The sequence below is a fragment of the Methylomonas subterranea genome, from assembly GCF_024505185.1.
In the GTDB taxonomy this organism is placed as follows: domain Bacteria; phylum Pseudomonadota; class Gammaproteobacteria; order Methylococcales; family Methylomonadaceae; genus Methylomonas; species Methylomonas subterranea.
On sequence record NZ_JANIBJ010000010.1, the window covers coordinates 1 to 57,671 of the forward strand.

Consider the following 57,671-nt stretch of genomic DNA (forward strand, 5'->3'; position numbering starts at 1 on the left):
TTAAGTTAAATCCTTATTCTCAAAATATTAAGTTAAAAGCTAAGGCTGTAGGCTGGGTAGAGCAACTCGAAACCCAACAAAAAATCGTCAAGCTGGGTTTCATTTCACTCAACCCAACCTACAAAGCTTGTCGTAACTCAACCAGGTTTTCTCCTGGCAGATTTGTCTTTAGATACTTTCTTTTGGCAACGCACAAATTCGTCAGGAGCGAATTTGAACAGCCAAAGGCTGGCCCGAAGGGTGAAAGCCAAGGATGGCTTTCATAGCAGAAAGTATCTCGCTTGTCGGTGCGAGAACCGACTTCAAAACAGCCCGTCGTCATGACGAGACAAATTATTCAGCCTTTTCCCAAGCCCTCTGCGCCTGTTCCGACAAAGTTTCCACCGACTCCCCAATCCAAAGCTGCGTTTGCCACTCGGTATAATCAAACTTATCGCGTTTTATCAACATAATAAAGCGCTCGGCATCGACCATCCCAAGCGACGAAAATATGGATTCAAAGCCGCTGCTAATAATTTCACTATCTGTTCTCATGAATCGACCTCTTCCTGTATAAACGTCAAAGGATTAACCACTTTAAGTCCGGCGAGTTTGCAAGCAACTCTTTAATTGTTTATCTGTCGTTACAAAATAATCCGCTTCAACTGAAATGGCGCATGCATAATGCAAGGCATCTTTTGCATGCAATCCAAGAGATTGATAATGTTTGGCTTTGTCAATAATCTCTGCTGAAGCGGAAACTAAAAGGCTGGCATTAGCCTTCCATTTTCTGATTTCGCGTTTATGGTTGGGATACGGGTTTTGATCGTTTTCGAATTGCAAAATATAAGACCAAATCAACCGATATTTGCCATTTAAAATATTTTCCTGAATATAAAGTTTTGCCTGGGTCTCCAGGAAAATGTTGGCATGCGATTGATCATCGTAAGGTCGATTAAAACAGCAGTTATCCAGATATACCAACATCATCAACTCACAGTTTTGTGTCGCCTAATTCAACCGCTCCTTCACCCACTCCGGCACTGCCTGTAACGCGGCAGCCAAATTGGTGGGATCATTCCCGCCGGCCTGCGCCATATCCGGCCGGCCGCCGCCTTTGCCGCCGACTTGAGTGGCAACGAAATTCACCAGTTCGCCGGCCTTGACCCTATCCATGGTGTCCTTGGAAACGCTGGCGATCAGGCTGACTTTATCGCCGCTGACCACCGCCAGCACCAAGGCCGCCGTGCCGAGTTTGTTTTTGAGTTGATCAGCCAAATCGCGCAGGGCTTTGGGGTCGACATCATCCAGCTTCACGGCCAACACTTTGACGCCGTTAACATCTACGGCTTGACCGGTCATTTCATCGCCGGCCGAACTGGCCAGCTTGGCTTGCAATTTTTCCAGCTCTTTTTCCAACGTGCGGTTTTTTTCCAGCAATTGCTGGACTTTATCGGCGGCTTTATCCGGCGAGGTTTTCAACAGGCCGGCTATGCTTTGCAGGGATTTCTCGTGCTGAAGTATCCAGTCCAGCGCGGCTTTGCCGGTGACGGCTTCCAGCCGGCGCACACCCGCCGCCACCCCTGTTTCGCCGACGATTTTGAACAAGCCGATGTCGCCTGCCCGGTCCACGTGAGTACCGCCGCACAACTCGGTGGAAAATTCGCCAATTTTCAGCACTCTCACTTCGTCGCCGTATTTTTCGCCGAATAGTGCCATAGCGCCGGCCTTCATGGCATCTTCCTTGGCCATCACTTCGGCTGCCACCGGGTTGTTCAAGCGAATTTGTGCGTTGACCATGTCTTCAATGATGGCGATTTCCGCCGCCGTCATCGGCTCGAAATGCGAGAAGTCGAAACGCAAGCGCTCGGCATTGACTTGCGAACCCTTCTGCGCCACATGCTCGCCCAGCGTGGTGCGCAAGGCCGCGTGCAACAAGTGAGTGGCGGAATGGTTGCGTTCGGTGGCTTTGCGGGTTTCCGCGTCGACGCTGACTTCGCAGGCCTGACCACTGACTAGCGTGCCCTGCAACACTTTGCCTTTATGCAGAAACAGTTTGCCGCCTTGTTTTTGGGTGTCGTGCACTTCAAACACCGCGCCGCCGCATTCGATCAGACCGGTATCGCCGACCTGACCGCCGGACTCGGCGTAAAACGGGGTTTGATCCAGAATCACCACCCCTTCGTCGCCGGCTTCCAGACTTTCCACAGGCTGACCTTTTTTATACAAGCCGATGATTTCCACCGAACCATTCAAGGTGTAATAGCCGGTGAATTCGGTGTCGCTGTCGTGTTTGATGTCCTGATCGTAATCGGCCGCGAAGCTGCCGCCGGCACGGGCACGGTCGCGCTGGGCGCTCATTTCCACTTCGAAACCGTGGTGGTCGACGCTGAGATTGTGTTCGCGGGCGAAATCGGCGGTCAAATCCACCGGAAAGCCGTAGGTATCGTACAACTGAAACACCACGTCGCCGGGTATCACGTGGCCGTCCAGTTTGGCTACGCAGGCTTCCAGAATTTTCATGCCTTGTTCCAGGGTTTCGGCGAAACGCTCTTCTTCCTTTTTCAATACCCGCTCGACTTGTTCCTGGGCCTTGGCCAGTTCCGGATAGGCTGTACCCATCTCGGCCACCAATGGCGCCACCAACTGGTAGAAGAACACTTCCCGGATGCCCAAACGGTAACCGTGGCGAATGGCGCGACGAATGATGCGGCGCAACACATAGCCACGGCCTTCATTGGACGGCAATACGCCGTCCGCCACCATAAAGGCACAGGAACGAATATGGTCGGCGATCACCCGCAAGGAGCTGTTGTTTAAATCGCTGGTGCCCGCCAATTTGGCGGCCATTTTCAGCAGGCTTTGGAACAAATCGATTTCGTAGTTGCTATGCACACCCTGCAACACGGCGGCAATCCGTTCCAAGCCCATGCCGGTATCCACAGATGGCGCCGGCAGCGGCGTCAGGTTGCCATCCTTGTCGCGGTCGTATTGCATAAACACCAGATTCCAGACTTCGATATAACGGTCGCCGTCTTCATCCGGGCTGCCTGGAGGGCCACCGGCAACATGTTCGCCGTGGTCGTAAAAAATCTCGGTGCAAGGGCCGCAGGGACCGACATCGCCCATCGACCAGAAATTATCCTTGGCACCGATGCGGGAAAAACGGGCCGGGTCGATTTTGACGTCTTCCAGCCAGATGGCTTCGGCCTCCGAGTCTTCATTGAATACCGTCACCCACAGCCGCTCGGCCGGTATGCCGAGTTCCTTGGTCAAAAAGTCCCAGGCGTAATGAATGGCTTCTTTTTTGAAATAATCGCCGAAACTGAAGTTGCCCAACATTTCGAAGAAGGTATGGTGGCGGGCCGTGTAACCGACATTTTCCAGGTCGTTATGCTTGCCGCCGGCCCGCACGCAGCGTTGACTGGTGGCGGCGCGTGTAAAATCGAGCTTTTCGCGACCTAAAAACACATCCTTGAATTGCACCATGCCGGCGTTGGTGAACAGCAAGGTAGGATCGTTGCCCGGCACTAAAGAGCTGGAAGGACGCACGGCATGGCCGTGTTGGCGGAAAAATTCCAAAAAGGCGGCCCGCAATTCGGCGCTGGTCATTTTTTTCATGGTGGTTATGTCGGTTGATTTAATTTCAATAATCGCGGCCGATCAGCCGGCCTTGTAATTCAAGATAAGTCGGAAACACCTTATCAAAACTCAATAGTTGCGCATCCTCAATTAACGCGGTGGCAATAATCAAACGATCTTGCGGATCTTTATGCTGCTCTGGCAAAGCCACGGCCAAACTGGCGATTTGCGGGGTAACCGGCAAGAATTTGACACATTCGGAGTCAATCACATCTTCAAGCCATTCCGCGAATTCGCAGCCCAAATCGATTCGGCCATGCCGAACCAGCCACGCCATCTCGAAAACGGAAATGGTAGAAACCGCTACTTCATCGGCCTGTTCAATTAAATCGACAATACCGGACGACAAACGCCCCGGTATCTGATTAATCCACCAATGCCAAATATGTGTATCCAATACGATCAATCGGTCAATCCCCAGTCTTCGGCGGACAGCGTGTTGATGACGTCGCCCTGCTCTTTCACTCGACCCGCGAATTGCGCGGGTGGCCTGCGTTTTCTGATCGGCGTAGCGAGTTGATCTTCATCCAGCAATGACACCGTAACTAGGATGCGGTGGTGTTGCAAATGTTTCGGAATAACAATTGCTTCCGGTGCATCGTCATACACTTGCCTAAATTGCGAAGTCGACGGCATAAGTTCATTTGAAAAATGAGCAGTCATTTTACTTATCTCGTTGGTTGGTATTTTTTGTTCAACGCCTACGGACTTCGCTTTCCTCCGAATACGCTTCGCTATTCGGAGCTACGAGTTCTATTTTGCACAACTGATTTAAAGCTTCGCCAATAATCTCAAACTGGCGCTCCACGGCAGAACGTAATAAACGATCCGATCTATAGTCCGCAACCGTTTTACCGGCAACAAATTCCAGAATCGCTTCAGCAGCGAAATGGGCATCCCAGAGAAAGACTCGAGGATCACGCTGCATAAACCAACTCGCGACTTTGTTCGATACTGGCGAGCAAATAAGGGTTTTGCAACGCGGCAGTTTCCGCCAAATCCACATGTCGGCCAATCAGTTGCTCCAACTCTTGCTGTAGTGCAAAAAACACCTGTAACGAAGACCTCTGACCGTCTTCAGCAAATTCGACCAAAAAGTCTGCGTCGCTATATTCCAAATCGAAGTCAACGGCACGCGCAGCCGAACCGAATACCTCCAGACGCTTCACCCGATAGTGTCTGCATAGGTCGACAATTGCGGATTTATTTTGCTGAATTAACGGGTGCATGGTTAATTTTTGGCCTTGATTTATTTGAGCAGGACTTAGGCTTAAAAACTTCTCCGAATATGCTTCGCTATTCGGAGCTACAAGTTCTACAAATGTACGGAGTAGCCGATTAGATGCCGACGCAAGCAAGCGTATCTGCCACAATTAACGCCCAACCAATTTGTCATATTCCGCATGGCTACCTATCCAAACCCACAAAAAACCATCCGGCACTTGAACCGCCAGGGCACGATAGCCAATACCAATTCGAGCCGACCATACCTTACCCGCTTTTTTAAACTGCAATGAAGGATGACTTGGATCGGTTTTTACAATTCAAAATTTTTGTCAGCCAAACGTTGGATTTCAATTGGCAATTGGTCGTAACTCTTCCAAAACGCCGATGATGCATGATGCTTCAAAGCTCGCGTGCCTTGCCTGACTGATACTCAGTTAACGCATTGTTGATTAAAACATCCAGCTTGCCTTCCGACTCATCCGTTTCGATCTTTTGATCCCAACGTCTTTGCTCGAACTCAACAAACCAATCACGTAACTTTGCAAATGCTGCGTTATCCAACGCCGCAATACGTTGTTCCAACAGTTCCACTTCATTTAAGGTATTAGCCATAATCACCTCACGAATTTAATCTTCAACTCCGCAAACAAGCGTTTGATCATCTCGCCACTAAACCCGCGTTGTTGCAGGAAACGGCTGCGCTTCAGCCACTCGTTTTGCGTTAAAGCTGTTTCCTCACCATATTTGTTGTAGTACACATCCATCAGCAAATTCTGCCAACCGCCCTGCTCGTCGGCTTGTTCATCCAAATCAGTTTCGTTGATGCCGCGTTGTTGCAACTCGTATTTTATCCGTGCCGGACCGTAGCCGCCGGCAATCCGCTGCCGGATGTAAGATTCCGCGTAACGCGCTTCGCTTTGCCAGTTTTGCGCGGCCATATCGGCGATAACCGGCTCTACTTCATGGCGCTCAAATCCGCGCAGCGCCAGCTTATCCAGCAATTCCTTTCGGCTATGCTCGCGTCTGGCTAATAAACGCAGACAAGTCGCTTCGATTTGTTGCCGGCGCTCAGTCGCCGTCGACAAACTCGACGTCTGCTTCCGCATCGGGCGCGACCGGCGGCAATGTTGCCAACTTGGCAAAGGCTTTTTCGCGGATGGCTTTTTCCAGGTCGGCGGCCTTGTCCGGATTGTCCTTTAGAAACTGCTTGGCGTTGTCCTTGCCCTGACCGATTTTGTCGTTGTTGTAGCTGTACCAGGAACCGGATTTTTGCACAAAGCCGAATTCCACCCCCAAATCCACCAGTTCGCCGAAGAAGGACACCCCTTCGCCGTACAGAATCTCGAAATCGGCCTGTTTGAACGGCGGCGCGACTTTGTTTTTAACGACTTTGACGCGGGTTTCGTTGCCTATCACCTCATCGCCTTTTTTGATGGCGCCGATACGGCGAATATCCAGCCTAACCGAGGCATAAAACTTCAGCGCATTACCGCCGGTGGTGGTTTCCGGGTTGCCGAACATCACACCGATTTTCATCCGCAATTGGTTGATGAAAATTACCAATGTGTTGGAACGCTTGATATTGGCGGTGAGTTTGCGCAAGGCTTGCGACATCAGTCGCGCTTGCAGGCCCATGTGCGAGTCGCCCATGTCGCCTTCGATTTCGGCTTTCGGCGTCAGTGCCGCTACCGAGTCCACCACCACGATGTCCACCGCGCCGGAACGTACCAGCATGTCGGTGATTTCCAGTGCCTGTTCGCCGGTATCCGGCTGCGACACCAGCAAATCGTCGATGTTGACGCCGATTTTTTCCGCATAAACCGGATCCAAGGCATGCTCGGCATCCACAAACGCCGCCGTGCCACCGAGTTTTTGCATTTGGGCAATGGTTTGCAGCGTTAAAGTGGTTTTACCGGAAGATTCCGGCCCGTAAATTTCAATGATGCGCCCACGCGGCAAGCCGCCCACGCCCAGGGCAATGTCCAACGAAAGCGAGCCGGTGGAAACGACCTCGATATCGCGGGATGCGGCGACATCGCCCATGCGCATTACCGAGCCCTTGCCGAACTGTTTTTCGATCTGCATCAAGGCAGCGCCCAAAGCCTTTTTCTTGTTCTCGTCCATTTTGATCCCCACACAATCCGCGACTGATTAAAGCCGTGCATTATCACACAGATAGCCGCCCGTGAAACAGTATCCATGCGCCGCCGCCGCCGCTGATTCGCTGAATTTCACTCGCTGTCGACGATTTCCAGGCAACGTTGAAAAGTGCCGCGTACGATGAACAAGGTCATCACTATCGGATACAACAAATAGTGGTCCGGCATGGCCAGACCGACCAGCACCCCCACGGCCAAGGCACAGGTATCGAAACGCGACAAATATTGCTGCAAATAACGCAAGGCATCCCGCGATTCGCTGTCGAAACGGGGCGCTTTGTTGATGAAGGCCAGCAACATCCAGCCACTCAACAAGGCGTAATAGATGGGAAACACATGAAACATCGGCGAACCCTTGCTGAACATAGGTTCCCAGTAGCCGTACCAAGCCCACAAAACGCCGCAGGAAAAGCCGTCCTGCCAGACATAGCTCGGCAGCTTTTTGCCGCAACCGCCCAACAGGAACAGTCCGGCCAGACAGGCACCGGCCAACCAAACCGGTTCGTCATTCAGAAAAGGCAAATACAGACTCTGGGTTTGCACCAGCGTCGTCAAGACGATACAGAAAACGATGAAAATTGGCATGAGCTAGACCGGTTTGGACAAAAGCCTTAATTTACACGTCCACGCCCCATTTAGCATCTAAACAGGCTTGCCGGGTATCGAAAATTTCTTGCAGTTTTTTTCGTATCAGCAGACTGTGCATCATCCGCCCGAACCAGCCATACGGCATCGCATAAAACACAATGTCTTCCATGACGATATGCCCCTGCCGTTGGGACAGACGCACTTCGTGGCTCCAGAACTTAAACGGACCGACCGCTTGTTGGTAGACGAAACGATGCGGTTCCTCGCAGTGGCTGATTTCGGACAGCCAGGGCATGGGCCAGCCGAACACGGCTTGCATGCGGTAAGCGATCATCAAGCCGGCGTGGATTTTTGCCGGGACTCTTGAAGTGATTTCTACAGTGAAAAAGTCCGGCGTTATCTGATTCAGGTATTGCGGCGACGAGAAAAAATCCCAGGCTTCCGGCAACGTAAGATTCAATGCCTGTCGACGATAAAGTTGATAAAGATTCATGCGCATTCACCCGGAACAGACGGATTCTCCATGCACTCAATCTACCGTAAAAAATGATTTTTACCCGTCGTTGCGCTTATCCGGCCCGCAGTTTGGGTACGGCCGCCAGCAAGGTTTTGGTGTAAGAGTGGCTTGGCCGTAGCAAAACCTGCTCAACCAAACCGCGTTCGACGATCTTGCCCCGGTACATCACCGCCACCTCGTCGGCCATTTCCGCCACCACGCCGAAACTGTGGGTAATCAGCAAATAGCTCAAACCTTGCCGGGCTTGCAGATTCTTCAATAGCGCGATGATTTGCGCCTGCACGGAAACGTCCAACGCGCTGGTCGGCTCGTCGCAAATGATCAGCTTGGGCTCCACCGCCAAAGCGCGGGCGATACAGATGCGCTGGCGTTGGCCGCCGGAAAATTCGTGCGGATAACGCAAGGCCGCGTCGGCCGGTAAATCGACTTGTTTAAGCAAATCGGCCACACGGTTTTGTTTTTCCTCCCGGCTGCCGCCGGGCCGCAACGACACAAGCCCCTCGGCGATAATATCGCCCACCAGCATCCTGGGGTTCATGGCCGAGAACGGATCCTGGAACACGATCTGCATTTCGGCGCGTTGTTTACGCAGGGCTTCGCCGCTTAATTGGCTTAAATCCTCTCCGTCGAACAATACCCGTCCGGCATGAGACGGAATCAGATTCAGCAAGCCCTTGCCCATGCTGGTCTTGCCGCAGCCGGATTCGCCGACCAGAGCCAGCGTTGTGCCGGCCCGCAGTTCGAAATCCACCCCGTCCACCGCCTTGACATGGCCGACCACGCGCTTGAACACGCCTTTGCGGATAGGGTAATAAACCTTGAAATCCTCGACTTTTAGCAACGCCGGCTTAGCCTCGGCTTGCTTGCCCAGACAACTTTCGATCTTCGGCAGCGCCGCCAACAATTTCAAACTGTAGGGGTGTCTGGCTTGGCGGAAAAATTCGCCGGTCTCGGCCGTTTCGACGATTTTGCCGTTTTGCATCACCGCGATGCGGTCGGCGATATTGGATACCAGCGCCAAATCGTGACTGATCAGCCACAAGGCCATGCCGGTCTGCTGCTGCAGATTTTTCAGCAAGTCCAGAATCTGCGCCTGTATGGTCACATCCAGCGCCGTGGTCGGCTCGTCGGCGATCAACAAATCCGGCTGGCCGGCCAAGGCGATGGCAATCATCACCCGCTGGCGTTGGCCACCGGACAGTTGATGCGGGTACTCGTTGACGCGGCGCTCGGGCTCCGGTATTTCCACTTGTTTGAGTAACTCCAAAACCCTTTGCCTGATTTGCTTTTGGGTTAGCTGAAAATGCAGCTGCAATACTTCGGCAATTTGCGCCCCGATGGTCATGACCGGATTCAGCGACGACATCGGGTCTTGAAAAATCAAACCGATGCGGCGGCCGCGCAGTTTGCAGAATTCTATTTCCGGAATTTTAAGCAAATCCTGGTCTTGCAGGGTAATCGATTGCGCCCGCATGCGCGCGGCATTCGGCAATAGCCGCAGCACCGACAATGCGGTGATGGACTTGCCCGATCCGGATTCGCCGACCAGGGCAAAGGTTTCGCCGGGGTGGATTTCGAAGCTGATGTCGTCGACGACTTTGGTTTGGCCGAAGGTAACGGTGAGGTTGGTAACGGTTAAAAGCGATTGCGGCATTAGCGTTGTTCAATCTTGATTTGGGTTTGAATACGACTGCGAATTTCCTGGTAAATCGGAATAGAGATACCTTCTTTAACTTCCATGGTGACTGCAAGCGCATAGGGAATCTGCTCGTCCAGCTTATCAACTGCATCGGAATTGCATTGCACAGGAATGACCAATTCGTCGCCATCCTGATAATAAGATACCTTACTGCTTTCCAATATTTCGTGTTGAACGGTACCACGCCTGACCTGATTCCATTCTGCCTCTTGTCTGCTCAATCCAAGCAAATCGGTATTTTTTGGGGCTTCAAAAAACAGTTTGGCTTGGCGCAAATAGCGATGGTTAGGATTGATTGGCGTGAACCAGGCCAGAGTAATCGTTAAACGCCGCCATTGTTTGGAGTTTGCCAAGGAAGGCGGGAGCGGAAAACGGTATTCGTGGACTTGTTTCTCGCCAATATGCCCACAGCCGATAACTGTCGCGCGTTGTTCCGTACAAGCCAGAACCCTTGAGATATTGGCGTTGCCGTAACCAATAAATTTGCTGGCATAACTTTTAAATTGTCGAGAGTTGGCGGGTGTCTTTAGATGTTGATCCAATGCCTCTTCGGCACCTTCTCTGGAGGCGCTATGCACTAGTAAGGCTTTGATTAGAACGGCAATTTGGTTTTCCTGTATGGCACCGGCCGTTTGCTGCCTAAGGGTATCGATGACTTCATAGATCTTGGCACCAGCACGGGAGGCCAATGCCGTGGCGTTACTGCTACCGCGTGTGTAACTCGAAGCCGATTGATCGCCTGGCTGGCCTTCAACGGCTACTTTTTGCCCGGGTGACAAAATAGATTCAGAAAGCTTAAAAGAGCTGCCAATAGGTGGAGTATTAAATAATTGCTGGCCACCAGGCAATAAAATGTCAGGTTTAATAGACCGTCGAAAACCATGGCCTAAGCAGTTTGTGGGACTAAATAATTTCGTTTCCGGAAGAATATCTACTCGTCTTGCCCAATATGAAATAGTTGAACTGTCACTATGGCTGGCCCCTACCGTAATGGAATTTAGCGATTCGGCAGGAGAAATAATCCGACGATGACGGGCCGTCTCGTTGATTTTAGTCAACGTTATTTGAGTTTTTTCCGCATCGCTCAAGCAATTGAACTCGTCCTCGGAAACGCCGAGATCGATCGACTCATTGATATTGCCGGTACTGACGCAAAATAGCACTTTATATTTCCACGACAGCCAATCCAACAATTTCGCACAAGGACTCAGCGTATGAATAAACATCCGGGATGGGTCGCCAAAGGACAGATTAATGATCTTTACCGTATCGGCTTGGGCCGGAACATCCCCTTCGCCTTCGAACATACGACGGACGGCACGTTCGATACGATCTTCATAAAAAACCTCATCCGGTACATGTTCAACCCGATTTTTCGCATGCGGGTTGGGTTGCATAATAGGACGAAAATAAACCGGTCTCGTTAACGGAAGTTCGTTAGCATCCAACTCACCGTGTATGACCAACGAAGCCATTGCAGTGCCATGTTTTCTGTTGCCGGGCTGATACTCGTTTTCCAGTTCGTCAGCATCGTCCAAAATTAACCGGTCTTTTAACCAGGTATGTTGGCTGAACGGTACGCCGTCTAAAATTGCAACTATCGGATCGCCTCTGACTGGATATTCCGGCGCTGCTTCTATTGGAGCCGTTTCATCGGGCGAGCTGGTCAACGATTGTCCGGTTGGGCGAAAAAACATAATCGACGGCAGCTTCAATAAATTGATGTCCAACTCGTTTCTATCAATCTTTTCGACTATCGATTGAATGCTATTTCTGGTTAATTGGGCTTTTGCCGCATGAAAGCCGATCTCTGGGTACTCAAGAAATGGACTGATTAACTGTCCGGATAATTCTTTCAATAAAGTTTTAAAAACAGCCTCATTTTGCTTTCTGGTCTGTCTGTCCCTACGGTAAAAGAACTCTACTTGGAAATTGATGAGTTGGTGTGCGGTGTCCTCGTACTCCAAATCTTCGCGCCAAATATCGAGAACACCGGTTTCTATTAATTGCTCTTGTATCCCCCAGCGCCGAATAACCTTGATTTGGGAGAATACGTCTCTCCATTTGGCTTTACCTGGAGGTAAATCGTTTGTTTTTTGCCATTGATTCCAAAGGGCTAGCAATTCGGACAAACCTTGTTGGTTGGTCATGGCAAGATACAACCGACCTTCAACAAGCTTATCGGTTTTCTGTTGTTTGCTGTCTTTGTTGAAAAAATACTCATCCGGCTCGAATTCCTCGTCCCATTCGGCCAGCCATTCCAGCCCGGGTGTATTGGCAATTGCGCGTTGAAAGTCCTCTAGGCGTCCAGCCGTTTCAATCACCAACACCATTTCAGGTTCAATTCCGGCAATTGAAGCAGACAATATCGCCTGATCAGCTCGAAATTGTTTCTCCAGAGTTTCAAACTGCGGCGTTAACCGTGAAATTTGTACTTGCTTTGCCAGTGCATTTAGTGGTGGGAAACCAGCTCTTCCCTTTGGAGGATCAACAATTTTTGCTTGGGGGAAAATCAATAACGGTAATTCGGCCATTACTCCATTCCTTGTGGTTTAGGCTTATATCGGCTTTGCCATTGATGCAATACAGCCGTGGTGATGTTTTTGGCATTATCGGTTTGTTTACTTAATATTGCTCGTCTGACAATCGTCAGACAGACCTCTTCAATTTCGGAAAAGTTTGTCCCCAACATTTTCTTAGCCATTGTTTCGGCGGCTAAGCCGAACTTGACCGATGTCTTTTGTTCCATCGCGGCAATGAATAAAGTGATTTTATCCCGTGAAGGAAGGGGCAGTTCAACTCTCACCTGGAAGCGTCGCCACACGGCTTTGTCCAACAGTTCCGGGTGATTACTGGCGGCGATCACCACCACATAATCCGGCAAATCGTCCAATTGCAGTAGTAATGAGCTCACTACGCGCTTGATTTCACCTGTTTCATGGGTATCGCCGCGCTCTTTGCCTATTGTTTCAAACTCATCCAAAAACAAAACGCAACGTTGAGTTTTTACGTAATCGATGATTTGTTTCAACCGGCTGGCGGTCTCACCCAGGTAGCTGCCAATTAACGTATCGTAGCGAATGGAAACCAGGGGGTACATTAATTCGGTTGCTATCGCTTCGGCCAAACTGGTTTTGCCATTGCCGGGAGGACCGACCAGTAGAATTCGATTTCGGGCTGACAAGCTATAGGCGTGCAACAATTCGGAACGGTGCTGTTCTTCGATTAAATCATTAATTTGTTCCCGTGCCAGATCCGGAACAAAAACTGTCGATAACAATCGTTTTGGCGTTACTTCGTAAACCAAGTCATTTTGTTTTTGCGATGCAATAGAACGCTGCGGCACCAATTCAGTGCCGAAAGAATTTTGCAGCCGGTCGGCTAGAATCCGATGCCCTTTATCGCGCTCATCGGCAATCAAAGATTCAGCCGCTTTACGAAACGCAACTTGATCACCTCTGCTACCTGAGCGAATTAGGCTAACCAATACATCAGCTCTAGCCATAAATGGAATTCCTAAGTCTCATTGCTTAACTTAAAACAAGTTCTTATTATACATTCGCCCTCCGTGGGTCAAACGCATCCCTAACACTATCGGCGAACAAATTCGCTGCCAATACCAGCGCGAACATGAACGCGAAGGCCGCCGCCAAAGACCACCACACCACGGGCTCTCTGGCCATTTCCAGGCGGGCGCTGTTGATCATGTTGCCCCAACTGTGGGTGGTGGGATCGACACCGATGTTGATGTAGGACAGTACCGCCTCGGCCAGTACCAATGAGCTGAAATCCAGCACCACGGCGATCAAGACGATGTGCATGACGTTGGGCAGGATGTGGCGGAACAGAATCATGGCCGGCTTGACACCCAAAGCCTGGGCAGCCAGCACGTATTCCATTTCGCGCAGCTTGAGGGTTTCGGCGCGCAACAAGCGGCACAAGCCGGTCCAACTGGTCACACCCAAAATCAGGCACAAAAACAGCAGGCGCATGTCGGCCCGCACTAGCAAACTGTTGAAGTTTTCCGGATGGTTGGCCATGTAGACCTGCACCATCAGAATCGAGGCGGCAATCAGCAACACGCTGGGGATGGAATTCAGAGTGGTGTAGATAAACTGGATCAGGTCGTCTACCCAGCCCTTGAAAAAACCGGCCATGATACCGAACACGATAGCCAGCGGCAGCATCACCAGCGTGGTCAGCGAACCGATCACCAAACCGGTACGTATGCTTTTTAAGGCCTGATAAAACACGTCTTCGCCGACTTTGTCGGTACCGAGCACGTGGTAATACGCCGATAGGGAAAACAAGGTATAACAACCGCTCACCACCAAAAACAAGGTGGCCCAGACCGCCTTGCTGCTGGACGTTCGCCATAATGCCCGCCGCCGCTCATGCTGATCGCCCCAGGCCAGCAATAACACCATCAACATCAGACCGGCACCCCTGCTAAATCCGCTAAAGGTCTTATCGAACACGTCGCCGACCCATTCCGTTTCTGGATCGGCCAGATGGGCGCCGCCGTATTGCAGACGCGGGTAATCCCAACGAGTGGAGCCGTCTGGAGCGGGTATGCTTTCCTTGGCATAGCCATGCGCCGCAAACGGCGCGGAATAGGTTTTCTCGCCGTGCTTGCGCATGGTGTCGCAGGCTACATCCAGCAGGCTGACGGCCTCGTTACCGCGGCTGTCGCCAGCCTGGAAATGTATCGAGTCGGCCAAGCCGATCAGCGCGAAACACAACAACAAAGTCAACGAGGCCATCGCTACCGGGTTGGCGGCAATTTTTTTTAACGGCCGGCGCATATGTTGCTGGCGGCTTAGATAGCAGACCAAGCCCGCGCTGGCCAAAACCAACAGATAAATCAGCCCGTCGGTCCATAACACGATCATCAGCTCAACCTCACGCGCGGATCGACCAGGGTGTAGGAAATATCGGTCAACAGCAGGCCGGCGATATATAGCACGGAGCCCAGAAACACCATGGCCCGCACGATGGAGAAATCCTGCCGGTTGATGGCATCGATGGTGTAACTGCCCAAACCGGGGATGCTGAAAAACGACTCCATGATCAAGCTACCCATGAACAACAGCGGCAAAACCACCACCACGCCGGTCAGAATGGGAATCATGGCGTTTTTCAGCACATGCTTGAACAGCACCTGGGTTTCGCTGAGGCCTTTGGCGCGGGCGGTGCGGACATAGTCCCGTTCCACTTCCTCCAAAAACAAGCTGCGATACCAACGCACGCCGGAACCGATACCGGCCACCACACTGATAATCACCGGCAAAATCAGAAACTTGATTGCCGCCCAGCCATCGTCGTAACCGGAAATAGGCACCAGTTTCAACAACTTGCCGATCAAAAACTGGCCGCCGATGATGTAAAACAAAGACGACACCGACATCAGCATCACCAGCAACACACTGCTACCCAGCTCTACATAGGTATTGCGGAATAACACCACCAACAGAGCCAGGGTAATGTTGACCGACAAACCGACGATCAGGGACGGCAAGGCCAGCGCCAGACTGGGCCACATGCGCTGGCGTATGTCGCTGCCTATATTCCGGCCGCTATCCGAGAGACCGAAATCGAACAAAAACAGGTTGATCGATTTTTGATAAAAAATGGTTTCGCTCAGCTGTTTGCCACCGGTCTGTTCGGCATTCCACAGCAAGGGCAAATCGTAGCCGTGTTGATGCTTCCAATTTTGGATGGCTTGCTCGGTGACCCGCTTTTGACCCAACTGCATGCGGGCCATGTCGTCCGGGCTGTTGACCACGAAGAACAATACAAAGGTCAGCACATTGACCGCAAGCAGCAACGGCAAGGCATAAAGAATGCGGCGTATGACATAACTCATCATGATTGCGTCTCCTGTTGCCGGCGCCGGTAAGCCTTAACCGCCGGTAAAAACGCCACGGCCAACAACACAAAACCCAACAACAACGGCCAGAATTCAGCCTGGTTCCACTCCTGGCGCTTTTGTTCGCGCAAGTCGGTATCGACACGGCTGTATTTCAGACGGTTATTGATCATGCGGGCCGGTTTCAAGTTTTGGTACCAACTGTGCAGCAGGGCGAAATCCTTGGGGTAGTAGCCGAACAGCCACGGCGCATCGCGGCGCAAAATGTCTTGCATGCGGTCGATGATGATTTGCCGTTCCGGGCCGTTGTCCATGTTGCGCATTTTTTCGAACAGGCGGTCGAATTCCGGGTTGGCGTAATTGCCGGCATTTTCGCCGCCCTGCCCGACCTTGGAATTGGGGCCGTACAACAGGAAGAAAAAGTTTTCCGGATCGGGATAATCGGCATTCCAGCCCCAGACGAAAATCTGCGCCGCGCCGGTACGCATTTTTTCCTGAAAACGGTTGTAATCGGTACCGCGTATCACCAGTTGGATGCCGAGCTTTTCGAATTGTTTGCGGTACCAGTTCATCAAGGCCTTGTCGTCGCTGCCGGTGGCCGTGGTGTCGAAATACAGCAACAGGGCTTGACCGGTTTTTGGGTCGATACCGTTTGGGTAACCGGCTTCGGCCAGCAATTGTCTGGCTTTTTCGATGGCTTTACGCTGCGGCTTGCCGTTTAGCCAGTCGTAGACGACGGGATTGATGCCGGCCGCGCCGTCCCGGTACCCGAAGATACCCGGAGGCAGCGCGCCTTGCGCCGCCAAACCGCGGCCGTTGGCGAAAATGGCGATGAATTCCTCGTAATCGACCGCAATCGCAATGGCTTGCCGCAGTTTGCGGCTTGCCTCGCCAGCGCCGCCTAGCACCGGGTCCAGCATGTTAAATCCCATGTAAAAAATCGAGGTCGCCACCGAGGTATGCAGCTGAATCTGTTTATCCCGCATCATCGGCGTTAACAGCGGATCGCCGCTGCCGGAAAACTGCACGGCCTGATCGAAGCTGTCCGAGGCAATGCCGGAAGCATCGTAATAGCCCTGCAAAAATTTGGCCCAATAGGGAATGGTTTCCTTTTCCAAGGTGTACACCACCTTGTCGACAAACGGCAAGAGCTTACCGGCATCGTTCAGCAAGCCGGCTTCCTTATCGCCCGGATCGCCGTCGGTCGGGTAAAAATCGGCATGGTAATGGGGGTTTTTCGCCAACACCATGCGCCGGTTGGGATTGTTTTCTTTTAGCCAAAACGGCCCGGTACCGATCGGAAACCAGTCCAGGGTAATGTTTTTGTTTTTCAAGCCCGGCTGGTCATAAAACGCATCGGCCTCCCAAGGCATGGGGGCAAAAAACGGCATGGCCAGCCAATATTCAAACTGCGGATATTTGCCCTTGATACGGATGCGGTAGGCATGCTCGTTGACGGCTTCCACGCCGCGCAGGTTTTGGTTTTTCAAATCGGCGATGTCTACAGCTGCGGTTTGCCGGGTAAATTCGCTAAAACCGTCGATATAGCCGGCCATCAATTCGGCGATCGGCGACTGAATTTTTGCATAGGCCAGGCGCTTGATCTGGTAAACATAATCTTCGGCCGTCAAGCTTCGGCTCTGTTGCACCGGCAAGTCCGCCAGCGTGTCGATTGCCGCCAATTGCTCTTTGCTCAAGGCATGATACAGATACCGGCCGGGCTCGCTTTGACTGAAGGCGGGATGCGGTTGAAACTCGATGCCGGGTTTGATGCTTATCAGGTATTCGCTAAACGCCACTTCCGTGTCGCTGGCGGTCTCCGCCAGTGCGTTGCCTTGTTTGTCCAGATAGCGAACCTCGGGCATTTCGGCGGCCGTTAAGGGCTGCAATTGATAAGGGCGCTTCAGATAATGATATTGCAGCGGCGGTTCGTAAATTTGGCAGATAAAGCCGTATTCGTCGCTGCTGTATGCCACCGCCGGGTCCAGGTGTTTCGGCCGCTCGGCAAACGAGGAATACAGAATGGATTGGCCGTGGTCGGCCTCGGGATAAGGGTTGTTGAGCTGGGAAATGTCGCAGGCGGTCATTATAAAAACCGATAGCGTCAGCATTAGCGTGCGAACTTTGGGAAGCGACTGAGTGCTGGACATTATGCGAAGGCCTTGAAAACTTAACGGCATTCTAACAACAAGCCATAAAAATAATAAGTGGGCAAGAAGGATGCTGAAACCAATGCCGCTCGGTTCAAGCACACTTGCGAGGCGGACCGCCGCGGCAAGCGCGCCATCCAGCTCGGTTCCCACGCAGGACCGCGGGAACCGGGCATGACGGAATTTAAGCCAGATTGCCTATCGGCGCCTCGGGGTTGACGTCGGCTTCGTAATCGACACCGTCTACCTCGAAACCGAACAGTTTCATGAACTCGTGTTTGTAACCGGCGAAATCGGTCAGCGTGTTGATATTGTCGTTATTGACCTGTTGCCACAGTTCGTTGACCTTATCCTGCACTTGCGGTTGCAGCTCTTTTAAATCGGCACGCAGGCGGCCTTCCTCGTCCAGTATCGGGCTGACGCCGTACAGACTGTCGCGGAACAAGTTGTTGACCTGCTCGATGCAGCCTTCGTGACTGCCCTGTTCCTTCATGACCTTGAACAGCAAGGCCAGATACAGCGGCATCACCGGAATCGCCGCGCTGGCTTGGGTGACCACGGCTTTCAACACGGAAACCCTTGCGTCGCCGCCCAATGCGGCGAGCTTGGCACGAATATCGATCACGCGCTTGTCCAGGTCTTTCTTGGCCGCGCCTATGGTGCCGTGCCAATAAATATCCCAGGTGACTTTTTCGCCCAGATAAGTAAAGGCGGTGGTTTTGGCCCTCTCCGCCAACACATCGGCTTCGGCCAGGGCATCTATCCACATTTGCCAGTCTTCGCCGCCCATTACCGCCACGGTGTTATCGATTTCTTCCTGGGTGGCCGCCGGCAGCGTGAAGGATTTAATCACTTCCTTATCGGTATCGATGCCGTTCTGCACCAGATCCTTGCCTATCGGTTTCAGAGTGGAGTTGTGGGTAACACCGGTTTTCGGGTGAGTGCGGCGCGGCGCAGCCAAGCTATAAATCACCAGATCGACCTTGCCCATATCCTGCTTGATGGCAGCTATGGTTTTTTGTTTGATGTCGTCGGAAAAAGCGTCGCCGTTGATGCTTTTGGCATACAGACCTTCGGCTTCGGCGAATTTATGAAACGCCGCCGAGTTGTACCAACCCGGCGTACCCGGTTTGTCGGCCGTGCCCTCGCGTTCGAAGAATACCCCCAGGGTTTTGGCGCCTGCTCCGAATGCCGAGACGATGCGCGAAGCCAATCCGTAACCGGTGGAAGCACCCAGAATCAACACGTTTTTCGGCCCGCCGGCGATACCGCCAAAGCCTTTGACATAGTCGATCTGCTGTTTGACGTTGGCTTCGCAGCCGACCGGATGGGTGGTAACGCACATAAAGCCGCGTACGCGAGGTTTGATAATCATGTTGCTCCTCAAATCAAGCCATGAAAGATTATGAACAGAGTTGCCTAGGCAAGACCCTTTCGCCGAAAGCCGCAAAGTTTATCCCATGCAATGACAGAACAGGGAAATTAATGTCGCTTTGACCCGGCCCGCGCAAGCAACCGGCATTGTTACGAAGCGGCCTTTTCTTGCTACAGTCAAATCAAAAGAGTTATCGTTTAACATTCATTGCATGAGTCCACCATGAACGAACAATTGCATTTAGTCTGCCCTTATTGCTCGGCGGTCAATCGCCTGCCGCCGCGGCGGCTGCGGCAAAACCCCAAATGCGGAAAATGTCACCAGCCACTTTTCGATGCGCGCCCCTTGCAGTTGCATAGCCGGAATTTCGATACCCACCTCAACCGCTGCGACATCCCGCTGCTGGTCGATTTCTGGGCCGACTGGTGCGGACCGTGCAAGATGATGGCGCCGGCGTTTGCGCAAGCCGCTCAACTGCTGGAACCGGATGTCCGGCTCGGCAAATTGAATACCGAAACCGAAGCCGCCATCGCCGCCCGTTACAACATCCGCGGCATCCCAACGCTGATTTTATTTCAAGGCGGGCGCGAACTCGCCAGACAAGCCGGTGCCATGAGTAGCGGGGATATCGTCCGCTGGACGAAAGCCCACCTTTGACCCGTTACGCGAGCCCATCAAGCGCTTACTCTTCCGCCTTGCGGGTGTAGCGGTGCTTGACGCCGACGGGAAAGTACTCCGGATCGGCAAAGGCATGCAGAGACACCCTGGGCAACTGCCGCTCTACCGGCGTGTAATGGGCAAACTCGCTGTTCAATCTTAATAACTGGGTTTTTACGGCCAGCGCGATGGTCTCCGGCAAACCCGGATCGGGCGTAACAGCGGGCAACAGTTCCACGGCAATATGCAACTCCTTGTCGCCCAAGGCCGTTTCCCGCGCCTGCAAAACAAATTTTCCCGTTACCCGGCGCGCAATATCGTCCCGCTCCAGACCCACGGCGACATTCTCCGGATAAATATTGGCGCCGTAGTACGACACCGTAAAATCCGCCCGGCCGAATACGAACACGAACGGCAATCGGCGCGGCGCGAAATCGGCCGGCAAACCCAGCTCGGCAAGCGAATCAACGCCTTGTTGTTGCAGAAAATCCCACATCTCGGCGTAATTCAACACGCCGCCCTTGTCGGCTATGTGATAGCGCACTAAGGGCACGCTGTTCTCGCCGGACACCACCAGGGTGTTGTCGCGCACTTCAAAAAAACGGCTACGGGGATCGTATTGCACCAAGGTTGGCAGACGAGATTCGCCGAACAACTCGCGGGCGGCCCGCGGATGTTTTGCCAACCAACGGCGGATGGCGATGCTTAACGGCGTTTCATTGCCCAACACGCCGCCGTCGGCGGTACCGTATAGGGAAGCCGAATCGAAACAAGGCTGAACCGAGCCGGTATGGCGGCCGAGCAGAGCCCGCCATTCTTCGCTGAAGACTTCGCCGGCGAACACCAGCTTTGTGCGGTATTCCGCCCAAGCCACGCCTTCGGCGGCGCCGGCGTCCAACACATCCTTGACGAAAGGCGGATAACCCAGCAGCACGGTCTGTTCGAAATGCGGCGCCAATTCGCGCACTACCCGGAAAATTTCGGCTTTGTTGTTGCCGGGCGTCGCCACCATCAAGGGATAGCCCTTGCGGGCCAGATGCCAGCAACATGAGGTGGTAAACAAACCGCCCACCCAGTTACCCAAGGCAAAACAGACCACCGCCAGGGTGCTGCGCCCGCCGGCAGCGAAGCTGTCCACAAACACCTGTTCGAAACGCACGGCCACGTCCAACTCGTAGGCCGCCGAACGCGGCCAGAAAGTGGCTTGACCGGTGGAACCGGACGACACCGCCACCCGATCCGCGCCGAGCAAACTACCGCCCAGGCAACGTTGCGGCAAGGGGTAACTTTGCATGTAATCGGCCTTGTTCATCATCGGCAAGGTTTGAAAGGCCGCGAAATCGGTAATTTGGGCCGGATCGATTTTCCTTGTCGCCAGAAAATCCCGATAAGCCGGCACCTGTTCAACGCAACGCTTAAACAGTGCCAACACCCGGGCTTGCGGATCGCCCGCATGCTGTTCGTCCAACAGTTGATCGAGCGAAGCATTGCCATATCGTGCAAACGCGGCGTCAAAGTTTGGGATAGTTTGCTTGGGCATGAAACCTGGTTCCATAAATGAGTTATGCAGCGCGGCGGCTACCGGTCGGCTTGCAGGCGTAGCAAACTTTCAGCCACCCTTTCGGCATCCAGCGCGGGATCGACGTCATCATCAATCCGCCGAATGACCAGCGCTGGATCAATAATAAACGTCCAACGCTTGGCCATGTTCAATACCGGAATCTTAACCCCATACAGTTCCGTGACCTTGGCATCGGGGTCGGACAATAAGCTGAATGTCAGCTTGTGCTTGTCATGGAAAGCCCGCAGGTCGGCGGGATCGTCGGTGCTGATACCGAACACCTCGGCATTTTGCCCGCGTATGACCTTAATGGCATCGCGAAAGGCACAGGCTTGGGCGGTACAGCCCGGCGTGCCTGCCTTGGGATAAAAATACAACACCGTCCAGCCTTGGTTTTGCCGATCCAGCAAGTTTATCCGCCGGCCATCATGAGCCGTCAATTCGAATGGCGGCGCATTCCGGCCTACCCGCAAAGCGTCCGCATGCGCCACGCAGCCCCACAGCAAGCCCATCGACAACACTATCCAGCGAAAAAGAACCGACATAAGCAACCTCTAAATAAGCGTTAAACATGCCGCGTAAAACCGGCTTTGCGAGCGCTTTGTAGTTTACCGGCCCGGCCCGAATGTCAATCAAGCCCGGCATCCCGGAACCGTCAGGATTTTAATTTATACAGCGGCGGGTTAAATTTAAAGCCGAAATGTTGCGGATCTTCGCCTATCACGGCGGCGGAAAAAATATAAAACACATAATCGCGGGTTTCCGCCGGCAGTTCGTAATTTTGCAGGAAAGTCCAAAAATTCCTGTCCCTTGGATTGTCCGGCATCTGCCTGATCATGCCTTTCACCCGGTTGTCGCCATAGTTGTAGCTGGCCATCACCAATAAGCCGGAAGCTTGCGCCTCGGTGCTGTATATCTTGCGCAGATATTTAATCCCCGCCTGGGTGGCCTGGGCAAAATCGAAGCGGCCGTCCTGCTCGTCGTATTCCCGTACTTCGGCCAGCGGCCCCGGCGTTATGCCGTATTCCCGGGCAGTGCTTGCCAGCAACTGCCAAGCTCCCTTGGCGATGCCGAAGCGGGTCTCGGGACCGATCGCGCGGGTGTCGTAATTGCTTTCTTGCAAGGGCAAATAAATGAAATACAAGGGCAGGCCGTAATTTTTCAGCCCGGCAATCACGGGTTCCAATAGATTTTCCTTTTCCAGCATGGCGATGGCGGTTTGCAGCCTTGCCGTGCCCTGCCAATACTGAATGTATTTGCGCACTTCGGAAACGAATTCCTCCGGCAGTTCCAGTTCGCTTTCGCCCAATTCGCGCGCCACCTTGGCAATGAGTTCGTTTTCATATTGCGCGGCGGTAGGAAATCTGAGTCTCAGGCTGTTGGCTTCGTCGACATATTGCCGGTACTTGGCTTTCATGTTCGCCAACCGCTCTCGCTCCTGCCGCATGCGTAATCTTTCGGCGGCGATTTGCTCCTGCTGTAATTTCAATTGCTCCTGGGATATTCTGAGCTTTTCGCTGGCAATCGCCGCCAGCGTTTCGTCAAGAACCGCCGCGCTTTCCTCCAGTTTGATATCGGCCCGCGCAATATTGACCTCCAGCGACTTGATGTCGTAGAACATATCGATGGCCAATTTGCGGGTGTTTTCCAAGGCAATCTGTTGATAGGTCACCAAGCCGACAGCCGCCACGAACAAACCCGCCAGAGCCCAGATGACTTTTTCATAGCTCTTGGAGCGCTTGACCCGGTCTTTATGAATCACCCGCCGCGCCATCAGGGTGTAATCGCCCATGTCTGGACTATCTTCCTCGGCCAGCAGGCGCGCTTCAATATCTGCTTGCGATACCGGCCGGTGCGGGGATGCGGTGTTGGTTTGCCTTTCCGGAACGGAAATAAGGGTGGCGTCCGGCGCCAAGTGCGCCCGGCTAGCGGCAGCTTGTTGATCATGCCGGATATGCAGATAAACGCCGGCCACGCCCAGGGCGATCATCACCGGAAACTGCAGGATTTCCTTGTCGGGAATCAACCGGCCGTCGATGAAAACGCCATTGGTGCTATTAAGGTTATACAACCACCAGACACCAGCCTCTTTCCTGATTGCCATGTGATAACGGCTGACCACATCGTGGGTAATGACAATGCCATTATCCGCCGCCCGCCCCGCGGTAAAACCGTCGGCAAATTTAAAATGCCCCAGCACGTTTCCCCGCGCATCCAATAGCTCGATCTCCAGCCCGTCTCTTTTCGGCGCCAATACCGTGCGGTCATCGTCCCGCTGGGTATCGACGGCAAGGTCCGGCTTGATTCTGGTTTTGTCATCGGTCATTGGAATCGGCTACCAATCAAGTTCGATCACGCTGAATCCGGCGTTTGCGGTTGCCGGATGTAAATGGCCGCGACAGCGCCATGGGCAAAACTCGCAAAGCGGCCGTTTTTGATTGTAATACAGTTCGAAGTTACCGGCAGATAATGCGGAGTTGATTTTTGCAGAGCCACCGGCCGCTGGACCTCCCCGAAACATTGCTGTCGGAGTCGCCAAGGCGCTTGGTCTGCTTGTGAAAATATGATTGGCGTCCCCACGGGGGTTCGAACCCCGGTTACCGCCGTGAAAGGGCGGTGTCCTAGGCCACTAGACGATGGGGACCAAGACTTTTGAAACTTAACTGACTGATGCGGATGTTTAACCCATGCCAAGCGGAATGTTGGCGTCCCCACGGGGGTTCGAACCCCGGTTACCGCCGTGAAAGGGCGGTGTCCTAGGCCACTAGACGATGGGGACCAAGACATTAAACAATCAACTACATTGGTGGAGCCAAGGAGGATCGAACTCCTGACCTCTTGCATGCCATGCAAGCGCTCTCCCAGCTGAGCTATGGCCCCGTAGTTGAGACCGCGCATTATACGGACTTTTAAATCGTTGTCTAGTTATTTTTTATAAAGTTAATCGCGCGGGCAATTCTATCCAGGGTTCTTTCCTTGCCCAATAATCGCAGGGTGACGTCGATGGCCGGCGAGACACCGCAACCGCATACCGCAACCCGCAGAGGCTGGGCCACCTTGCCCAGATTCAGTTGCAACTGTTCGGCACTGTCCAGCACCACCTGATGCAGGGTTTCGGCTTCCCATGTCTCCACGGCGTCGAAACGGCTCCACAAATGCTGCAAAATATCGTCGACGCCGGCCTTGAAATTTTTCTTCACCGCCTTTTCATCGTAAGCCTCGAAATCCCGGTAAAAATACAGACTTTCTTCCGCCATATCCACCAGGGTTTTGCAGCGCTCGCGTTGTGCCTTGACAACCTCAAGCAAGGCCGGCCCGCTGGTGGGATCGATACCGCGCTCGCCCAGATGCCAGCTTAAATGGTGGGCCACATGAGCAGGATCGCCGTTCATGATGTATTGGTGATTCAACCAGAGCAATTTTTCGGTATTGAAGGTCGATGCCGATACGTTGACTTTTTCCAGCTCGAACAACTGTATCATTTCGTCGAGACTGAACAACTCTCTATCACCGTGCGACCAACCCAACCGCACCAGATAATTCAATAACGCTTCGGGCAAAAAACCGTCGTTGCGATACTGCATCACGCTGACCGCGCCGTGGCGCTTGGACAGACGCGCGCCATCCGATCCCAAAATCATGGGTACGTGCGCATACACCGGCAATTGCGCGCCCAAGGCCTTTAAAATATTGATTTGCCGCGGGGTGTTATTGACATGGTCGTCTCCGCGAATCACGTGGCTCACGCCCATATCCATGTCGTCGACCACTACCGTCAGGTTATATGTCGGCGTGCCGTCGGAACGGGCGATAATCAAATCGTCCAACTCTTTGTTGGCGACTACGATACGGCCCTTGACCAGGTCATCGATAACCACCTCGCCGTGTTCCGGATTCTTGAATCGCACCACCCGCTCGCCATCGCCCGTTGCGCCATGCCGACATTTACCGTTATAACGCGGTTTTTCCTTGGCGGCCATTTGCTGCTCGCGCAAGGCATCCAACTCTTCGCGGCCGCAATAGCAATAATAGGCATCCCCCTGATCCAGCAGTTGCTGAATCACTTCCTTATAACGGTCGAAGCGATGAGTTTGGTAAAACGGACCTTCGTCATATTCCAGACCCAACCAAGTCATACCTTCCAGAATGGCGTTGACCGACTCCTGGCTGGAGCGCTCCAGATCGGTATCCTCGATGCGCAAAATGAATTTACCGCCATGTTTGCGGGCATATAACCAGGAAAACAAGGCCGTTCTGGCCCCGCCGACATGCAAATAACCGGTGGGACTGGGGGCAAAGCGGGTTCTTATACTCATTTCTTTTTCTTACCTGTTGAAAAATTGATACCGGGACCTCGCGGGCGGCATGCCATCGGACCGATTGCTCGCCCGCATTTGCCCGAAACATTCTCGCCATCCCAATACCATGGATATCGACGCGCAAAAACCGCCGAGGCAAGCTTATCAGGGCATAACCGGATAAAACACTGTTATTATTTCACGGCACGGGTTTAAGTTGAACGTAAGCGCTAAAAAATTAAGATAACGGCCTGGAATAGCACTCATATAATGCTAGACTCCTAACCAAGGCAAACAGCCGATAATTCAAAAACAAACGGGAGATTATTAATGCAAAAAATGCTCACTATCACCGCGGTCCTGACCGGGGCCATCCTGTCGGGTTGCGCCACGCAATCCAGCAACAATTTTCAGGCCTTTCAAGCCGACGACCTGAACGCCCAAATTCAGGCCGGCCTGCTGGTACAAAAAACCGACAGTTTTTTCGTCCTGAACGACTCATCGTCCTCGATGAGCAAAACCTATCTGAACTCACCGGATTACAGCGGCACCAAACTGGACGTCGAAAAAAACCTGTTGAACAAGTTCAACCAAACCATTCCCGACATCACTTTATCTTCCGGTTTGCGTAGTTTCGGTTTCGGCCCCTGTGTAAAGTGGGGCGCCACGCATCTGAATCAACCGTTGCAAAGCTATTCGACCAGCGGCTTCGAAAGCGCCATCACATCCCTGCAATGCTCTAGCGGCGGCACACCCTTGGCTACCGCGCTGAGCGAAAGCAGCAAGGATATCGCCTCCGCCCCCGGCAATATCGCCGTGATCGTCTTCAGCGACGGCATGGATGAAATTTCACCGGTACCGGCGGCGGAAGCCTTGAAAGCCCGATACGGCGACAGATTGTGCGTGTATACCGTGTGGGTGGGCAACGATAGCGATGCAGCCGGCCAGGCAAGCCTGCAACAAATCGTCAACACAGCCGGTTGCGGCATGTCCACCGATGCCAACGCCATTTCCAGCCCTGCCGGCATGAGCGATTTCGTCAAGCAGGTGTTCTTTAAACCCGGCTCGCCGCAAGATTGCTCCACCCGGGACGACGATAACGACGGCGTCAACAACTGCGCCGACAAATGCCCCGACACGCCGAAGGGCGCCATTGTCGACAAAGACGGTTGCTGGGCCTTCCACGGCGTGTTGTTCGATTTCGACAGCGACAAAGTCAAATCGAAATACCACCCCATGATCAAAAATGCGGTTGACGTGATGAAACTCAACCCAGGCTTGACCATTGAAATCCAAGGCCACACCGACAGCTACGGCAGCGATGCGTACAACCAAAACCTGTCCGAGCGCAGAGCGCGGTCGGTCAAGAACGAGCTGGTCAGCCAAGGCGTGAGCGCCAACCGCCTGACTACCGTGGGCTTTGGCGAATCGCAACCGGTTGAGACCAACGAAACCGACGAAGGCCGCGCTTACAACCGCCGGGTGAACTACAAACGCACCGACAAATAAGTCTGGCGGCAAACCCAAAAGGGAGGCTTGGCCTCCCTTTTTTTGCCCCGCCGCTTCAGTTTTTTAAAACTTTGATTTCTCCGGGATGGCGCACCTGCACGGCAAAACGATCCTTGTTTTTAGCCACCCAACCCCTGACCTCCAGCAAAGCGCCGACATAAGTCCGTGGCGCCGGAAACAAATTCAGGTTTTTGTTTTCTATCCGCACCGACACCTTGTCGGAAAACTGCAAATAACTGTATTTGGCCGTTTGTTTTAGCGCGCCGACGCGGCCGGAAATACGCTTCCAGCCCCGATAATTTTCCTCATTCAAGACCTGAAACGGTTGCGGCGCATAGGCCGGTAATGCCCAGATTCCCAGACCCGCCGTCTCGGCGGCCCGCTGGGCATCCAGCAAGGCCCGCGCGTATTTGAGATTCGGCGGATAGATATTCACCGCCGCCAAACCCAAGCTCACCAATTCCAAATTGATATGCCGCTTATCCTCGGTAAACACATACGCCAGACCGCGCTGGTATTTGTCCTGCTTTTCGACATCGCCTTCCAGCCTGACCCTCTTATGCTCGATGCGCTGCCGCAACCACGCCCTGGCTTGCTCGCCGCCGGGTTCGGCATTTTTGTTGCGTCCGGCCACTTCCGGCGTATTTACCCCCAACAGGCGTACTTTGCGTCCGTCGCTTAACAAGATTGTGTCGCCGTCGTAAACTTTTTCCACCCGGTAATAAACCGCTTGCGGCACTACTGTTAAAATCCTGCCATCCGCCTGCTTGCGATCCGAATAATGGCGCCGCCCCTGCCCATCGACCCATTCGTACACCCCCGCGCGGACCGCCAGCGGTATCAGTAGTATCAGCAGCAACAGGCAAACTCGTAACGCGGCTGTTTTATTCAACATATTTAATACCCTATGATCAGCGACCAACAAATTATCGACGCCACCCGCCAGTGGCTGAACACCTTCATCATTGCCTTAAACATTTGCCCGTTCGCTCGCCGCGAACAACAAAGAGACAGCATACGCTACCGGGTTGCCCGCGCGGAAGGAACGGAAACAACCCTGGAAACCTTGATAGAGGAATGCCGGTTTCTGGATGAGCACCCCGAAACCGAAACCACGCTGTTGATTTTGCCAAACGGTTTTGCCGATTTCGACGATTACCTGGACATGCTGGACATAGCCGAGCGTTTGTTACAAGCCCAACACTACGAAGGAACCTACCAGATAGCCAGTTTTCATCCCGCTTACTGCTTTGAAATGGCCAGCGAACTGGAGCAGGACGACCCCGCCAATTACACCAATCGCTCGCCCTACCCCATGCTGCATATTATCCGCGAATCGAGCATAGACCGCGCCGTGCGGAGCTATCCAGACCCGGAAAACATTCCGGCCCGCAATATCCAGCTGACCCGCGAATTGGGCCTGCAAAAGCTGCAAGCCCTGCTGGCGGCCTGTTATCCGGAATAACGCCGCCTCTCTTACAGGCAGTGGCATCAAGCCTAGTCGACCGCGCCGCAAGAACCGCGCTTAAAACATCCGCATTCCCTTCCCTCCGCAGTCTGTCGTAAAAGCACTCTCTCCTCGAGGGAGGGTTAGGGATATCAATAGGGAAACTATCAGGGATGGAAGCCTTAGCGGTCAATCCAGGCGCATTGAAATTCATCGGCGCTCAGCGGCGGCGCCAGATAATAGCCCTGGTAGACATGGCAGCCGCATGACTGCAACAAGGCCAGCTGGAACTGGTTCTCAACGCCTTCCGCCACCACCGTTATACCCAAAATTTGTCCCAGCGACACAATGGTTTTGATGAAGGCCGCCTCGTTCGAAGCCGGATCGCCGGCATAGGCCTTGATAAAGGAACGGTCGATTTTCAAGGTCTGAATCGGCAATAGCTTTAAATACGACAACGACGAATAGCCGGTTCCGAAATCGTCCATGGCCACATGAATGCCGCGCCGGCGAATTTGCCTCAGCAAGTCGGTGGCTTTGTCGACATCATGCATCACCAAACTTTCGGTAATCTCCAACTCTATCCAGCCTGGCTCGACACCGGTGCGGGACAGAATATCATCCAGCACCGCAATGAAATCCTCGGCCAACAACTGCCTGGGGGACAGATTTATCGCCACGCGAAAACCCGCTCGGCCGCCGGCCCAGACCTTGGCTTGCAGACAGGCCGTCTTCAAAATCCATTTGCCCAGCGGAACGATTAAGCCGGTTTCCTCGGCAATGCCGATAAAGGCGTCCGGCGGCATCATGCCGATACCGGGGCGCCGCCAGCGGATCAAGGCTTCCGCGCCGCATAACCCGCCATCGGCGCAAAAAGCCTTGGGTTGGTAATAAAGTTGAAATTCTTCCTGCTCAATCGCCATCCGCAGGGCATTTTCCAGCAACAGCCGCTGCTGCGCGGCCGCATTCATACTGGCTTCAAAATAATGAAAAGTGCCTCGGCCCTTGGATTTAGACACATACATGGCGGTATCGGCGTGCTTGGTCAGGGTGTAAAAATCCTCGCCATCGTCCGGAAACACCGCGATGCCGATGCTGACGCCGATATAAACCTCGTGCTCGTTCAGTTGCACCGGCCCCTCCATCACCTCGATCAGTTGCTGAGCCAGTTCGGTGGCAACGGAAATACCCGTTAGACCGGGCAAAATGATGGTGAACTCGTCGCCGCTCAGGCGGGATACCGTATCCGATTTACGCAGACAGCTCTGAATCCGGCTGGCCACGATTTGCAACAGACAGTCGCCGGCCCAATGCCCCAATGTGTCGTTGATGACCTTGAAATGGTCCAGATCCAGAAAAAACAAGGCTATGCGGGATTGATTGCGCTCCGCCAACAGCATCTCCTGCTCCAGCCTGTCCTTGAACAAGGCCCGATTGGGCAGCTTGGTCAGCATATCGTAATACGCCAACTGCTTGAGGTCCTGCTCGGTTTGTTTTTGGTAACTGATATCGGTGGCAATCGCCACATAATGCGTCAGCCTGCCCTGTTCGTCGGTCACCGCATTGATGCTGGTCAGCATGGGGCAAAATTCGCCGTTTTTGCGGCGATCCCAAACCTCGCCCTTCCAGTAACCCTGATTCAACAGAGATTGCCATAACTGGTCGTAAAAAGCCTGATCGTGAAGATGCGATTTCAACAGCCGGGTATTCTGACCCAACACTTCATGGCGTTGATAGCCGGTAATGGCGCAAAAGGCGGCGTTCACTTCCAGAATCGTCCCCCGCGGATCAGTGATAAAAATAGCTTCCCCGCTATTTTCGAAGACTTTGTCGCTCAAACGCAGTTGCGCTTTGCGATTTTTCAATTCGCTGATGTCCAGCGCGGTCAGCACCGCGCCTTCGAACTTGCCCTGCGCCGAGTGCAACAGGCTGCTGTTCAGCCAATACACGGGCTGTTGCGCCAACGGAACTTTACCGAGGAGATGATGTTCGCCGCTGTAGCGGCCATTCAGGCGGATGGTTTCCAGCAACACCGAATTTAACGGCCAGGGCAGACTGGGCAGTTGTTCGGCCAATTGCCGCAATTCCGCCGCCGGCAGCAAATCGTCGATCCGGACGCCCAACAACTCCGCCTCGCCGTACCCCAATTCGCGGGTCACGGCCGCGTTCAGCCGGCGGATCTGGCCGCTTTGGTCTATCACCAACAGCAGATCGTCCATGGTATCCATGACGCTCTCGACAAAACGGCTCAAGGCTTGCTGCTGTCCAACCCTCTTCTTCAGCGCGATTTTTTGCGCCTCGGTCTCGCTGAGCATGGCATCCATGGTTTGGGTAATCACCAGGATTTGCCGCTCCTGCTTTAGATTGGCCAAGCGTAATTGCTCGACTTCCTCGCGCAGTTGTTGCACGGTACGCGAGCTTTCGTCGCCGGTCGGTGCAACGGCTTGCAGCCGCTCGACGTCATCAAGGGAGACAAAAAATTGCCCGTCGAGAGCCGTCACCGGATAACCGTCGGTTTTTAGCGACACCCTATGGCCGTGCGCGGGACAGTTCAGAGTATCGCCGTTGCGCAGCGGACAGGCAGACAGATCGTAGCCTTGATGAGGGCAGCGAGCCGGCACGGCACGATATTCGCCGTCGAGGTTAAACAGCAAAATATCCAGCGGACGTTGCCGACCCGGCAATTGCAATCTTCCAGCCCAGCGCGGCGGCCCGGCGGAATCGAGTATTTTCAAAGCTTCGATTACTGCCAACGCTGTATTGGCGATAGGCTGACTCATACCGACAACAACTCGCGTATCACGCGGACCGCCTCCGGTACCGCCCCTTCCGCCGCGGCGGACAGACCGAGGCAAAAAGCTTGTACCCCCTCGACCTCGACACCTACGATCAGAATCTCCGGCGGAGGGGCGCGGAAGATTTTCAGCGCTTCCAGCAGATACGCCAAGCCCAGCCCGTGACCGGTGGGGCTTTGTTGCCGGACGCTCAAATCTTCCGGCTTCAATATGCAAATTTGGCCGATATTGCCGCGACCGGCCAAGGCATCGACCAGAATTGCCTGTCGGCAACCCCGCAGAAGCCCCAGCGCATCGAGCCCGGCGATGCCGGCGTTGCACAGCTCGACATCGGCCGGCCAGGTCTGTAGCCGCAAGCTTTGGAACACTCGAATCCCAAAGCCGTCGTCGCCATGCAACTCGTTACCGAAACAAAGCACCCGCCGCTTAGGCATCGCTCAAGGCCATAACGTGACGCGTTTTCCCGTGTCCAGAATGTGTACGGTACAAACCAGACAGGGATCGTGGGAGCGAATGATGTGGCCGATTTCCAGCGGATCGTCCGGGTCGTCGACCCGCATGCCGATCAAACTGCTTTCCCAATGACCATGCCGGCCCGCGCTGTCCTTGGGCGAGGCGTTCCAGGCAGTCGGAGTGACGACTTGATAACGACTGATGGCGCCGTCGGAAATTTGCAGCCAATGGCCCAAGCCGCCGCGCGCGGCGGTGACCAGTCCAAATCCCTCGCCGTCGGGAATGTCCCCATCGGCGGGAGCCAGCATATGCGGCTCGTCCAGGTTAGCGGCCAACTCGAGCAGGGTTTCCCGCATGCCGCGCAGCAACTTGGCCGTGCGGCGCAAGCGGGCGAATTGACGCAACCAGGCGTTGCCGCCCTCGGCCCGGTATAGCGAGACTATCAGCGCATCGCCGTCTATCAACGCATCGGCCAGCGGCCCGGTTTGCACCACTTTATCCTGGTAACGCGGTGCTTTGCACCATGTGTAACGGTCGGAATGCGGCTGGTAATCCGGCACGGTTTCGCCCTGAAACGGGTGCCGGCCGCCGGGGTATTGTTGAAACCAGGCATGACGCACATGCTCCGTGATTCCGGCTTGATCGAAAGGCTCGATATCGCCGGTTTCACCGTTCAAAAAACCGGCCTTGAACAAGCGCTTGTTGTGCGGCGGGAAGGTATCCGCATCTAGCGGATCGTCGTAAGCACCGTAACTAAGCATATGCGGCGTACCGAAACCCAGCCGATGCAGGCCGACTTCACGGCTGATCAGGGTAAACAGACCGATGGCGCTATCGGCGTGAGCGGCCTTCTCGCTCAACCAGGCAAAAAATTGTTCGGCGCTCTGTAAATCCAGCCAGGCATCCAGGTCGGCACCGGTGACGCTTTGTTCGAACCAGCGGGTCAGCCGGTTGAGGATGGACAGGCTGTCGAGGATATGGCGGCTGTTGGCCGAAGTGGTAACACCGCCCGGCAGCATATAAGACGAATGCGGCCATTGGCCGCCGAACAGCGCGACGATCTCGACGATATGCCGGGAGTTTTCCAATGCTCCCCTATGCACCGAGCCCTTAAACGGCTGAAACGCGGCCAGGGCTTTTGGGTAAAACGACCGATTTTGGTACTTTGGGTGACAAAAGTCGGCGGTGAAAAACAGGAACGACTGGCGCAAATCGCTCTGCACCGTTTCGGCCATCAGGCACAGGTTACGGATGCGCACGGCATTGGGCGGCACCGGAATGCGGCCGACCTGTTCCAAGGCCAGCACGGCGGCATTTAACTGCGCGGTACCGCAAATCCCGCAAATCCGTGGTGTAATCACCAGCGAATCGGTAGGCTTGCGGCCCAGCATGATTTGTTCGAAACCGCGATACAGCGTGCCTATGCAGCGGGCGTCGACCACCACGTTGTCTTCCAGGTCAAGCTGGAAATCCAGATCGCCCTCTACCCGGTTCATTTCAATTTGGATGGTTCTGCGGCTCATGCTCAGGGATCCATGGTCTTGTTCAACACCCGCTCCGGCGCGGCTTCGTGCGCCAGACTTTTGTAAGCCATATAATTGGCGCGCTCCACTCCCAAGGGCAGGCTGACCGGAATGGGACCAATTTTTTCGGTGCGGAACAAATCCTGATCGGACGGAAAATCCGCCGAGGTACAGCCGAAGCAAGGCACTCCGGCGCGGGTTTTACTGCCGCGACCGTTCCACAGCTCGGTATTGCAAATCGCCATGGTTACCGGCCCCTTGCAACCCAGATTGAAGAACATGCAGCCCTTGCCGCCGAATTCGCTGTCTTCCACATCGTATTCATGATACTCGTTGCGGGTACAGCCCTGGTGCACCATGGTATTGAAAAAAGCCCTGGGCCGGTTGAGATGATCCAGTTCCAACGGCAAGCCGGAAGCCAGCATGGCCAGGGTTTTGCTCATTGCATTCGGATGAGCCGGGCAACCCGAAACATTGACCACCGGCCGGCCGGCGCGGGAACGCCAGTCGATTGACAACAAACCGCCGGGATTCTGCTTATCGAACTGCAAGCCGAGACAATCGGTGGGATTGGGCGGGGCCGCGTGCACGCCGCCGTATGCGGCGCAGGTACCCATCGCCACCAGATAAGCGGCTTTGTCCGCCAGTTGCAGGATCAGACTCATTTTGGAGCGCCCGCGGTACGGATCGTACATGCCGGAGCCATTGGGCCCGGTCATGATGCTACCTTCCACGCACAAAATATCCAGGACCAGCCTGTCCTCGAGAATCGCATCCAGCACGGCGTCCAGATGCTTTTTAGGTTCGGCGGACAGCGAGGGCTGCCACAGAAATTCAATCCCGTAACTATCCACCAACTCTTCCACGGAAGGACTGTCCGCGCACAAAATCGACATGGTGTCGCCGCCGCAAGAACCGGTTTGTAGCCAAAGTAACGTAGTCATAAATGCCTCCGCCGCGCGTTGCGTTTTAATGCCCGCCGATTATCGAATCCAACCCCATGCGGCGGAAGCGGTCAATCCGTCAAAGTCCACGATAGGGCGCGGAACATGGAATTATAAAACATAAAATCCGGCCACCGCGGACGCTTACCCGACCACTTCAATCGCTATGGCCGATTTTCGACACGGCGTTCGGAATATGATTCCGCGGTACAGCCGCTTGCGTCCATCGCCGGGCCGATTGGGACAAAAAAACCCGCTCAGCCCCGAGACTGGCGGGTTCTTGCCCGATGGGAAAAACCCGTCAGGAGTAGTAATCGAAATCTTCGGTTTTTTTCAGCTTGAACGAAGGTTCCGCGTTGATTTCCGCATCGACCAGTTTTTCCCGCACCGGCTCCGGCCGGGCTTTCAAGGCTTCGATAAATTCGACAAACCAGGCCGTCTGTTTGACATTATCCATGTCTTCGTCCTGCAGAATGTTGACGGGATCCGGCAAGCTGCCTGAATCCCTGGCTTGCTGCAAGTACCGCAGACAAGCCTCTTCGTCGCCGCGCAACGCGCGGATACAGGCCAGATTATAAGCCGCGCTGCCATTTTGAATCCGGCAGGCCTTTTCGAAAAAATCTTCCGCCAAGCCGTACAAACCGGCTTTGCCGTCATCCTGACTGATACGGGCCAACTCCATGAACGCCACCCCGCCGTCAATGGCGGCGCCCAGATAATTCGGCGCCGTCAGCAGACAAAAGGAAAACTTGGAGATGGCATCTTCATAAATCTCGATGGCTTCCGCCACCGGCCGGCTTCTGGCTTCGTGCAACAAGGCAAACCCCCAGTTGTACAGTGCTTCCGAAAACAACAAGTTATCGGCAATCACACTGGCAAAACCTTGATAGGCACTTTTATAAAGCTGTTCGGCCCTGCCGGCCTCGCTTTTACGGGCTTGCGCCACCTGTTTGATGGCGGCATCCAGAGTGGAACGCTTTTTAAGGGAACTCAAAAGTGACATGACTGACTCCTTATTGGTCGGTTTTGCGGCAAGTTGCGCTAAAATAGCCGCAAAGTCTACAACATCACCGCCGATTACCGGAACATTAAATGACAAACACCATGGGCTACATGGAAAAATTAAAACTAAACCAGGAAACCTCGCTGATCTGCTGGCTGGAATTACAGCGTTTTTTTGCCGCCGGCCTGGCAATAAGCATCGAGGACGAACTGGACTTGGTGGAAGTGGCCTATCAATTCTCCGTGGACAACAAACATCAGGTGGGGGAATGGCTGAAAACCAAGCGCATCGGCCCTGTCACCGACCGCCAAGCGGAAGACTGGTTCAACCGGCAAGCCGAGGTTTGGGCGGTCGTGGTCAAACCCTGGATCCTGGTACAGAACAGCACCGCCCGCCCCGGCCAAATCAGTCCCTGAAATAACGCCGCTCCAACCAATAATCGACACTGACAAAGCGGCCGCCACCCATGAAAAACAGTACCAGCAACATGATGAAATAGGTAGCGGCAAACTCTATGCCGTTGTTTAGGATAACCAAGTTGCCGTTTTCGGTCAGCCATTGATAATCCCCCTGAGACTGCAAAATTTCCTTGGCCTGCTGCAGGCGCTCCATGGCCCCCACCGTGCGGTCGCTGGCGAAAAATCCGCTGCCGGCGGCAATGGCCAGCCAGCCGTTGCTCCAATGCGTGGTAATCGCGGCAAACAGCATGATCACCATCAACGGCAGCGCTATCAAGCGGGTCGCCAGCCCCAGCAACAGCAGCAAGGCTCCCAGCGTCTCGAACAGCGCCACCAGAAACACCAGCAAATAAGGCGCCGGCAAGCCCAAACCCCATTCGGCGTTACCGAACCAGTCGGCGGTTTCGGAAAAATTAGTGAATTTCTTCGTGCCGGCCATCCAGAACACCGGCACCAAATATAAACGCAACAACAGCGGCGCCGTAAAATCCAGAAACCTGGCCTTGTCGAATGCTCGTCTCAACATGGCCAGCGTATCCGGCGCTTTTTCTAGCGCCAGCGCCATAAATTCGGAAAAAGTTTTATTATTCATGCCCAGTCCTCGTGTAACCCTATTAAGATATGAATATCCGCCCTAGCTCCCTGTTTGCCGATATTCCCCGACAACTTCCGGCGGAATTATGCCAAACGTTGTTTGAGAATCCCACCGTTCGCATCGAACGCATAGTATCAAGAGGCCACTATAGCGCGGAAAACGCCTGGTACGATCAAGCGCAAACCGAATGGGTGATCTTGTTGCAAGGCCAGGCCAGAATCGGTTTTGCCGACGCCGAGTCGGTGGAGTTGAATCCCGGCGATTATTTGCTGCTGCCGGCGCATTGCCGGCATCGGGTCGAATGGACCGCCACCGACCAGCCGAGCATCTGGCTGGCGGTGCATGTCGGAGAAACCGACTCGCCGGCAGCCTGACGCTTCCGACGAAAACCGCTTGCCCGCCCGCCGATGTTGGCGCCAAAGGCCAGCATGCCGGGAAAGTACGATCAGCCCACCGCAACCGGCATCCGCATGCGCCAGCCATAATAAGCGATGTACAGATAGCACAGCACGGGCACGCCCAATGCCGGCTGAATCCCCCAATTGTCGGCCAGCCAGCCCTGCAACAGCGGCACGATGGCGCCGCCGACGATGGCCGCGCATAAAATGCCGGAACCCTGCCCGCTATGCCGGCCCAAGCCGGTCAATGCCAAGGCAAAAATGGTCGGAAACATGATGGAGTTGCATAAACCCACCGACAGCAGACTCCACATCGCCAACTCGCCGCTGCCCACGGCGGCGGCCGTTACCAACAAACAGGCCGCCAGCGCATTAAACGCCAACAGCGAAGCGGGCCGCAACACCCGCATCGCCGCCGCGCCGACAAAGCGCCCGACCATGGCCCCGCCCCAGTAAAACGACACATACTTGCCGGCGTCTTGTTCGGCCAAGCCGGCTATTTCGGGCCGGCCCAAAAAACTGACCATAAAACTGCCTATCGCCACTTCGCCGCCGACGTAGACAAAAATCGCCAGCGCGCCCAAAACCAGGTGCGGATACCGCCAGGCACTGCCTTGCCCTGCTTCGCGAGTCCGGGCGGGTTCCATGTCGATCTTGGGCAATTTCAACAGGGCAAACACCGCAGCCAGACCGAACAACACCGCCGCCAAAAACAAATACGGATTTTGTACCGCCGCCGCTTGGCTGGCCTGATAGATCGACAATTGTTCGGCATCCAACCGGCCGATTTCGTCCGCGCTTTTCACCGTCGCCGACAAAATCAACAAAGCGCCGAAATACGGCGCCAACGTGGTGCCCAAGGAGTTAAAGGCCTGGGTCAAAGTCAATCGGCTGGATGCGGTTTCCGCCGGTCCCAGCACCGTCACATAAGGATTGGCCGCCACCTGCAACAAGGTAATGCCGGCAGCCAACACGAAAAACGCCGTCAAAAACAAGGGATAGGCCCGCAGGCCGGCCGCCGGATAAAACAACAGACAACCCAAGCCGGCAACCGACAGCCCGGCAATGATGCCGCCCTTGTAACCGATTTTTTCCACCAGCCAGCCGCTGGGCACGGACACCACGAAATAGGCCATGAAAAAGCAAAACTGGATCAACATGGCCTGAAAGTAATTCAGCGTGAACAGCGCCTTTAAATGCGGAATCAAAATGTCGTTCAGACAGGTGATGAACCCCCAGATGAAGAACAAAGTCGTCAAGACCGTCAAAGCCCCGTTATACGCTTGAGCCTGTTGTCCCTTCATTGCGGCGACCCGGCTTAGTTTGCGACGACGTTGAAACGGGCCGTTTCGGCGCCGACCATGACATCAAATTCGCCCGGCTCGACGATGCGCCGCTTGTCCACGCCGATGAACGACATATCCTCCGGCGTCAGCGTGAAACTCAGGGTCTGCTGCTCACCGGGTTGCAACTCGACTTTTTTAAAGGCCTTCAATTGCTTGACCGGCCGGGTAACCGAGCCGACCAAATCATGCAAATACACCAGCACGGCTTCCTTGCCGGCAAGCTTGCCGGTATTTTTGACCTTGACACTGACCTCGACCGAATCGCCCAAGGCAATGCTGTTGTTATTCAGCGTTAAACCGCTAGTTTCGAATTGGGTATAACTCAAACCATGGCCGAACGGATACAGCGGCCGGTATTGATTGGCTTCAAAGGCTTCCATGGGTTTATGGTCGTAAGGCGTCACATCGTTGGCGGCGCGCGGATAGCTCAACGGCAATCTGCCGCTGGGATTGACGTTGCCGAACAGGATGTCCGCCATGGCCGCCCCGCCTTCCATGCCGGGCAAAAAACCCAGCAGCACGGCCTGGGCCTGTTCGGCGATTTCGGTGATGATGCGCGGCCGGCCGCCGAAGGTCACCAGAATCACCGGTTTGCCCGCCGCGAAAATCGCCCGCGCCAATTGCAATTGCACGGCCGGCAACTCCAGGCTGTCGATATTGCCGACGGTTTCGGTATAGGTATTTTCGCCCAAGGCCAGAATTACCACATCGTGCTGGCGGGCCTGGGCCACGGCCTGTTCGATATTGATTTCCTCGCTGTAGCGCTGGCCGCCCACGTAAGTGACCTTGCCGGCGGATTTCTGCTGTAAAGCCTTCAATAAGGTCAATTTATCTTGCGGGTACCATTGCTCGGCGTCTCCCTGCCAGGTGATGGTCCAGCCGCCGTTCATGACGCTGAGCAAATTGGCGGTGGGGCCTGTCAGCAAAATGCGGGTTTGTTTGCTCAACGGCAAAATGCCGTTGGCGTTTTTGGCCAGTACGATGGCTTCTTCGGCTGCCTGACGATTGACGGCTTGCCCATCGGCAGTCGCAAAATTGCCGGCGACCGGTATAGACGGCTCGCGGCGCTCGAACAATCCGCTTTGCAGTTTGACCCGTAAAATGCGCCCGACTGCTTCGTCGATGCGGCTCTGCGGCACCTCGCCGGTTTTGGCCAAGTCCAGCAGCAAATCGTAAAACGAATAATCGAACGGCACCATGCTCATGTCCACGCCGGCCAGCACGGCGATTTTGACCGCCTCGCGCGGCGATGCAGCCAGTTTGTCGCGGGTATGCAAGCGAATGATGTCTTCCCAATCCGACACGGTAAAACCGGTAAAGCCCATTTCGCCACGTAGAATTTCGGTCAGATAATGGTAGTTGGCGTGACCGGGCAGGCCATCCACTTCCGCCGAATTGATCATCACCGTCGGCGCCCCGGCCAGCACGCCGGCCTGAAACGGCGGCAGAAAATATTCGCGCAGGGCCCGCTCGCCTATCCAGGCCGGGGTACGGTCTTTGCCATTCAGCGGATAGCTGTAGCCGACGTAATGTTTCAAGCAGGTCGGCGCCTTGTCGGCGGCGGAAAAATCCTCGCCCTGATGGCCGCGAATATAGGCGCTGCCCATGGCCTCGGCCAGATGCACGTCTTCGCCGTAGGTTTCCCACAAACGCGGCCACAGGGGCTGGCGGCCTATGTCCATCACCGGCGCAAAATTCCAGTCCAGACCGGACGCCTTGACGGCCCGCGCGGTGATTGCGCCGGCTTTTTCCGACAGTTCGGTATTAAAGGTGGCGGCCATGCCGATGGCCTGCGGAAACAATGTCGCGCCCTGGGTATAGGTGGCGCCGTGTATGGCATCGATGCCGTAAATTACCGGGATTTTCAGGCGGGTCTTGGCGGCGGTTTCGCGGATGACTTGTGTCATATTGCGCCATTTGGCTATCGGCTGGGCCTTGTTGTTCGGGGTGGTCGGCGTATTCAGAATCGAGCCGACATGATGATTGAACAAGGCGTCTTCCAGCTTGGCCCGGTCGATGGGGTTGTCGGCATCCTGACCGTTTTCCACCGACACCACGCTGAAATCGATTTGCGTCATCTGCCCGACTTTTTCTTCCAGGGTCATTTGCCCCAACAAGTCTCTAACTTGGTTTTCGATGACATCGTTTGCTTGTTGCGCGGCCACGGCAGACTCCAATCCAGCGGTTAAAAATAAGGTAAATAAAAGGGCTTTGCTGTTCAAATTGTTTATGAGGGCGAATAAAATGAAAGCTCGGTTTAACAAACCGCGACGGGAATGCAGCGCATTATAAAGGCAGTTCAAATAGCCGCCAGGGGCCGGCGGATTATTTTAGCAGGGCTTCAAATTCCGCCAATGGCAAGGGCTGGCCGAACAAATAGCCCTGATAATGCGCGCAACCATTATCCAACAGAAATTGCCGTTGCTGCTCCGTCTCCACGCCTTCGGCGATAACATCCAGATTCAGACTTTTCGCCATCGCGATAATGGTGCGCACAATGGCTTGATCGCCGGAATCGAAAGCGATATCCCGCACGAAAGACTGATCGATTTTTAGCTGGCTTAGCGGTAATTTTTTCAGGTATTGCAGCGAAGAATAGCCGGTACCGAAATCGTCCAGGGAAAACCGCACGCCAATTGCACCCAAGGCGCTCATGATGGCGATGGCATTGTCGATTTTTTCAATCAAAATGTTTTCGGTCAGTTCAAGTTTGAGCGAATTGGGGGCAATCGCATGTTGCCGAATCACCTCTTCGACCTGCATGACGAAATCGACCTGGAAAAATTGTTTGGGACTGACGTTGATCGATACAAGCAAACCGCTCGCGCTGGGCGATTGTTGCCATGCTTTGATTTGGGCGCAGGCCTGCTCCAATACCCAGCGATCGATTTCCAAAATCATGCCGTTGTCTTCCGCCAGCGGGATAAACTCGGCCGGCGGCACCGCTCCTCGCGCCGGATGAAACCAACGAATCAGTGCTTCCGCTCCCACCACGCGTTTGTCGGCATCCACCTGTGGCTGATAATAAAGCTGGAATTGTTGTTGGCTCAGTGCCTTGCGCATTTCGTTTTCCATCGCCGCCTTCGCAATCACCTTGTTCTGCATTTGCGGGTCAAAAAAACACAGGGCGTTGCGGCCCGATGTTTTGGCTTGATACATGGCGATATCGGCCTGCTTCAGCATTTCATCGGCCTGCTCGACGCCATGAAACAAGGCCGCGCCGATGCTGGGGGTGCTGATATAGTCGTGCTTGTCGAGTTTAAACGGCTGGTTGATGGCGTTGAGAATTTTACGGCCCACGCTTCTGGCCTGTCTGGCGGCCACATAGGTATCCTGATGCAGACCCTCCAGCATCACCACGAATTCATCGCCCCCCAGGCGGGCCACCGTGTCGTTTTCGCGCACACAGGACAACAAGCGCCGCGCCACCTGCCGCAGCAACAAATCGCCCATGTCGTGTCCCAGGGTATCGTTGAGGGTTTTGAAATTATCCAGATCGATAAACAACAGGGCCCCCTTGGCGCCGCTGCGATGGCTTTTGGCCAGGGCGGGCTTGAGGCGTTCCTGCAACAAACGCCGATTGGGCAAGCCCGTCAAGGGATCGTAGAACGCCAGACGTTCGATTTCCTCGGCGGCGGATTTCCTCAGCGTGATATCGGTCAGCGTACCCACATAATGCGTCACCCGCCCGCTCTGATCCTTGACCGCTTTGATGGTCAAATACTCGGGATAAATCTCGCCGTTCTTGCGCTGGTTCCAGATTTCCCCTTCCCATGCCCCTTGCTGCTCGATACACTGCCACATCGCCGCGTAAAAATCGCTGTCCTGCCGCGCAGAGTGCAATATATTGGGATTTTTACCGATTACCTCTTCGGCCGCATAGCCTGTGATGTCCGTGAAGGCCTTGTTGACCCGCAAAATGATATTATCGGCGTCGGTCACCATCATGCCTTCCTGGGACTCAAACACGGTGGCGGCAATCCGCAATTGGTGCTCCGCTTGCTTGCGGGCCGTGATATCGCGGGTTACCGCCAGATGTACCACCTCGCCGTTCGCCAAGGTCATCGGCACGCCGTTGGTCTCCAGCCAGCGCCGGCCACCCTTCAGTCCTATCACTTCATATTCCAGCCGCATGTTTTCGCCGCCTATGATGCGGCGATGCAATTCGGCAAAGTCCTTTTGATACGGGGGAGCAATCACGCCGAATACCGGCTGGCCGACCACTTGTGCCTCGCTATCGGCCTCCAGCATGGCCAGTCCGGCCGGATTCATTTGCAGGACCTTGCCTTTCGCGTCAACGATTTTGATACATTCCGGCTCGTTTTTGATGATTGCGCGCAGATGCAGTTCGCTCTCGATCAGCTTGGCTTCAATCTGTTTGCGCTCGGTAATGTCGCGAGCGGCGGCAAACACCCCCAACACCTTGCCCTGCCTGTCCCGATAAACGTTGGCATTGTAAAGTACCTCGGTAATCCGCCCGGAGATATGCCGAATCGCCAAGGGGTAGTCTTTTACAAAACCCTCGGTAAATACCTGTCTATAGCCCAAGCGCGCCTTGTCCGGTTCGGTAAAATAGGTGGCGAAATCGCTGCCGATCAGTTGTTCTCTGGCCAGCCCGGTAACCTGTTCCGTAGCCGTATTCACGTCGGTGATTTTACCTTCGGCGCTGATGGTGACCAGAGGATCCAGACTGGCCTCGATCAGGCTACGCGCATATTCGGCCGCTTGCCGCGCGGCATCCTCCGCCTGCTTGCGTTCGCTGATATCGATGAAGGTGGCTATCGCGCCGGTCAAAACGCCGCCGGTGACAATGGGCTGAGACCAGTACTCCACCGCTATCGGGCTACCGTCCTTGCGCCAAAACACTTCATCGGTAACATGAATGTCGGCTTGCTGGCGATACGCTCGATACATGCGACAGGCTTCCGCGGGGTAGCGACTGCCGTCCGGGTAAGAATGATGAATCAGTTCGTGAATATGCCTGCCGATCAGTTCATCGGCGCTGTCATAGCCCAAAATACGCAGAAAAGACCGGTTTACGAATCTGCAATTGCCTTCGACATCGACCCCGTAGACTCCTTCCGCCATGGAATTGAGCAAGGATTCGATTTGTAGATGGGAATCGCGTAGCGCTGTTTCGACCCGTTTTCGTTCGGTAATATCGTCTTTAACCGCCACATAATGAGTGACGGTACCATCCGCTTGGTGCACGGGAGAAATCAGCGCCTGTTCGGTATATTCGGAGCCGTCTTTTCGCCTGTTGATGAACTCGCCCTGCCAGGCCCGGCCCCGGGTCAACATATCCCACATGGAACGATAGGTTTCCGCCGGGGTTTTTCCCGATTTCAACAGACTGGGATTGCGTCCCAGGATTTCGGCGCGGCTGTAACCGTTTGCCTTTATGAAGGCTTCGTTGACGAACTCGATGTTGGCATCCAGATCCGTAATCACAATGGAACTGGGGCTTTGCTCCACCGCCAATAATAATTTTCCAAGAAATTCATAGTCCCGTTGATGCTCGGAAAGCTCCCGCATCAAGTGCAAGGTATTGGCGGACAAGCTGTCGTAGATGGACAGAATGATCTCGATCAAGGCATGGCGGGCATTGTTCATTTTTTCGCTAGCCTGCCGCTTGGCGGCCGCCAACGGTAAACCGGAGCGCATGGCCAGCACGATCAGGGACAAATATCTGTCGCTTTCCAGAATGTGTCCGGCCAACCAGCGAACCAAAAAAGAAAGCACCTCCCCGAGCAACTCATTTTGCGGCCTGGCGGCCTGCTCGTCCTTAAGCTTGAGCACCGCGACCACAAACTCCCGGTGAACCTTTATGTGCTCGAGCTCGAGCACGTCTTCGGGTAAATACCGCTTCCAAAGCGCTTCCTCGGTCTGAAAATGATAGGCGGCATAATCGGCAAGCTCGTCAAAAATGACGTTCATTGCCGGCAGATCGGCCTGGAGAGCGGCATGCCCGGCCAACAGATTCAGTAAATGAACCAACTTTTTATGTTGCTGATCGATTTCGGCCACGCCTGTATTGAAATTTTCGTTCCACGGAAAAATATCAATTGAATTCATGGCGACTTTTAGCGGGGGAATGAATTTACTAGCCTTGGGCAACGGCGGTATGGGTTGGATGAAGGACTTTCCGGTCGGAATACTGATATCGGTGTATCAATATCACAATTACCCGGCAATTAATACAAAACCGGTAAAAACCGCTGGTGGCGACGAGCGATACGTTATGACTTGCATGCCCGCGACGGCATTGTGCGGCCTGTTTGTCGCTAGTCAAAGCGGCGTAGCGGGATATTTGATTTGAATCGGCCGAGCCGGATTGTTTGAACTGGGAGCAGTTTGACCGATAGTCAAAAGGCAATGCCGGATCGATCGCTGATCGGCATGGTGAAACCTAATGCCGCACCTGATGGACGGACGTAAAAAAGCCATCTCCCGCCGCGGCAAGAGATGGCTAAACTGACTAAGAATTTATTATTATTTTAGCTTTTCTTATTCGGCTAATTTCAGTACATCGTTGTTGAAGTCTTTGTGTTTCGCCAACACTTGAGCTTCGGCGGCGGCGGTGGTTTCGCCACTCATTTGTAAGTGTTTGGTTTCGTCTTTTTTCAGCAGGAATACGCCGATGACCGCGATCAGGGTTACCGCGATAACGACGGTCATGGTGTTGTCTTTTTCTTGTTCAGCCATTTTTAAATCCTCATTTGATTGTTGTAATAATAAAAACCCTTTTAAAGGGAGCAACTCGAGTTGCATGTCGAAGTTAGTATTGTTTTTGGTCGACGGGGCATTTTTTACACTTAATTTTGTTTTGTGTCAAAACATTATTTCAAAAGATGCCATAAACCTTTTTGTCCGGTAAAGTGATACCAAAAAACCAGGAGTTCGCATCGTGTTCGAAGTTGCCGAATTAGGCCATGCCGTGGAAAAAACCGTGTACAAGGAAAGGTCAGCTCAATTGCGCACGGAGCTGCTGACAATTCAAAACCGCCTTGGCAGCTACCCATTCCCGGTTATCGTGATTATTTCCGGCGTGGACGGCGGCGGCAAGGGCGAAGTCATCAATAAGCTCAATGAATGGCTGGATCCTCGCTACATGCGTACGATCGCACTGAGCAACGCCACGGACGAGGAAAGGGAACGGCCGAAATTTTGGCGTTATTGGCGCACATTACCGGCCAAGGGCACGATTGGCGTCTATGTCGGTTCCTGGTACAGCGACCCTATCGCGCAACGGGTGTACCAAAAGATCGACGACCCTGCCTTGCAAGCCGAGCTAACCCGGATAAACCAGCTGGAAGAACTGTTGACCGATGACGATGCCCTGATCATCAAATGCTGGCTGCATTTAAAAAAAGACATGCAGGTCAAGCGTTTGAAACAACTCGCTAAAAACCCCGCCACCAGTTGGCGGGTCACCGACAAGGACCGGCAACATCTGGGGCTTTACGATGAATTCATCGGCGTGGCGGAAAACGTTCTCAGCGAAACCAGCAAAGCCTGCGCCCCCTGGCTGATTGTGGAAGGCTCGGACATACGTTACAGCAGTCTGACGGTAGGCCAACATATCCTCGAACGCATTCGCCAGCACATCCAGCACTACGAAAACAGGCTGGCGGCGGCCGATCAGGCAGACGAGACCAGCAAGAGCCAGCTCGAACAATACAATTTGCTGGATGCCCTGGACCTGAGTCTGAAGCTGAATAAGACCTCTTACAAAAAGCAACTGGAAAAATATCAGGGCAAGCTCAACGAACTCAGCCGGCACGCGCTGGAGGCCAAACGCTCCAGCATCCTGGTCTTTGAAGGTTGGGACGCGGCCGGCAAGGGCGGCGCCATCCGGCGACTGACCGAAGCCATGGACGCCCGCCATTACCAAGTCATCCCAATCGCCGCTCCCACCGACGAAGAACGTGCCCACCATTATCTCTGGCGCTTTTGGCGGCATATTCCGCGCGCCGGCCAAGTCACCATTTACGACCGCAGCTGGTACGGCAGGGTCCTGGTCGAACGGGTGGAAGGACTGGCGAAACCCGCTCAATGGCAGCGGGCCTATTCGGAAATCGTAAATTTCGAGGAAGCCATGCTGGCCCATGGCATCGTTGTGATGAAGTTCTGGTTGCATATCGATCATGCCGAACAACTGGCCCGCTTCAAGCGCCGGGAAGAAATCAGCTACAAACAGTTCAAGATTACCGAAGAAGATTACCGCAACCGCGAAAAATGGGACGATTATCAAAAAGCGGTCAATGAAATGATTGCACGCACCAGCACCGGCAAATCGCCCTGGCTATTGGTGGAAGCCAACGATAAATTCCATGCCCGCATCAAAGTCATCAAAGCCTATTGTGAATGTCTGGAGAAAATGCTCGATGAGCCCAATAAGTAACGCTCGCCGCCTGAAACAAACCATCGCCCGTCCGCTATTGTTGCTGAGCCTGTTGTCCGGCCCGAGCGGCTGCGGTTATATGATCAGTTCGGCGACCGAGGATTTTTCCGAGCGTCTAAAACAAACCGTGTTGGCGCAAAACGACCCGCAAACCGTCACAGAGGCCTTGCCCGCCTATCTATTGATGCTGGAAGCCTCCGCCGCCGGCAATCGGGATGACGAAGGCCTGATGTTCGCCAATGCCAAACTGTACACGGCTTTTTTAAGCCTGCTGCCCGACGACACGCCGCGCAAGCCGAGGCTGAGCAGAAAAGCTCTGGACTTTGCCCTACGCGGCTTGTGCCTGCGCAAGCAAGACTGGTGCGATTTGCAGCAACGCCCCATTACCGACATGCCGGCCTTGCTGGCGCAAGCCGAACAATGCGATACCGACAGCCTGTACAGCGCCGCCGCCGCTTGGTCGACCTGGATTCAGGCCAACAAAAGCGATTGGAACGCCATCGCGCAACTGGCCCAAGTCAAACAAATCATGCAAAAAGTCATCGAGCTGGATGAAACCCATCAGCAAGGTAGCGCACATGTTTATCTGGCCGTACTCGAAAGCCTGATCCCGGAAACATTGGGCGGCCGGCCCGAACTGGCCAAGCAACATTTTCAACGAGCCCTGCAACTGGCACCGGACAACCTGATGATCAACGTGCTGTATGCCAAACATTACGCCCGCATGATTTTCGATCGCGAGTTGCACGACACGCTGTTAAAAACTACTCTTAGCAGCCAGGTTACGGCCCCGGGCCTGACCCTGATCAACACCTTGGCCCAACAACAAGCGCAACAACTGCTCGATAGCGCCAACGATTATTTTTAATGACTCACGTTTAACCATGAAACCAAACTTACTCAAATCGCTGGCTTTCGGCCTATTGTTATTTAGCGGCCAAGCCATGGCGGCGGTCACGCTGAAAATCGCCACGCTGTCGCCGGACGGCTCTTACTGGATGCAAAAAATGCGCGCCGGCGGCGCGGAACTGGAAAAACAAACCGAAGGCCGGGTAAGCCTGAAGTTTTATCCGGGCGGCGTGATGGGCGATGACGCCACCGTATTGCGTAAAATGCGGCTGCGCCAATTACAAGGCGCGGCCGTGACCAGCGGCGCCTTGAGCGGCATTTATCCCGACATTCAACTATACAATCTGGTTTTACTATTCCGGAACGCCCGGGAAGTCGACCACGTGCGGCAAAAAATGGATGCCGAACTGATGGAAGGCATGGAACAGCACGGCATGGTGGCCCTGGGATTCGCCGATGTGGGCTTTGCCTACATGATGTCCACCGTACCGATTCGGACCTTGGCCGACATGCGCAGTCAGAAAGCCTGGGCGCCGGATGACAATAAAATTGCCGTCAACGCCCTGCAGGCCTTCGACATTTCACCGATTCCCCTGCCGCTACGGGACGTGCTGATGGGTTTGCAAACCGGCATGATCAATGTCGTGGCCGGCTCGCCGGTGGGCGCGCTGGCCCTGCAGTGGCACAGCAAGATCAAGTACGTCACCGACTTGCCCATGTTGTATTTGTTTGGCGTGTTGGCCATCGATAAAGCGGCATTCGACGAGATTGCTCCCACCGATCAGGCTATCGTTCGCCGCATCATGGCGGGCGTCATCAAGGAAATAGACCAGCACAGCCGCGAGGATAACGAGCAGGCCATCGTCGCCCTGAAAAACCAAGGCATTCAATTTGTCGAACCCAGCCCGGAAGCCGCCGAGGAATTGAGACAAAAAATTGCCGCCACCAACAGCGAATTTGAAAAAACAGCCAGCCTGAGTCCCGAAAAAACGGCGAAACTGCACCGCCATCTGGACGATTTCAGAAGCCAAGAAAAGCCCTGACAGTCATGGACTTGCTGGTTAAATTACACCGTTTGTTTTTGAAGGCGGAAAACCTGTTGCTGTCCGGCCTGTTGTTATCGTTGATCCTGATTGCGGTGACTCAAGTCGCGATGCGCAATGTATTCGGCGGCGGACTGTTGTGGGCCGATGCCTACACCCGCATCAGCGTTCTCTGGCTGGCCATGCTGGGCGCCATGATAGGCAGCCGCCGGCAAAACCATCTGGCCATCGACGTTATCGTGCGCTTTCTGCCGGCGCGCTGGAAAACCATCGCAACGAGACTGAGCAATGGAGTCACCAGCCTGATCTGTTTTGCCGCCGCCTGGTTCAGTTGGGATTTTTTGGCGCGGGAATCGGCGTATGCCGATATCGCCTTCGCCAACATTCCCAACTGGTGGTGCGAAGCCATAATCCCGGCGGCTTTCTTCGTCATTGCCTTGCGCTATGGCGTGGCGGCTATATTGCCGCAAAATCAACCCGTTTAAACACATGACTTTCGCTCTCATCCTCCTGCTGGTGGCGATGCTGCTACTGGGCACGCCGCTGTTCGCGGTGATTCTGGCCGCAACCATGCTCGGTTTTTATAGCGCCGACATAGACTTTACCGTCATCGCCGCCGAATTGTACCGGCTCGCCAACACGCCTTTATTGGTGGCCCTGCCCTTATTCACGCTGGCCGGCTATATCTTGTCGGAGTGCAACACCTCCGAACGCCTATTGCGCCTGACCAAGGCTTGGTTCGGCTGGATGCCGTTCGGGCTGGCAATCATTTCCCTGTTGACCTGCGCCGTATTTACCGCTTTTACCGGGGCGTCCGGGGTCACCATTATTGCCTTGGGTGCCCTGCTGCTGCCGGTATTGATCAAGGAAGGCTATCACGCCCGCTACAGCTTGGGGCTGGTCACCACCTCCGGCAGCCTGGGACTGTTATTGCCGCCCTCGGTACCGCTGATTTTGTACGGCATCATCGTGCAACAACTGGATATCGGCGAAAAATTCACGCTCCCGCAGCTGTTTCTGGCCGGTTTTCTGCCATGTCTGCTGATGATAGCGTTGTTGATGGCTTGGACGATCTGGGGCAACCGGCACGTGAAGCTGGAGAAATCCGCATTCGACCGCGGCGAGGCCTTGGCCTCGATCAAAGCCATCGCCTGGGAATTGCCCCTACCCCTGTTCATCATGATAGGCATTTTCGGCGGTTATCTGGCTGTTTCCGAAGTCGCCGCCGCCACGGCGCTGTATGTTTTGCTGATAGAAGTTTTTATTTACCGGGAAATTCATCTCGCCGGCCTTGGCAAAATCGTCGGCGACGCCATGCAGATGCTGGGCGGCATTTTGTTGATTCTGGGGGTATCCATGGCCTTCACCAATTACCTGATAGACGCCGAAGTCCCCATGCGCCTGTTCGAATGGGTCAAGCAGCATGTCGACGACAGGCTGGGCTTTTTACTGCTGCTGAACCTGTTTTTGCTGGTGCTGGGCGCCATTCTGGATATTTTCTCGGCCTTGGTGATCGTGGTGCCGCTGATCGTGCCGATCGCGGTCAGCTATGGGGTACATCCCATACATCTCGGCATCATTTTTCTGGCCAACATGCAGATCGGCTACCTGACGCCGCCCGTGGGCATGAATCTATTCATTGCCAGCTATCGGTTCAATAAATCCATTGGCGAGCTTTACCAAGCCACCCTGCCCTTCATGCTGATATTGTTCATATCCGTGCTCATCATCACCTACATGCCATGGCTTAGTTTGTGGTTTCTTTGACGGGCGAGTTGGCTTGACGGTTGAAATAACCAAAAAAACATCCGTATTTTTTAACCGGCGTTTTTCAATCGTCGCTGTTCGCCGTCAGCCCCTGTTTCGCTTGGCCTCAACAAAAATAAACACTGTTTTTTGGGTGGCCGAAAAGCAACCTTTGCGGCCCGGAAACCACGAAATAGATTGCCAAAGCCACTTTCCTGGGGTAACCTGGATTTTCCTTTTATCAATACTACTTAAATGTAAGGAGGTAGAGGATGCGAAAGAGAAACAGGTGGTTGCTTAAAACCATACTCTCCATTTCGTTAATGTCCTTTTACACAATCAGTCTGGCCAAAGCAGAAAGACCGGACACCGCACAAGCCCGTAAAGCCGGGATTGCGTCTTTTTATAACGACAAATATCAAGGCCACGCCACCACAAGTGGTGAAAGCTACGATAAAAATGCCTTAACCGCCGCCCACAACAGTTTACCCATGGGCACACGGCTAAGGGTTACCAACCTGAAGAACAATCGTAGCGTGATTGTTAAAGTCAATGACCGCTTGCAACGATCCAGCAAAAGGTTGATTGATGTATCGAAAAAAGCCGCTAAAGAGCTCGGATTCGTCAACGCCGGACTCACTAAAGTAAAAATTGAAATTTTAAGCGTTGCTTAAAGTTTGACTTTTTACCTCACCCACAAAAAAGCCCGGTATTACCGGGCTTTTTTAGTTTCAGCGGCTTACCGATCAATCGTCGCCGCCAAACACGCCCAACAACTGCAACAAGCTGGTAAACAGGTTATACAGCGATACATAGAGCGATACGGTGGCCAGGATGTAGTTGGTTTCGCCGCCGTGCACAATTTCACTGGTCTGATACAAAATCATGCCGGACATCAGCAAAATAAACATGACCGAAACCGCCAGCGTCAGAGCAGGGATGGAAAATACCAACGCACCCAAGCCGGCCAAAAACGCCACCAACACGCCGACCATCAAAAAGCCGGCCATAAAGCTGAAATCCTTGCGGGTGGTCAACGCGTAGCCGGACAAGCCCAAGAAGATGACGCCGGTACCGCCCAGCGCCGTCATGATCAGTTCATGCCCATTGCTGAAAGCCCGCAGGTACATATTTAAAATGGGGCCCAAGGTCATACCCATGAAACCGGTCAGGGCAAACACAAATACAATGCCCCAGGCGCTATTGCTGAACTTTCCGGTTAAAAACAACAGGCCAAAATAGCCGACCAATGTGATAATCAGACCTGGATGGGGTAAATTCAATGCCATGGACGCGGCAGCCATCGCCGCGCTGAACAACAATGTCATAGATAGCAGCAAATAAGTGTTTTTTAGAACCTTGTTGGTTTCTAAAATGCCGGCTTCCGAACGTACGGCGGTATTTAAACGCATGATCATGTCCTCCAAATAATAAAATTAACATCCATTAGGACTGCGCAAGCCGGGGAGAGTTTCCCCGATATTGCAATCCCTGCATTCAGTATAAACAACAATCAGCCCAGAGAGGGTAAATACCTATGTCAGCAGAAACGCCCTATGATTTTATAGGCGGAGAACAGGCCATCCACAGCCTGGTGGATAGATTTTATTTTTACATGGACATTTTGCCGGAGGCCCAGGGCATCCGCGCCATGCACCAAGCCAATCTGGCATCGGCAAACGACAAACTGTTCAAATTCCTGTCCGGTTGGCTGGGCGGCCCCAACCTGTTTATCGAGGAATTCGGCCACCCCATGCTACGAGCCCGGCATTTCCCGTTCAAAATCGGCGTCTCCGAACGCGACCAATGGATGTTATGCATGAACAAGGCGCTGGCGGAAATCCCCATGGATCCACGCTTGCACACCAACATTCAAGCGGCGCTACAACAACTGGCCACCCACATGATCAATCAGGAAGTACATGACGGCATTGAAACCTCACCCTAAAGCGCCATCCTCGGATGAGGCTCCCATCAGTTATCAAGTGCGCCGTAGCGAACGAGCCAGCAAAACCCGCATCATCGTCTCGGCCGACAAAATTGAAGTCGTGGCACCTTTAAAGACTTCCGAACAACGCATCCACGCTTTCGTTGCCACGCAACGGGATTGGATTCGGGACGCGCAAAAACGGGTCGAGCAACGCGCCGGACAGATAAAATCGCTGGCGCCTCCGGCATATGTCGACGGCGCCCCGGTACCTTTTCAAGGCCGGCAAATCCCGCTCGAGATCAAGCCCGGCAAACACAAAAATCCCCGCGTGCAATTCACCGGCGCGCGGTTTGAGGTTTACCTGAACCAAGCAGGCGCCGACAACGGCTCGGATAGCATCAAGACCGCCCTGCAAACCTGGATGAAGCAGCATACCCGGCAGATGGCCCTGCAACTGCTGGAAAAACACCGCTCAAGCCACGGTCTCCTGCCTCGTAGCCTGAGGATAAAAACCCAAAAGAGCCGCTGGGGCAGTTGCGGACCTCATAACGACATCAACTTGAACTGGCTGTTGGTATTGGCGCCGCCGGTCATTATGGAATACGTGGTGGTACACGAGCTATGCCACATCCGGCACAAGAATCACTCCCGGGATTTCTGGCAACTGGTGTCGGCGCACATGCCCGACTACCTGGAGCACCGCCAGTGGCTTAAACAGCACGGCGGCAGCCTGATGCGGGGTTTATGATGCCGGGCAAGGCTGGCTTTTATTTTTTTGCGCTGTTATTCGTATTTGGCGGACAGTTTCTGCGCACCAGCGGCCTGGTCACCGGCATGCCCCCCGAAATCCGCACAGCCACGCTGTCGGGCCAACCCTCCATGCCCTTGATTGCCAAGGGGCCGGCAATGGTCTATTTCTGGGCGGAGTGGTGCGGCGTCTGCCGAGGCATGCAAGACAACGTGACAGCGGTTTTACACGATACAGCCGGCCTTACGGTGGCGCTTCGCTCCGGCGACAAACCCCGGCTTGCAGAATATTTGGATAACAACAAACTCGACTGGCCGGTCGTGGATGACAGGGACGGCGCCATCGGCCAACTATATGGCGTCAGCGCGGTCCCGGCGCTGTTCTTCCTCAACCGCCAGGGCCGCATCGTGTTTACCAGCTCCGGCTATACCAGTGAGTGGGGACTGCGTCTAAGACTATGGCTGGCCGGCTTGCTTTAAGTCTCGATTCGGTGTATTAAATTTCCCGATAAAAATTTGGCTTTTTTATGCGCTTCGTCGTCAACCACCCAAGACAACCAGCACCGTGCCCGATCGAAATCACAATCAAAGCATCCGCCTGGGCCTGATGGCTCCCCTGACCGGCTTGGTGGGCATGTATGGCCCGGAAATCGTGCGGGCGGCGCAAATCGCCTGCAATGAAATCAACCAAGGCGGCGGACTCTTGGGTAAAAAGTTGCAGCTCGTCGTCGAAGACGACGGCAGCCTGCCCGGCTCGGCGGTGCCCGCCGCGCTGCGGCTGGTGCAAAATCACCATTGCGCCGCCATTATCGGCAACCTGCTATCCAATTCGCGCATTGCCGTCGCCCATCAGGTGGCGGAACCCTTGCGCGTTCCCTATTTGAATTTTTCATTTTACGAAGGCAGCATTTTCAGCCGGTATTTTTTCCATTTCGCCGCCCTGCCCAATCAACAGATTGACAAAATGATACCCGCCATGGCCCAACGCTACGGCTTAAAAATGTATTTTGCCGGCAGCAATTATGAATGGCCGCGCGGTTCTATCGATGCCGCCAAACAGGCTCTCAGCCGGCTGGACGGCGATGTGGTCGGCGAAGACTATCTACCCATCAATGCCGACAGCACCGAAATCGAACAGTTGTTAAAAAAAGTGGCGCGCTCGGGCGCCGACGTGTTCGTACCCTATTTTGCCGGCATCGACCAAATTGCCCTGCTGAACCGCTTCTGCGAAATGGGTTTAAAGCCGCGCATAGCCGTCGCCATGGGACATTTCGACGAAACCCTGGCGCAACAGCTGTTACCCGAAGTGCGAGCGGGCTTTTATTCCAGCAATACCTATTTCATGTCACTGGACACCCCGCAAAACCACCAATATCTGCAGCAACTGGCCGCCTTGCCGGGCGTGAACGGCATCTGGCCGCACGGTAACGGCGTGGTAACCAACTTTAGCGAAGCAACCTATGTCTGCGTGCATGCCTTTGCCGACGCCGTGCAACGTTGCGGAAGCACGGACGCCACTGCTCTGGTTACGGCCCTGGAAACCACCAGCGTGCTGGCGCCGCAAGGCTGGGTACAAATGGATGCAAGCACCCATCACGCCTGTGTGAATACATTTTTGGCGCGCGGCAATAGCGACGGCAGCTTCAGCATCCTCGAGCGTTTCGGCAACACCCCGCCGGTCATACCCAATCGCTATCAAACCCAGCCGCGCCAGCCGCTAGAACTGGGGCTACCGCCCTCCCTGATGGAACAAGTCAATGCCAAGGCGGAAATCAGCCTGCGCAAACTGAATACCGCCCACCAGATTCTTTCGCTTGCCGACATGGCGGTTCTGGCGACCGACGAAAACGGCGTGATTCAGGAAGCCAACCCCAATGCGGGTCATTTGTTCGGCTACAGCCCCGAGGAAATGCGCGGCATGCCCATTCATTTACTGGTACCGCCGCATTTGCGTCAGCGACACGCGGAAATGGTCCAGCTGTTTGTCAGGGCCGACGAAACCGAACGCCCCATGTCGCAACGCGGCGAAATTACCGGATACCGGAAAGACGGCTCGTTTTTTCCGCTGGAAGCTTCCATCGGCAAATTTCGTAACGGCGAGCACTGGATGCTGGTGGCCACCATGCGCGACATTTCCGAACTCAAGCGCAAACAAGTGGATTTGTTATGGCAGGCCACCCACGATGAACTGACCGGCCTGCCCAACCGCAACCTGATTCACGAGCGCCTGAACCATGCGCTGCAACGCAGTCGCAGGCAGGGCTTGAGTCTGGCCCTGCTATTTGTCGACCTGGACGGTTTCAAACTGATCAACGACACCTATGGCCACAAAACCGGCGATCAACTGCTGCAGCGAGTGGCCAACCTACTGATGGACATGGTACGACCCGGCGATACCGTGGCCCGCTTGTCCAGCGACGAATTCGTCATTCTCTGCGAACAACTGGAACAACCGACCTCGATTTCCGCCCTCGCAGAGCGAATCAACCACGCCCTGCGCCAACCCATGGCGCTGAACGGCCAGCAATTGTATCTGAGCGCCAGCATCGGCATTGCGGTTGGTCATGGCACCACGCATTCGGCGGACGATTTATTGCGCGCCGCAGATACCGCCATGTACGAAGTCAAGGAACAAGGCCGGGACGGCTGGCATTTTTTCAGCGCGGGCCTGGAAGAAAAAGTCCGGCAAAAATTGTCGATTTCCAATGGTTTGCGACTGGCAATTGAGCGGGAAGAGTTATCGGTGCGCTTCCAGCCCATCGTCGATTCCGATCTCCCGCACATAGTCGGCGCGGAAATGCTGCTGCGCTGGCAGCCCGCCGAAGGGCCTATTTCTCCGGCCCTGTTTATTCCGGTCGCCGAAATGACCGGCAGCATCATTCCCATAGGCGCCTGGGTATTGGCCCAGGCCTGTCAAGCGGAGGCCGATTGGCGCACGCGTTGGGGCGATAGGGCTCCCGGCTATATTTCCGTAAACGTTTCAGCCCGCCAATTGAATGAAAGGAATTTGCTGGACGAGGTCAAGGCCATGATTAAAACCCATGCCTGCGATCCCTCCCGCATCCTGCTGGAAATCACCGAAACCGCGCTGATGGCGGATATCGACACCAATCTGAGAATGTTGCGCAGTCTGGCGGATTTAGGCTTCCGGGTCGCCATCGACGACTTCGGCACCGGCTATTCGTCACTTGCCCAATTGACCAAACTCCCCGTCAACGTGTTGAAAATCGACAAGGCCTTTATCGACGGTATCGAACATCAACCCGAAAGCCGGGCCGTGGTCAAGGCTATCATCGGGCTGGGGCGGGCCTTGGGCCTGAAAATGGTTGCCGAAGGCGTGGAAAACGCCGCGCAATTATTGGAATTGCGCAACTTCGGTTGCGATTACATTCAAGGCTATCTGTTTTACCGCCCGTTGCCGGCGGCCGAATTTATCGAAACCGTCGAACAGAACATTAACGCCAAACAACAAGCGCTGGAACCGCCGCTGTTTTTCCTGATCTATCACAGCCAAGCCTCATCCGAGTTGGCGGGCGACCAAGTCCCGGAATTACTGGAACAAACCCGGCGTTCCAATCTGCGCCGCGGCATTACCGGCTGCCTGCTGCACCAGGACGGTTATTTCATGCAGTATCTGGAAGGAAACAGGCAAAACGTACTGGATTTGCTGGCGCACATCCAAAAAGACCCAAGACACCGCAACCTTGAGATCATCATGCAAGGCAACGAATACCACCGGGTATTTCCGGAATGGAGCATGGGCTTCCGCGAAGTGGGCCATCACCTCAACCACATCGACTTTCCAGACGCGGGCAAACCGCCCTTCAGCCTGCCGGAATTGGCCCGGGATCCGCGTACCAGCTATATCTACATCACCTCGTTTCGAGATAGCGGACAGCATAAATCCGCCTATCCGGCCTAGTTCCCCCCGCCCGTCAACCCAAAATTTCGATGAATTGATCGACCTGCCGCCGCCGGGTGGCGAAACTGGTGACCAGGCGCAACAACACTTCATTCTCCCCCAACAGCTCTGGCTTGGAATGAGGCGGATTCCAGACATAAAAAATGGCGCCCCGTTGCTTCAGGTACTCGGCACGCTCTTTATCCACAATACAAAAAACTTCGTTGGCCCCGGCCGGCCACGCCAGGCGGGCATGCTTGGAAGCGCGGATTCCGTTTTGCAGGCACCGCGCCATGTCATTGGCATGCCGCGCCAGTTCCAACCAGAGGCCGTCGGTCAAATAAGCCTCAAACTGGCAGGCGATAAAGCGGGTTTTGGAAAACAGCTGTGCGGCCCGCTTACGAATGAATGGTAAGTCCCTGGCCATCTCGGGCCGCATAAAAACTAGCGCTTCCGCGCACCAGCAGCCGTTCTTGGTGGCGCCGAAGGAAATAATGTCGACGCCGAGTTTCCAGGTCAACTCGGCCGGCGACAAATTGAGGGCAACCAAGGCGTTAGCGAAACGCGCGCCATCCATGTGCAGGGGTAATTGTTTTTGTTGAGCGATGTTTGCGATTGCCGCGATTTCATCCGTACCGTACAAAGTGCCGATTTCCGTGGCCTGGGTGATGGATATCGCCATCGGTTGGCCGCTGTGGACAAAACCCGGCGGAAAACGGTTGATTTCGGCGATAAGATGGCGCGGATCGATTTTGCCGTTTTCCCCATCCACCGGCGCAAGCCGGGCACCATGAGTAAAGAACTCCGGCGCGCCGCATTCGTCCTCGATCAAATGCGCCTCCCTATGACAAAAAGTGAC

General features: G+C 54.3%; 53 protein-coding genes and 3 tRNA genes (1 of these 56 running past the window's edge). 17 read left to right on the forward strand and 39 right to left on the reverse strand.

The features are described from left to right. On the forward strand, window positions 1-266 hold a 266-nt coding region (locus NP590_RS06665; protein WP_256601525.1), incomplete at its 5' end, for a hypothetical protein. 67 nt (window positions 267-333) lie between these two features. Here the strand turns inward: NP590_RS06665 and NP590_RS06670 are convergent. The 19 genes from NP590_RS06670 to fabV form a co-directional block, all read right to left on the reverse strand. Beyond that, entirely contained in the window at window positions 334-534 is a 201-nt protein-coding gene (locus NP590_RS06670) for a hypothetical protein (RefSeq protein WP_256601526.1), read from the reverse strand. A 42-nt stretch (window positions 535-576) separates the two neighbouring features. Next, window positions 577-969 carry a PIN domain-containing protein gene (locus tag NP590_RS06675; RefSeq protein ID WP_256601527.1) on the reverse strand — a complete coding sequence of 131 codons (393 nt, stop codon included), beginning with the start codon at window positions 967-969 and terminating at the stop codon, window positions 577-579. A gap of 21 nt (window positions 970-990) precedes the next feature. Then, entirely contained in the window at window positions 991-3,600 is a 2,610-nt protein-coding gene (gene alaS / locus NP590_RS06680) for an alanine--tRNA ligase (protein ID WP_256601529.1), read from the reverse strand. A gap of 25 nt (window positions 3,601-3,625) precedes the next feature. After that, window positions 3,626-4,018, reverse strand: a complete 393-nt coding sequence (locus NP590_RS06685) for a type II toxin-antitoxin system VapC family toxin (protein ID WP_256601530.1) — start codon at window positions 4,016-4,018, stop codon at window positions 3,626-3,628. A 5-nt stretch (window positions 4,019-4,023) separates the two neighbouring features. After that, a complete protein-coding gene (locus NP590_RS06690) occupies window positions 4,024-4,284 on the reverse strand; it encodes a hypothetical protein (protein ID WP_256601531.1) in 261 nt (86 codons plus the stop codon). A gap of 31 nt (window positions 4,285-4,315) precedes the next feature. Continuing rightward, window positions 4,316-4,549: a HepT-like ribonuclease domain-containing protein gene (locus NP590_RS06695; RefSeq protein WP_256601532.1), complete on the reverse strand. Its 234-nt coding sequence runs from the start codon at window positions 4,547-4,549 to the stop codon at window positions 4,316-4,318. After that, window positions 4,539-4,850, reverse strand: a complete 312-nt coding sequence (locus NP590_RS06700; protein WP_256601533.1) for a nucleotidyltransferase family protein — start codon at window positions 4,848-4,850, stop codon at window positions 4,539-4,541. The genes NP590_RS06695 and NP590_RS06700 overlap by 11 nt, the downstream gene beginning before the upstream one ends. A gap of 397 nt (window positions 4,851-5,247) precedes the next feature. Then, window positions 5,248-5,460, reverse strand: a complete 213-nt coding sequence (locus NP590_RS06705) for a hypothetical protein (RefSeq protein ID WP_256601534.1) — start codon at window positions 5,458-5,460, stop codon at window positions 5,248-5,250. 2 nt (window positions 5,461-5,462) lie between these two features. Beyond that, window positions 5,463-5,933 (reverse strand): regulatory protein RecX, encoded by a 471-nt coding sequence (locus NP590_RS06710; protein WP_371927262.1) that lies wholly within the window; start codon window positions 5,931-5,933, stop codon window positions 5,463-5,465. After that, window positions 5,917-6,972: a recombinase RecA gene (gene recA / locus NP590_RS06715; protein WP_256601536.1), complete on the reverse strand. Its 1,056-nt coding sequence runs from the start codon at window positions 6,970-6,972 to the stop codon at window positions 5,917-5,919. The genes NP590_RS06710 and recA overlap by 17 nt, the downstream gene beginning before the upstream one ends. Before the next feature lie 107 nt (window positions 6,973-7,079). Continuing rightward, a complete protein-coding gene (locus NP590_RS06720) occupies window positions 7,080-7,592 on the reverse strand; it encodes a hypothetical protein (RefSeq protein WP_256601537.1) in 513 nt (170 codons plus the stop codon). Window positions 7,593-7,623: 31 nt separating this feature from the next. Beyond that, window positions 7,624-8,088 (reverse strand): SRPBCC family protein, encoded by a 465-nt coding sequence (locus tag NP590_RS06725; protein WP_256601538.1) that lies wholly within the window; start codon window positions 8,086-8,088, stop codon window positions 7,624-7,626. A 76-nt stretch (window positions 8,089-8,164) separates the two neighbouring features. Then, complete coding sequence (locus NP590_RS06730; protein ID WP_256601539.1) at window positions 8,165-9,766, reverse strand: ABC transporter ATP-binding protein; 1,602 nt, start codon at window positions 9,764-9,766, stop codon at window positions 8,165-8,167. Continuing rightward, window positions 9,766-12,345 (reverse strand): S8 family peptidase, encoded by a 2,580-nt coding sequence (locus tag NP590_RS06735; protein ID WP_256601540.1) that lies wholly within the window; start codon window positions 12,343-12,345, stop codon window positions 9,766-9,768. The genes NP590_RS06730 and NP590_RS06735 overlap by 1 nt, the downstream gene beginning before the upstream one ends. Further along, on the reverse strand, window positions 12,345-13,316 hold the full coding sequence (locus tag NP590_RS06740) for an AAA family ATPase (RefSeq protein ID WP_256601541.1): 972 nt from the start codon (window positions 13,314-13,316) through the stop codon (window positions 12,345-12,347). The genes NP590_RS06735 and NP590_RS06740 overlap by 1 nt, the downstream gene beginning before the upstream one ends. Window positions 13,317-13,362: 46 nt before the next feature. Then, complete coding sequence (locus tag NP590_RS06745) at window positions 13,363-14,703, reverse strand: ABC transporter permease (RefSeq protein WP_256601542.1); 1,341 nt, start codon at window positions 14,701-14,703, stop codon at window positions 13,363-13,365. Then, window positions 14,703-15,680: an ABC transporter permease gene (locus NP590_RS06750; protein ID WP_256601543.1), complete on the reverse strand. Its 978-nt coding sequence runs from the start codon at window positions 15,678-15,680 to the stop codon at window positions 14,703-14,705. Before NP590_RS06750 ends, NP590_RS06745 begins: the two co-directional genes overlap by 1 nt. Next, window positions 15,677-17,830, reverse strand: a complete 2,154-nt coding sequence (locus tag NP590_RS06755) for an ABC transporter substrate-binding protein (RefSeq protein ID WP_371927263.1) — start codon at window positions 17,828-17,830, stop codon at window positions 15,677-15,679. Before NP590_RS06755 ends, NP590_RS06750 begins: the two co-directional genes overlap by 4 nt. Window positions 17,831-18,014: 184 nt before the next feature. After that, the gene (fabV, locus tag NP590_RS06760; protein ID WP_256601544.1) at window positions 18,015-19,205 is read right to left on the reverse strand and encodes an enoyl-ACP reductase FabV; all 1,191 of its coding nucleotides are present in this window, start codon (window positions 19,203-19,205) and stop codon (window positions 18,015-18,017) included. Window positions 19,206-19,427: 222 nt separating this feature from the next. Here fabV and trxC point away from each other — a divergent pair, with 222 nt between their 5' ends. Next, window positions 19,428-19,862 carry a thioredoxin TrxC gene (gene trxC / locus NP590_RS06765; RefSeq protein WP_256601545.1) on the forward strand — a complete coding sequence of 145 codons (435 nt, stop codon included), beginning with the start codon at window positions 19,428-19,430 and terminating at the stop codon, window positions 19,860-19,862. 25 nt (window positions 19,863-19,887) lie between these two features. On the opposite strand, the gene NP590_RS06770 is transcribed toward trxC, so the two are convergent. The 7 genes from NP590_RS06770 to gltX all read right to left on the reverse strand — a co-directional run bounded on the left by NP590_RS06770 (window position 19,888) and on the right by gltX (window position 25,739). Further along, on the reverse strand, window positions 19,888-21,402 hold the full coding sequence (locus NP590_RS06770) for a phenylacetate--CoA ligase family protein (protein WP_256601546.1): 1,515 nt from the start codon (window positions 21,400-21,402) through the stop codon (window positions 19,888-19,890). 38 nt (window positions 21,403-21,440) lie between these two features. Then, window positions 21,441-21,968: a peroxiredoxin gene (locus NP590_RS06775; protein ID WP_256601547.1), complete on the reverse strand. Its 528-nt coding sequence runs from the start codon at window positions 21,966-21,968 to the stop codon at window positions 21,441-21,443. Between the two features lie 110 nt (window positions 21,969-22,078). Further along, entirely contained in the window at window positions 22,079-23,749 is a 1,671-nt protein-coding gene (locus NP590_RS06780) for an FHA domain-containing protein (protein ID WP_256601548.1), read from the reverse strand. A gap of 242 nt (window positions 23,750-23,991) precedes the next feature. Next, window positions 23,992-24,067, reverse strand: a tRNA-Glu gene (locus NP590_RS06785). A gap of 59 nt (window positions 24,068-24,126) precedes the next feature. Next, window positions 24,127-24,202, reverse strand: a tRNA-Glu gene (locus NP590_RS06790). Window positions 24,203-24,227: 25 nt separating this feature from the next. Beyond that, window positions 24,228-24,303, reverse strand: a tRNA-Ala gene (locus NP590_RS06795). Between the two features lie 41 nt (window positions 24,304-24,344). After that, window positions 24,345-25,739, reverse strand: a complete 1,395-nt coding sequence (gene gltX, locus NP590_RS06800) for a glutamate--tRNA ligase (RefSeq protein WP_256601549.1) — start codon at window positions 25,737-25,739, stop codon at window positions 24,345-24,347. A 312-nt stretch (window positions 25,740-26,051) separates the two neighbouring features. On the opposite strand from gltX, the gene NP590_RS06805 reads away from it, so the two are divergent. Next, window positions 26,052-27,230 (forward strand): OmpA family protein, encoded by a 1,179-nt coding sequence (locus NP590_RS06805; RefSeq protein WP_256601550.1) that lies wholly within the window; start codon window positions 26,052-26,054, stop codon window positions 27,228-27,230. A gap of 55 nt (window positions 27,231-27,285) precedes the next feature. Here the strand turns inward: NP590_RS06805 and NP590_RS06810 are convergent, their stop codons facing one another. Further along, on the reverse strand, window positions 27,286-28,125 hold the full coding sequence (locus NP590_RS06810) for a thermonuclease family protein (RefSeq protein ID WP_256601551.1): 840 nt from the start codon (window positions 28,123-28,125) through the stop codon (window positions 27,286-27,288). Window positions 28,126-28,137: 12 nt separating this feature from the next. Between NP590_RS06810 and NP590_RS06815 the strand changes: the two genes are divergently transcribed. Further along, on the forward strand, window positions 28,138-28,695 hold the full coding sequence (locus NP590_RS06815) for a DUF1415 domain-containing protein (RefSeq protein WP_256601552.1): 558 nt from the start codon (window positions 28,138-28,140) through the stop codon (window positions 28,693-28,695). Between the two features lie 164 nt (window positions 28,696-28,859). Here NP590_RS06815 and NP590_RS06820 read toward each other — a convergent pair whose 3' ends face one another. The 5 genes from NP590_RS06820 to NP590_RS06840 all read right to left on the reverse strand — a co-directional run bounded on the left by NP590_RS06820 (window position 28,860) and on the right by NP590_RS06840 (window position 35,395). After that, window positions 28,860-31,457 (reverse strand): EAL domain-containing protein, encoded by a 2,598-nt coding sequence (locus tag NP590_RS06820; RefSeq protein ID WP_256601553.1) that lies wholly within the window; start codon window positions 31,455-31,457, stop codon window positions 28,860-28,862. Next, a complete protein-coding gene (locus tag NP590_RS06825) occupies window positions 31,454-31,906 on the reverse strand; it encodes a hydrogenase maturation protease (protein WP_256601554.1) in 453 nt (150 codons plus the stop codon). Before NP590_RS06825 ends, NP590_RS06820 begins: the two co-directional genes overlap by 4 nt. Window positions 31,907-31,909: 3 nt before the next feature. Beyond that, a complete protein-coding gene (locus NP590_RS06830) occupies window positions 31,910-33,448 on the reverse strand; it encodes a nickel-dependent hydrogenase large subunit (RefSeq protein ID WP_256601555.1) in 1,539 nt (512 codons plus the stop codon). A gap of 2 nt (window positions 33,449-33,450) precedes the next feature. Beyond that, complete coding sequence (locus NP590_RS06835) at window positions 33,451-34,392, reverse strand: NADH-quinone oxidoreductase subunit B family protein (protein ID WP_256601556.1); 942 nt, start codon at window positions 34,390-34,392, stop codon at window positions 33,451-33,453. 301 nt (window positions 34,393-34,693) lie between these two features. Then, a complete protein-coding gene (locus tag NP590_RS06840; protein ID WP_256601557.1) occupies window positions 34,694-35,395 on the reverse strand; it encodes a TPR end-of-group domain-containing protein in 702 nt (233 codons plus the stop codon). 89 nt (window positions 35,396-35,484) lie between these two features. On the opposite strand from NP590_RS06840, the gene NP590_RS06845 reads away from it, so the two are divergent. Beyond that, window positions 35,485-35,811 carry a DUF2288 domain-containing protein gene (locus tag NP590_RS06845; RefSeq protein WP_256601558.1) on the forward strand — a complete coding sequence of 109 codons (327 nt, stop codon included), beginning with the start codon at window positions 35,485-35,487 and terminating at the stop codon, window positions 35,809-35,811. Here the strand turns inward: NP590_RS06845 and NP590_RS06850 are convergent. Beyond that, entirely contained in the window at window positions 35,801-36,445 is a 645-nt protein-coding gene (locus NP590_RS06850; protein WP_256601559.1) for an HvfX family Cu-binding RiPP maturation protein, read from the reverse strand. The two genes, NP590_RS06845 and NP590_RS06850, sit on opposite strands and share 11 nt — an antisense overlap. A 29-nt stretch (window positions 36,446-36,474) precedes the next feature. On the opposite strand from NP590_RS06850, the gene NP590_RS06855 reads away from it, so the two are divergent. Continuing rightward, the gene (locus NP590_RS06855; RefSeq protein ID WP_256601560.1) at window positions 36,475-36,822 is read left to right on the forward strand and encodes a cupin domain-containing protein; all 348 of its coding nucleotides are present in this window, start codon (window positions 36,475-36,477) and stop codon (window positions 36,820-36,822) included. Window positions 36,823-36,893: 71 nt separating this feature from the next. On the opposite strand, the gene NP590_RS06860 is transcribed toward NP590_RS06855, so the two are convergent. From NP590_RS06860 to NP590_RS06870, 3 genes are all read right to left on the reverse strand, one after another. Continuing rightward, window positions 36,894-38,150 carry a sugar MFS transporter gene (locus tag NP590_RS06860; RefSeq protein WP_256601561.1) on the reverse strand — a complete coding sequence of 419 codons (1,257 nt, stop codon included), beginning with the start codon at window positions 38,148-38,150 and terminating at the stop codon, window positions 36,894-36,896. Between the two features lie 14 nt (window positions 38,151-38,164). Further along, entirely contained in the window at window positions 38,165-40,357 is a 2,193-nt protein-coding gene (locus NP590_RS06865; RefSeq protein ID WP_256601562.1) for a glycoside hydrolase family 3 N-terminal domain-containing protein, read from the reverse strand. Window positions 40,358-40,517: 160 nt separating this feature from the next. Next, window positions 40,518-44,267: a bacteriohemerythrin gene (locus NP590_RS06870; protein ID WP_256601563.1), complete on the reverse strand. Its 3,750-nt coding sequence runs from the start codon at window positions 44,265-44,267 to the stop codon at window positions 40,518-40,520. On the opposite strand from NP590_RS06870, the gene NP590_RS06875 reads away from it, so the two are divergent. Beyond that, window positions 44,266-44,511: a hypothetical protein gene (locus NP590_RS06875; RefSeq protein WP_256601564.1), complete on the forward strand. Its 246-nt coding sequence runs from the start codon at window positions 44,266-44,268 to the stop codon at window positions 44,509-44,511. The two genes, NP590_RS06870 and NP590_RS06875, sit on opposite strands and share 2 nt — an antisense overlap. A 188-nt stretch (window positions 44,512-44,699) precedes the next feature. Here the strand turns inward: NP590_RS06875 and NP590_RS06880 are convergent, their stop codons facing one another. Beyond that, window positions 44,700-44,897: a hypothetical protein gene (locus tag NP590_RS06880; RefSeq protein ID WP_256601565.1), complete on the reverse strand. Its 198-nt coding sequence runs from the start codon at window positions 44,895-44,897 to the stop codon at window positions 44,700-44,702. 202 nt (window positions 44,898-45,099) lie between these two features. Between NP590_RS06880 and pap the strand changes: the two genes are divergently transcribed. The 6 genes from pap to NP590_RS06910 all read left to right on the forward strand — a co-directional run bounded on the left by pap (window position 45,100) and on the right by NP590_RS06910 (window position 50,908). Beyond that, window positions 45,100-46,596, forward strand: coding sequence for a polyphosphate:AMP phosphotransferase (gene pap, locus NP590_RS06885; protein ID WP_256601566.1), 1,497 nt, complete (start codon window positions 45,100-45,102; stop codon window positions 46,594-46,596). Then, window positions 46,580-47,464 carry a TRAP transporter TatT component family protein gene (locus NP590_RS06890; RefSeq protein ID WP_256601567.1) on the forward strand — a complete coding sequence of 295 codons (885 nt, stop codon included), beginning with the start codon at window positions 46,580-46,582 and terminating at the stop codon, window positions 47,462-47,464. Before pap ends, NP590_RS06890 begins: the two co-directional genes overlap by 17 nt. A 16-nt stretch (window positions 47,465-47,480) precedes the next feature. Next, window positions 47,481-48,488 carry a TRAP transporter substrate-binding protein gene (locus NP590_RS06895; protein ID WP_256601568.1) on the forward strand — a complete coding sequence of 336 codons (1,008 nt, stop codon included), beginning with the start codon at window positions 47,481-47,483 and terminating at the stop codon, window positions 48,486-48,488. A gap of 5 nt (window positions 48,489-48,493) precedes the next feature. Beyond that, window positions 48,494-48,973 (forward strand): TRAP transporter small permease, encoded by a 480-nt coding sequence (locus NP590_RS06900; RefSeq protein WP_256601569.1) that lies wholly within the window; start codon window positions 48,494-48,496, stop codon window positions 48,971-48,973. A 4-nt stretch (window positions 48,974-48,977) separates the two neighbouring features. Further along, window positions 48,978-50,255, forward strand: coding sequence for a TRAP transporter large permease (locus NP590_RS06905; protein WP_256601570.1), 1,278 nt, complete (start codon window positions 48,978-48,980; stop codon window positions 50,253-50,255). Between the two features lie 251 nt (window positions 50,256-50,506). Then, the gene (locus NP590_RS06910; protein ID WP_256601571.1) at window positions 50,507-50,908 is read left to right on the forward strand and encodes a septal ring lytic transglycosylase RlpA family protein; all 402 of its coding nucleotides are present in this window, start codon (window positions 50,507-50,509) and stop codon (window positions 50,906-50,908) included. Window positions 50,909-50,980: 72 nt separating this feature from the next. On the opposite strand, the gene NP590_RS06915 is transcribed toward NP590_RS06910, so the two are convergent. After that, window positions 50,981-51,646: a Bax inhibitor-1/YccA family protein gene (locus NP590_RS06915; protein ID WP_256601572.1), complete on the reverse strand. Its 666-nt coding sequence runs from the start codon at window positions 51,644-51,646 to the stop codon at window positions 50,981-50,983. Window positions 51,647-51,771: 125 nt separating this feature from the next. On the opposite strand from NP590_RS06915, the gene NP590_RS06920 reads away from it, so the two are divergent. The 4 genes from NP590_RS06920 (at window position 51,772) to NP590_RS06935 (ending at window position 56,833) form a co-directional block, all read left to right on the forward strand. Beyond that, complete coding sequence (locus tag NP590_RS06920; RefSeq protein ID WP_256601573.1) at window positions 51,772-52,182, forward strand: group II truncated hemoglobin; 411 nt, start codon at window positions 51,772-51,774, stop codon at window positions 52,180-52,182. Continuing rightward, complete coding sequence (locus NP590_RS06925) at window positions 52,157-52,912, forward strand: M48 family metallopeptidase (protein ID WP_256601574.1); 756 nt, start codon at window positions 52,157-52,159, stop codon at window positions 52,910-52,912. The genes NP590_RS06920 and NP590_RS06925 overlap by 26 nt, the downstream gene beginning before the upstream one ends. Next, complete coding sequence (locus NP590_RS06930) at window positions 52,909-53,391, forward strand: protein disulfide oxidoreductase (protein WP_256601575.1); 483 nt, start codon at window positions 52,909-52,911, stop codon at window positions 53,389-53,391. Before NP590_RS06925 ends, NP590_RS06930 begins: the two co-directional genes overlap by 4 nt. 85 nt (window positions 53,392-53,476) lie before the next feature. Further along, window positions 53,477-56,833: an EAL domain-containing protein gene (locus NP590_RS06935; RefSeq protein WP_256601577.1), complete on the forward strand. Its 3,357-nt coding sequence runs from the start codon at window positions 53,477-53,479 to the stop codon at window positions 56,831-56,833. Between the two features lie 13 nt (window positions 56,834-56,846). Here NP590_RS06935 and NP590_RS06940 read toward each other — a convergent pair whose 3' ends face one another. Then, window positions 56,847-57,671 carry the 3' portion of a threonine aldolase family protein gene (locus NP590_RS06940; protein ID WP_256601644.1) on the reverse strand. The gene runs 225 nt beyond the window's last position, so 825 of the gene's 1,050 nt are visible here — the last part of the coding sequence; its start codon lies off the right edge, out of view; the stop codon is at window positions 56,847-56,849.

Bases quoted from the DNA above. Each gene is read 5' to 3' on its own strand.
- NP590_RS06705 (WP_256601534.1), bottom strand. From the start codon at position 5,460: ATGGCTAATACCTTAAATGAAGTGGAACTGTTGGAACAACGTATTGCG.
- NP590_RS06900 (WP_256601569.1), top strand. From the start codon at position 48,494: ATGGACTTGCTGGTTAAATTACACCGTTTGTTTTTGAAGGCGGAAAAC.
- NP590_RS06875 (WP_256601564.1), top strand. From the start codon at position 44,266: ATGGCGACTTTTAGCGGGGGAATGAATTTACTAGCCTTGGGCAACGGC.
- NP590_RS06860 (WP_256601561.1), bottom strand. From the start codon at position 38,150: ATGAAGGGACAACAGGCTCAAGCGTATAACGGGGCTTTGACGGTCTTG.
- NP590_RS06920 (WP_256601573.1), top strand. From the start codon at position 51,772: ATGTCAGCAGAAACGCCCTATGATTTTATAGGCGGAGAACAGGCCATC.
- NP590_RS06835 (WP_256601556.1), bottom strand. From the start codon at position 34,392: ATGACTACGTTACTTTGGCTACAAACCGGTTCTTGCGGCGGCGACACC.
- NP590_RS06880 (WP_256601565.1), bottom strand. From the start codon at position 44,897: ATGGCTGAACAAGAAAAAGACAACACCATGACCGTCGTTATCGCGGTA.
- NP590_RS06775 (WP_256601547.1), bottom strand. From the start codon at position 21,968: ATGTCGGTTCTTTTTCGCTGGATAGTGTTGTCGATGGGCTTGCTGTGG.
- NP590_RS06670 (WP_256601526.1), bottom strand. From the start codon at position 534: ATGAGAACAGATAGTGAAATTATTAGCAGCGGCTTTGAATCCATATTT.
- NP590_RS06735 (WP_256601540.1), bottom strand. From the start codon at position 12,345: ATGGCCGAATTACCGTTATTGATTTTCCCCCAAGCAAAAATTGTTGAT.
- NP590_RS06925 (WP_256601574.1), top strand. From the start codon at position 52,157: ATGACGGCATTGAAACCTCACCCTAAAGCGCCATCCTCGGATGAGGCT.
- NP590_RS06810 (WP_256601551.1), bottom strand. From the start codon at position 28,125: ATGTTGAATAAAACAGCCGCGTTACGAGTTTGCCTGTTGCTGCTGATA.
- NP590_RS06820 (WP_256601553.1), bottom strand. From the start codon at position 31,457: ATGAGTCAGCCTATCGCCAATACAGCGTTGGCAGTAATCGAAGCTTTG.
- NP590_RS06695 (WP_256601532.1), bottom strand. From the start codon at position 4,549: ATGCAGCGTGATCCTCGAGTCTTTCTCTGGGATGCCCATTTCGCTGCT.
- NP590_RS06730 (WP_256601539.1), bottom strand. From the start codon at position 9,766: ATGCCGCAATCGCTTTTAACCGTTACCAACCTCACCGTTACCTTCGGC.
- NP590_RS06890 (WP_256601567.1), top strand. From the start codon at position 46,580: ATGAGCCCAATAAGTAACGCTCGCCGCCTGAAACAAACCATCGCCCGT.
- NP590_RS06770 (WP_256601546.1), bottom strand. From the start codon at position 21,402: ATGCCCAAGCAAACTATCCCAAACTTTGACGCCGCGTTTGCACGATAT.
- NP590_RS06755 (WP_371927263.1), bottom strand. From the start codon at position 17,830: ATGTCCAGCACTCAGTCGCTTCCCAAAGTTCGCACGCTAATGCTGACG.
- NP590_RS06750 (WP_256601543.1), bottom strand. From the start codon at position 15,680: ATGATGAGTTATGTCATACGCCGCATTCTTTATGCCTTGCCGTTGCTG.
- gltX (WP_256601549.1), bottom strand. From the start codon at position 25,739: ATGAGTATAAGAACCCGCTTTGCCCCCAGTCCCACCGGTTATTTGCAT.
- NP590_RS06825 (WP_256601554.1), bottom strand. From the start codon at position 31,906: ATGCCTAAGCGGCGGGTGCTTTGTTTCGGTAACGAGTTGCATGGCGAC.
- NP590_RS06845 (WP_256601558.1), top strand. From the start codon at position 35,485: ATGACAAACACCATGGGCTACATGGAAAAATTAAAACTAAACCAGGAA.
- NP590_RS06740 (WP_256601541.1), bottom strand. From the start codon at position 13,316: ATGGCTAGAGCTGATGTATTGGTTAGCCTAATTCGCTCAGGTAGCAGA.
- NP590_RS06725 (WP_256601538.1), bottom strand. From the start codon at position 8,088: ATGAATCTTTATCAACTTTATCGTCGACAGGCATTGAATCTTACGTTG.
- NP590_RS06855 (WP_256601560.1), top strand. From the start codon at position 36,475: ATGAATATCCGCCCTAGCTCCCTGTTTGCCGATATTCCCCGACAACTT.
- NP590_RS06930 (WP_256601575.1), top strand. From the start codon at position 52,909: ATGATGCCGGGCAAGGCTGGCTTTTATTTTTTTGCGCTGTTATTCGTA.
- NP590_RS06700 (WP_256601533.1), bottom strand. From the start codon at position 4,850: ATGCACCCGTTAATTCAGCAAAATAAATCCGCAATTGTCGACCTATGC.
- fabV (WP_256601544.1), bottom strand. From the start codon at position 19,205: ATGATTATCAAACCTCGCGTACGCGGCTTTATGTGCGTTACCACCCAT.
- NP590_RS06870 (WP_256601563.1), bottom strand. From the start codon at position 44,267: ATGAATTCAATTGATATTTTTCCGTGGAACGAAAATTTCAATACAGGC.
- NP590_RS06840 (WP_256601557.1), bottom strand. From the start codon at position 35,395: ATGTCACTTTTGAGTTCCCTTAAAAAGCGTTCCACTCTGGATGCCGCC.
- NP590_RS06675 (WP_256601527.1), bottom strand. From the start codon at position 969: ATGATGTTGGTATATCTGGATAACTGCTGTTTTAATCGACCTTACGAT.
- NP590_RS06850 (WP_256601559.1), bottom strand. From the start codon at position 36,445: ATGAATAATAAAACTTTTTCCGAATTTATGGCGCTGGCGCTAGAAAAA.
- trxC (WP_256601545.1), top strand. From the start codon at position 19,428: ATGAACGAACAATTGCATTTAGTCTGCCCTTATTGCTCGGCGGTCAAT.
- recA (WP_256601536.1), bottom strand. From the start codon at position 6,972: ATGGACGAGAACAAGAAAAAGGCTTTGGGCGCTGCCTTGATGCAGATC.
- NP590_RS06805 (WP_256601550.1), top strand. From the start codon at position 26,052: ATGCAAAAAATGCTCACTATCACCGCGGTCCTGACCGGGGCCATCCTG.
- NP590_RS06690 (WP_256601531.1), bottom strand. From the start codon at position 4,284: ATGACTGCTCATTTTTCAAATGAACTTATGCCGTCGACTTCGCAATTT.
- alaS (WP_256601529.1), bottom strand. From the start codon at position 3,600: ATGAAAAAAATGACCAGCGCCGAATTGCGGGCCGCCTTTTTGGAATTT.
- NP590_RS06905 (WP_256601570.1), top strand. From the start codon at position 48,978: ATGACTTTCGCTCTCATCCTCCTGCTGGTGGCGATGCTGCTACTGGGC.
- NP590_RS06780 (WP_256601548.1), bottom strand. From the start codon at position 23,749: ATGACCGATGACAAAACCAGAATCAAGCCGGACCTTGCCGTCGATACC.
- NP590_RS06895 (WP_256601568.1), top strand. From the start codon at position 47,481: ATGAAACCAAACTTACTCAAATCGCTGGCTTTCGGCCTATTGTTATTT.
- NP590_RS06910 (WP_256601571.1), top strand. From the start codon at position 50,507: ATGCGAAAGAGAAACAGGTGGTTGCTTAAAACCATACTCTCCATTTCG.
- NP590_RS06830 (WP_256601555.1), bottom strand. From the start codon at position 33,448: ATGAGCCGCAGAACCATCCAAATTGAAATGAACCGGGTAGAGGGCGAT.
- NP590_RS06720 (WP_256601537.1), bottom strand. From the start codon at position 7,592: ATGCCAATTTTCATCGTTTTCTGTATCGTCTTGACGACGCTGGTGCAA.
- NP590_RS06915 (WP_256601572.1), bottom strand. From the start codon at position 51,646: ATGCGTTTAAATACCGCCGTACGTTCGGAAGCCGGCATTTTAGAAACC.
- NP590_RS06745 (WP_256601542.1), bottom strand. From the start codon at position 14,703: ATGATCGTGTTATGGACCGACGGGCTGATTTATCTGTTGGTTTTGGCC.
- NP590_RS06815 (WP_256601552.1), top strand. From the start codon at position 28,138: ATGATCAGCGACCAACAAATTATCGACGCCACCCGCCAGTGGCTGAAC.